We start from the raw sequence: 57,671 nt of genomic DNA, 5'->3' as shown, positions 1-57,671 counted from the left end.
TGCCGGCTTTCTTCGTGATTTATGCCTTGTTTTTTTTGGAGGCATTTCGCGCGTGCAGAATGCTTGCGGTTAATCCGCCCCAAATAATAAGCATACCTAGTATCATCATGAATATTGCGCTTCCTGTCATGAGTTATCTGCCTCCTTTGTTTCAGCTTTGCCGCCTTTCCAGCGAATAAGTGTAAAGATAATCCCGGCAGCCAATGCAAAAGCAGCTACAGCCCAGCCGCCGTAATTAATAAAGGCATCAGAATACCCTTCATAGTTTCCAGTTGGGGTATCAAATTCACGCAGCAGGTTTTGCTTGAATAAATCAAACATCATGTAACCTAAGACAAGTGGTGTAATAACCCCTAGACATACTTTCCACCACATGCCTAATCGAATATCGGAAATGCCATTTGCATGATTTTGCAGCACACCGAGCTTTCGTATCAGCCACGCGATGGTTACAACTTCAATCAGACCAACTAATGCCACGCCAAATTGATTAATGAAATAATCTGCTGCATCCAAGAAGTACAACCCGCCATCCGTTGCATAAATCAACGATACTAGTGCGGCTAAACCGCCAGCAGTAGTAACTGATTTTTGCCTGGAGATATTAAACTTCTCCGCTACCGCCTTCACGTATGTTTCCGATATCGAAATAAGTGATGATAAACCTGCCAGCACCAGCGAGGCAAAGAATAAAAAGCCAAACAAACCGCTTAACGCCGGAAACTCGCTAATAATTTGCGGAAATACTACAAACGCCAGGCCTACACCGCCTGCAACAACTTCTTCTACTCCTACTCCTGACTGAGCCGCCATGAATCCAAGCGCTGCAAAAACACCGATACCTGCTAACAATTCAAAACTAGAGTTACCAAAACCAGTAATAAATGCATTGTTTGTAATATCTGCCTTTTTCGGCAAGTAGCTGGAATATGTGATCATAATAGCAAAAGCAATGGATAAACTAAAGAATATTTGCCCATATGCTGCCACCCATACTTCCCCTGATGTAATCGCATCAAAGTTTGGTTCAAAGAAGGCTTGCAGACCTTGTGCTGCACCAGGTAAAGTAACAGCGCGAACAACGATAATCAGGAAAATGACAATCAGTGTTGGAATGAAGATACGATTGGCCATTTCAATTCCTTTTTTAACACCTTTAAAAAGAACTCCAAGTGCAACCGCCCATACAATCACTAGCGGTATGAGTACGGAAGGAACCATCGTTCCAATTTGTCCCGGTGCGTCAGGAAGCTGTAAATACTCACCGAACAAGAATGCCTCTGTATCCGCTCCCCATGACTGGTTCAAAGAAAAGATGCTATAAGAAATCGCCCATGCAATAATGACAGAATAGTAGGTCGAGATGACAAAAGAAATAAATACAGCCCACCAGCCAATCCATTCCACCTTCTTATTCATTCGAGAAAAACTGAGCGGTGCCGAACCGCGATACTTTTGACCAATGGTAAATTCCATGATCAAAAGGGGGATACCGGCAGTGAGCAGTGCAAATAAATATGGAATAAAAAATGCTCCCCCGCCGTTTTCATAAGCAGTCGCCGGAAAACGCCAAATGTTGCCTAAACCAACGGCTGAACCGACAGCTGCCATGATAAAGCCGGCACGTGTCCCCCATTGCTCTCTCATACTCACAAATAAAACCTCCCTTTTATATTATTGAAAATTCAGAAAAAAATAATCTAGTTCATGGTATTATGCTTTTCAAATAATATTTTCCAATAAACACATTGGTTTTAATACCTGTTTTTCATAACATGCACTCCTCTATTCTTTATAATAATTCTAATAAATTCGTTTTTTCATTATAATGATTTGTGCGATATTTGTCAAAATAAAGATTTTCACCAATTAATCTGTTGCAGGAATTTCCAGCGGCTCTTCTGGTGTTTCGAGCTCTTCTTCTACTTCTGCATCCACATGTCCTTCACTTTCTTCTTCACTTTCCATTGATTCATGAAGGTCTTGTTCTTGAATAATAGCCGGCGCAGGCATGTTACCGTCTCCTTCATTATAGAACTGTGGTACCTCACCTGAAATAAATACCATGCCAACAGGAACAGATGTTGAAACAACCGCTGTGTCCGTAGCAAATGGAATAACTACGCGAACGTCTACTTCGATGTCTACGGAAACACGAATATACGTATTGTTAATGCCTGATTCAAAAATCTTTTCACTCATCGAAGATTTCACATCACCAATAGCTGAAAATTGAACAGGGACTCTTGGTCCCAATTGAGCGAGAAGCGCATTATTCGTCGCCTGTCCTAAAGGAATCATGTGAATAATACCTTCATCTGTAAAATGCTCCGTTTCGAGTTCTTGTTCAATTTCTTCAGGTAGTCCGAGGTCTTCAATTGTCCCTTCTTCTACCATTTTTAAATACTTCTGTGTGCGCAACGTTGATTCGGATAACACGCGATTATACATCTCCGAATTAAACTTCACTGATGTCACTTGACCATTGCTGTCTGTTTCAATCTGCATTAAATCCTCAATATCCATGGAGTCAACAATTTTGTTTGAAATCGCATCATTAATAGCTTGTGTGGCTATTTTTTGGGTCTCGGTATGAGCGATTGCCATCAATGTCGGTCGAATCCCTTTTTCCACAAGCCACAGGCCTTGCATCGTAAATAGTGTAAACAATAAAAGAGAGAGAATAAAGACATAATGAAAAGGAAGTGGTCCTTTAGGACGGCTCTTGACTTTAAAAAAACCCCGGTGTTTTCTCATGCGAAACCCGTCCTCCTTTGCTTGCTACATCTATATGCAAAAAAGAACGGGTTCAGCCCATCTATTATTGATTTCTTTCCAACGTAAGAAATGTATGAGGGTAACGGTTTTTTTCATCTGTGGCGCCTTGCGTTTCTTCCACGACTGTCCAATCTTTTGCATCCCATGCTGGAAAATACGTATCTCCTGCAAAGATATCATGAATAATAGTGAGATACAGTTTATCAGCTTTATCAAACCATTGCTGAAATAACGTCTCGCCGCCAATCACAAAAATTTCCTCATGAGACTCGGCGATGTCCATAGCTTCTTCAAAAGAATGAACAATGTCACAGCCAGGTGCTTCAAACTGTGTATCGCGCGTGACAACAATATTTTGGCGTTTTGGAAGCGCGCGCCCAATCGCTGTATATGTTTTCCTTCCCATAATAATTGGATGTTTCTGTGTTGTTTCTTTAAAATGTTTTAAGTCGTTGGGAAGGTGCCAGGGCATGGCGTTTTGATAACCAATCACACGGTTTTCGTCCATTGCTGCAATAAAGGAAATCATACCGATACTTCTCCTTTAATGTGAGGATGCGGGTCATACCCCACCAATTCAAAGTCATCAATCGTAAAGTCGGAAATAGAGGTTACATCCGGATTTATTTTCATTTCCGGCAGCTTTCTTGGTGTTCTCGTTAATTGAAGCTTCACTTGTTCGATATGATTCAAATAAATATGAGCATCCCCGAATGTATGAACAAATTCATGAGCTTTTAAGCCGCACACTTGAGCAATCATTTTCGTCAGCAAAGCGTAAGAGGCAATATTAAATGGAACACCAAGAAACACATCACCGCTTCGCTGATACAGCTGGCAAGAAAGCTTGCCGTCATTTACATAGAATTGAAAAAGACAATGGCATGGAGCTAAAGCCATGTCGTCAATTTCTGCTGCATTCCAAGCGCTGACGACCAGCCGGCGGGAAGTAGGGTTTGTTTTAATCTGATGAATTACATCTGTGATTTGATCAACTGTTTTTCCAGACGCTCCTTCCCATGAACGCCATTGTTTTCCATAAATTGGACCTAAATCACCGTTGTCGTCTGCCCACTCGTTCCAAATTTTCACGTTATGATCTTGTAAGTATTTTACGTTTGTGTCACCTTTTAAGAACCACAACAACTCATGAATAATTGCGCGTAAATACAGTTTTTTCGTCGTTAAGACAGGAAAACCTTCTTCTAAATTAAAGCGCATCTGCCAGCCGAATGTACTAATGGTGCCGGTGCCTGTCCGATCATCTTTTTTCGTACCATTTGTTAAGATATGTCTGCATAAATCTAAGTATTGTTCCATTATTTTGCCGCCTTTCTACAAACATCATAGCCTTTATTTTATATTACCATTCAGATGGATTCAATGCCTCCAGCTTTCCCCTGCTTGTCACCACATCTTTTAGAAAACGTGATATGTTTCCCTCTGCCATTCATGTACAGCATTCGGCTCTTACCAAGATTAAATGTTCTTCGCACAGAAAAAAGCAGTCGGTGTATTTTTACCAACTGCCACTGCACTCCTTACATGTAATACAGTGCTTCTTTACCCGTCATTCCTTTTTTTACTCCTAATGCTTCTGCTGCTTTGCTGACATCTGCCAATGGAGCTTCTAATAGTTCATCGATGGTTTGTACGCCTAACGCTCTTGCAGCCGGCATTTTTCTATTCGGCCATTTTTTATTTAGTATATCAATATCCAAGGCACCGCACATAATATAACCTTTTTTGCCTGTTACAATCGTAAGCGACGTTTCAGGCAGCTCTACAACAATAGCAGTATACAATTTGTTATGCAGCTCTACCGGTTCCAATTTTATCATTTCCGGCTCCCTCTCTTTCTGTGGGCTTATTATTACCATATGAAACAGAGAGGAAGGACGAAACTTGTCTTTTCCTTTATCGTTATTAAGCAAGAAAACACGCATGTCAAACGGACCGCAAGATTGTTAAGTGGGGGCAGTTCAAGTGTAGCGTTTCTTTAACGTTTGCAGCAGTACATCCCTCATCATTTCGGGCATGAAATATTTTTTCATATTTGCTTGCGATAAACCGGGATATAATGGCCCGAACGTAAACATATCAACAGTTGCTAATGCGTACGTTTTGTCTGGATCAAGCGGTTCTCCTTGAATGAAAACACCAACAATCGGAGAGTGACTCTCGCCTTCTTCCCATTCAACTGTTATACCTGAAAACGCCATTCTCCCTAATTTTTCTCCTCTAAAACCAAGTCCTTTTAATGGCAGGTGAATCATCTTTTCTGTAAAAGCAGCCGAGATGGTTTCCTTTAATACTGCTCCTTTCACGTGAACAAGACAAGGATTAATTGGGTGAGGACACAACCTGTGCAAGTCTTTGCGTGTCACTTCCCCCGATTCAAGTGAATCAAGCAGCAAACCAGAATTCAGCATAGCGATATCAGCTTGACACCACTCTCTTAAGCCTTCTGCAAGCAAATCTGCAAACGGAGATGGTTCGGTCCAAGACACAGGCAGCGCAGCTGGTATCGAAGCAATGGGTTCTTCTAATATGCTGTCCGCTTTTGTCTCAAGCTCTCTTAACAATTGCTGGGTCGGCACAGCAGGAGATTCATGACTAATTTCCTCTGCTGCCCCCGCCTTTTTTACAATGCTGCCTGACGAAAGATCAAATTGAATTTCCACTTGTCCAACGTAATAGCTGTTTTTACCACACTGTGCTACCAATGTATTATTAATTAAAACAGATGTTTTTAATAAGTGGTGCGTATGAGCCCCTAAAATAACGTCAATATCTTCAAATGTTTCCGCTACCTGTTCATCTTGCGGATATCCTAAATGTGACAGCAAAATAATAATATCGGATTTTTGTTTCACTTCCTCCAGCAATGCTGGAAGCACTTCCATTGGATCTTTTATGTCCCAGCCTAACTCTTTATAAAAAGGATAAAATGCTACCGTGACGCCAATCATTCCAATGCGGACACCTTCTTTTGTTTGAATGATATCAAATGGTTCCGCCCAGTCTGGACGGCGCGACTCGTCTTTATAAAACAAATTAGCAACCAGTACCTTAAAAGAAGCATCCTCATATAAATGATCTAATTCTTCTTTAGAAAGCGTGATGCCTTCATTATTTCCGATGGTCACGTATTGAATGCCCGCCTCATTTAACAGTTCTACATTTCCTTTTCCGCGTGTGGCCTCAGTCATTGGATGAACTCTGTCCGCATGATCGCCTATATCAAAAAACAAAGCAGTTTCCTCTTTTACCTGATGAAACTCTCTGCGTTTTTTTATGTATGACACGGCAGACGGCCACTGTTTTAAATTACTGTGAAGATCATTTGTGTGGTACAAATAAATAGGTACTAACGAAGACAATGATTGCACCGCCTTTTCTTTTTCTGATCATTTGCTTCTTATAACCCTGTAAATCCTTGCCACATTAGTCGTATTCCAATCACAATTAAAAAAATGCGAAGAATCATCACTAGTGTTGTGCTGTTTAATTTACGATTAATCAATGCTCCTGCTTTTGCACCAACCCAAGCTCCTGGTATCAAAGCTAGAGCATATAACCATTCAACATTTCCCAGTGCGATATGAGAAACAGAGCTGATTAGAGCTGACAGCAGCACCATAAACATCGATGTCGCTACTGCTAAATGCGGTGGAAATCCAAACATCAATATCATGGCCGGAACCATTAATGAACCGCCGCCAATTCCAAACAAACCAGAAAACATCCCAACGATAAATGACAACACAATCGCAAACACAGGGGTAAATCCATATTCGATCTCATTGCCATTCTCCATTGTATATACTCGTCTTATCCCTTTGCCTTTGATAGGAAGAGGCTTTAACCTGTTACGAATAATCAGGATAAAGGAAACCATTATCATAAACAAGCCAAAACAAATTAAAAATGGTGCCACATCAAGATCTTTATTTAACCAGACACCAAATAATGCTCCTGGACCACTTCCTATGAAAAAAATTAATCCTGCTTTATAATCCACAGTTTTTTGTTTCATATAGGCCAGTGTAGAAGACAACCCGGTAAAAATCATAATTAAAAGCGACGTCCCGACAGCCGTCTGTGGAGTCACATCACTAAAAAATGGATGCATCCCCCCGTAAATCATTAAGGCCGGTACAACGATAACGCCTCCACCAAGCCCCATGAGACTCCCAAGCATCCCGGCTCCCAAGCCTGTTAACACCAGTATTACCCAAACCATATAACCCCTCTTTTCTTCTGCCAAAAACCCTTTGTCTGTCTCGCGCCCCGTTATTTTTATATTGTACTATGAGTCTATGTCATCGAACAACGACAATTGCCGTGGTGCCAAACCTTTATATTGGATGCCTGCCATATCTAAAAATGTCTTTGCATTTCCAGCAGCATGCCCTCCTGAATTATTATTAAAAATAAAATAAATGTGGCGTGATTGTTTTTCTAACATCTTCACACGCTTATGCCACTGTTCTAACTCTTCCTTTGAATAATCATATAAATAACGAACCTCTCGCCAGTTCTCCCCTTGCACCGGCTGGCTCCAGGCTGCTTTGTTCCTGCCATGCAGCCTTATAAGTGTTGTTGTTTCGTCTGTTGGATGAAGAACCATCGGTACCGATCCTTCTTTTATTTGCGGCTCATCACAAATACTATGGATCCAATTTTCTCTTTTCATAAAATCCAATGTTTTTTCTCTGTATTGATCTGAAAACCATGACTGGTGCCGAAATTCCAGGGCACAAGGAAAATCGGAAAGCTTTTCTCTTACCAATCGCAAATACTCCACATTTTGCCGGCTGCAATCAAACCAGGGTGGAAACTGACACAACACCATCCCTAACTTTTTCGATTCTGTTAAAGGCTTTAGTGACTCAATATACGCCGAAAACATCTCTTCCATCGAAGAAAACGGAATTTCTCCACGCTGATGGCCGGTTATTCCTTGATATGCCTTCACAATAAAACGAAAGGAGTCCGGTGTTTCCTGACTCCATTTTTCGTAATTTTTAAAGGGCTGTACGGCATAAAAAGCAGCATCCACTTCAACCGTTGGAAAATGACTGCTGTATGCTTGTAATTTCTCGGTCTGCCGCGTTCCTGGAGGATACAAAATATCATGGTCGCGCCATCCTGTTAAACCGACATAAATCAATCCAAACACCTCCGTAACGTGCAAAAAGCGAACCCAGCTGAGGGGTCCGCTTTGAAAGGAAATAATATTGGAGCTGCTGCAGATTAACCGATAGAGCCTTCCATTTCGAATCGAATCAAACGGTTCATTTCTACCGCATACTCCATCGGAAGTTCTTTTGTAAATGGTTCGATAAAGCCCATTACAATCATTTCCGTCGCTTCTTCTTCTGATACACCACGGCTCATGAGATAGAAGAGCTGCTCCTCAGAAACTTTCGATACTGTAGCCTCGTGCTCCAGTGTAATGTTGTTGTTCATAATTTCGTTATACGGAATGGTATCGGAAGTAGATTCGTTATCCATAATTAACGTATCACATTCCACTTTAGAGTATGAACCTTCTGCTTTACGTCCAAAGTGTGCAATTCCTCGGTAGGTTACTTTTCCTCCGTGCTTAGAAATAGACTTAGACACAATCGTAGAAGAGCAGTTCGGTGCTAAGTGCATCACTTTAGCGCCTGCATCTTGATGCTGTCCTTTTCCTGCAATGGCAATGGAGAGTATCGTACCTTTTGCACCAGGTCCACGCATAATGACAGATGGGTATTTCATCGTAAGTTTAGAACCGATGTTGCCGTCTACCCATTCCATAGTCGCGCCTTCATCTGCGATCGCACGCTTTGTTACTAAGTTATAAATGTTAGGTGCCCAGTTTTGAATGGTTGTATAACGGCAGTAAGCATTTTTCTTAACGATGATTTCAACAACTGCACTGTGAAGAGAATCTGTTCCATACACTGGTGCTGTACAACCTTCTACGTAGTGAACAGAGCTGTCTTCATCTGCAATAATCAACGTACGTTCAAACTGCCCCATGTTTTCCGAATTGATGCGGAAGTATGCTTGCAATGGTGTATCTGTCTTTACGCCTTTTGGCACGTAGATGAATGATCCGCCAGACCAAACCGCAGAGTTTAGTGCTGAAAACTTATTATCAGAAGGCGGTATTACTTTTCCGAAATGCTCACGGAAAATATCTTCATTTTCTTTTAAAGCAGTGTCCGTATCCTTAAATACAATACCTTGCTTTTCTAAGTCTTCCTGCATGTTGTGATAAACAACTTCGGATTCGTACTGTGCGGAAACACCAGCCAAGTATTTTTGTTCTGCTTCTGGAATACCTAATTTGTCAAATGTGTTTTTGATCTCTTCTGGTACTTCATCCCAAGATTTCTCAGAACGTTCAGATGGCTTTACATAGTACGTAATATCATCAAAATCTAAACCAGTAAGGTCGCCGCCCCATTGAGGCATTGGCATCTTATAGAATTGTTCGAGTGACTTGAGGCGGAAATTCAACATCCATTCCGGCTCTTCCTTCATGTTCGAAATTTCTCGCACAACGTTTTCTGTTAACCCTCGTTCTGAACGGAATATCGAAACGTCTTTATCATGAAACCCGTATTGGTATTCACCGATTTCTGGCATTTGTTTTGCCATGCGGGTAACCTCCTTTTAGGGAAATACAGAGAATCATTGAAGTTATTCTTCAATGGGATACTCTTTTTATTATAGGGGCTTTCTCCTTCAAAAAGAAAGGGGTATGCCCTATTCTTTCTAGACTTTATTCACTGTCCGTGTCATGAAACCCTTTTTCCATCGCTTTCCATGCAAGTGTTGCACATTTGATACGCGCTGGAAATTTTGTCACACCTTGCAAAGCTTCAATATCACCTAAGTCATATTTTTCATCATCATAATCCTGACCTTGCATCATACTTGAAAAAATATCTGCCATGTCAAGAGCTTCCTCTACCGTTCTGCCTTTCACTGCTTCTGTCATCATCGAAGCAGAGGATAAACTGATTGAACAACCTTCCCCAACGAACTTTGCTTCGACGATTTTTTCGTCTTCGACTTTTAGCTGCAGCTGAATTCTGTCACCACATGTTGGATTGTTCATATTGACATGCAGTGTCTCACCTTCAAGTTCTCCCCGATTTCTAGGGTTTTTATAATGATCCATAATCACTTGACGGTAAAGAGTATCTAGATTGCTATGCAAAGACATCACCAAAATACTCCTTTGTTTTTATTAACCCTTCTGTTAAGGCATCAATATCTTCTTTTGTATTATACACATAAAAGCTTGCTCTAGCTGTTGCCGCTACATCCAGCCATTTCATCAATGGTTGTGCACAATGATGGCCGGCCCGTACGGCAATACCTTCTGCATCGAGCACCGTTGCAACATCGTGAGGGTGAACGTCATCAATGTTAAATGTCACCAAACCTGCACGCTCTTTTGGACCATAAATATGAAGGCCGTCAACTTCTTGTAATTTGTCAAGAGCGTAAGCAGCAAGTTCTTCTTCATGCTTTTCGATATTCTCTAGTCCAATGTCTTCAAGAAAATCAATCGCTGCACCTAAACCAACCGCACCAGCAATAATTGGCGTACCGCCTTCGAATTTCCACGGCAGTTCCTTCCAAGTAGAATCATACAAATCTACAAAATCAATCATTTCACCGCCAAATTCCACAGGCTCCATGTTTTCAAGCAGCTGCTTCTTGCCGTATAAGGCACCAATACCGGTCGGTCCGCCCATTTTGTGGCCAGAGAATGCGTAAAAATCACAATCGAGCTCTTGCACATCCACTTTCATATGGGGAGCTCCTTGTGCTCCATCAACAAGAATAACCGCCTCATTTTCATGAGCAATACGTGCTATTTCTTTTATTGGATTGATGGTCCCTAAAACATTAGAAACATGCGCTGCTGCAACAATTTTCGTGTTAGAAGTAATCGTTTCTCTCACATCATCTAAAGAGAGCGTGCCATCTTCTTGTAATGGAATATACTTCAGCGTCGCTCCGGTAACTTTTGCTAATTGCTGCCAAGGAATTAAATTACTGTGGTGTTCCATCGGCGTAATTACAATTTCATCACCAGCTTTGAGCCGAGTGCGTCCGTAACTTTGTGCAACAGTATTAATAGCAGTGGTCGTGCCTCTAGTGAACACGACTTCTTGGATGCTTGATGCGTGAATAAAGGAGCGAACTTTCTCGCGCGCTCCTTCATATTCATCTGTTGCAATACTTCCAAGCGTATGAACCCCTCGATGCACATTCGAATTATAGCGGCGATAATAATCATCCAGCTTTTCAATTACTTTGGCTGGTTTTTGTGACGTTGCAGCACTGTCCAAATACACAAGAGGATGACCATTTACCTCTTGGTGCAAGATAGGAAACTGTTTGCGAATTTCCTTTACATCCATTAATACACTTTCCTTTCAATTACTTCTCTCAAACGGTCTTTTACCGATTGAATAGGAAGTTCATTTACTACAGGAGCTAAGAACCCGTGAATAACTAGTCGTTCTGCTTCACTTCTTGGCAAGCCGCGGCTCATCAAGTAGAACATTTGCAATGGATCAATACGCCCTACAGATGCAGCGTGACCTGCTGTAACGTCATCTTCATCAATTAATAAAATAGGGTTAGCATCTCCACGTGCTTTTTCACTAAGCATCAATACACGTTCTGTTTGTTCCCCATTAGATTTTGTAGCACCATGTTCAATTTTTGTTACACCATTAAAGATAGAAGAAGCCTTATCTTTCATAACACCGTGTGTAAGAATTTGTCCATCGGAATGTTTTCCATGGTGAATAATATGCGTCCAAAAGTTTTGGCTTTGATCGCCCCGCCCAATAGATACGGATTTTGAATCGGCATATGAACCGTCACCGGCTAATATCGTTGTATTGTCTGACACCGTGTTTCCTTCGTTCATTTGCCCAAGCGCCCAGTCAATACGTCCATCTTTTTCTACATATCCGCGGCGGTTCACATACGTTGTCATGCCTTTTTCCAAGTGATCCACACCGCCGTAGGAAACTTTGGCACCACTTCCGGCGTATACTTCCGCTACAATATTGGCAACTGATTTCTGCTCTTCTTGGAAGGAAACATAGTTCTCTAAATACGTCACCTCACTGTTGTCTTCACTTGCAACGACAACGTGGTTAAATAAAGCAGCTTCAGGGTCTTCTTGCCAATAAATAACTTGCAGCGGCGCTTCCACCTGCACGTTTTTAGGAACGTAAACAAACGTGCCGCCATTCATTAGTGCTACATGCAAAGCCGTAAGCTTATGCTCATCAACATTTACAGCTTTACCCATGAAATATTGGCGCAGCAAGTCGCCGTGCTCTTTAGCAGCAGTTTCTATATCCATAAATAATACGCCTTGTTCCTCTAACCGTTTGCTTACTGAACGGTAAACAGGATGCCCGTCACGGAAGACGATTAAATTCTGCTCATCCGTGCTGCGGTCAATTAACTTTTGTACATCTTCGTGAAGATTTTCCACATCATCAATCGTTTCTTTCACGCCGGCATCATGTTTAAATTCTGTAAAATTCCACGTTTTAATATTTGTCTTTTCCGGCTTTGGAAGTTCAAGCTTATCTGCCAAGCGTGCAGCAGCAAGTCGTTCTTCCGTCAGCCAGTTTGGCTCCCCACGTTGTTGGGAGTACTCTTTTACATAATCTTCATCGTACGTCCATTTCGTATCCACTGACATCTTATAACCTCCCTGCTATTACGCTTCCTGCTGCTGGTCGCCGACTTGTTCGTTTTCAATACCGAGTTCGTCTTTAATCCAGTCGTACCCTTCTGCTTCCAGACGCTCTGCAAGCTCTGCTCCGCCGGACTTGACGATGCGTCCTTGCATCATAACATGCACTTTGTCTGGTTTAATGTAGTTTAACAAGCGCTGATAGTGAGTAATGATTAAACAGCCAAATTCAGGGTTTCTCATATCATTGACGCCTTTAGAAACAACTTTCAAAGCATCAATGTCCAGTCCGGAATCAATTTCATCCAAAATCGCAAATCTTGGTTCGAGCATCATAAGCTGAAGAATTTCATTGCGCTTCTTTTCCCCGCCGGAAAACCCTTCATTTAAGTAACGTTGAGAAAATGACTGGTCCATTTCTAAGGTATCCATTTTCTCATCCATCTTGCGAATAAACTTCATAAGAGAAATTTCATCGCCTTCTTCACGGCGGGCATTGATCGCGGAACGCATAAAGTCAGCGTTTGTCACACCGCTAATTTCACTTGGGTATTGCATGGCAAGGAACATTCCCGCTTTTGCTCGTTCATCGACATCCATTTCCAACACGTTCTCTCCATCCAAATGTACGGACCCTTGTGTAATTTCATACTTTGGATGACCCATAATAGCTGATGCCAATGTGGACTTCCCTGTTCCGTTTGGTCCCATAATAGCGTGGACCTCACCTGTATTAATTTCCAAATTAAAGTCTTTGATTATTTCAGAACCTTCAATTTCCACGTGAAGATTCTCAATCTTAATGGTTGAAGCTGCCATGTTGTGTATACCTCCATATCTAGTATTAAGGGATTCTTTATAAATCCTCTTGATTCTCAATCTATTCTCATTATTATCTTAAAACAAATCCAATTAAAGTTCAAGAAAGCACGTCTCCCTTTAAAATGCATATCCTCTATTTTCCCCTAATTTCTTCAAAATAACAAACGAATTGCCAATATACATATGAAAAACGGGGGACTGGCTTAAGAAAACACCTTAAGTTCACAGCCCCCCGTATTCATGTACTTGTGCTATTATAGCAGAAGTCAATGGACAAGAAAAGCGCAAGCGTTCCAGAAAAAGAAAGTTCTTCTAAGACGAAGAAACTCCAGAAAACATCGTTCTACCCTTTCCTGTTTTACGATAAAAGAAAAAGAAAGCCTGTTAACAGGCTTTCTTTTTCTTTGTATTTATGAACGATTTTGAAGTTCTGTCGCCAGTTGACAACTCTCTTTGTATTCAGCTTCACGCGATTTCTCTACTTCCATTCTTTTTTTCAAGCTGCGGTTGTACTCCGCATAACCAAAGCCATGAGATTGATACATCGCTTTTTCCATTTCGCTCGTATGAGCGGTGTTCAATGTGTGGATAACAAATCCATCCTTTCTGTGAATATAACACAGTTATCACTATAGCAAGGAAGTTTTCTAATAACAAAAAGGATTTGTTGTTATATTTTCTGACAATTAACATTGAGAAAGGATGGCTGTGAATGAATTATTTCATTTATATAATTGCTTTGAAATTCTTGCAATTACTCCACTCTGTTTAATGTGCCTGCTTTGAACCTTGAAACTCCTGTATGGCTTCTTGTACGAGTGTCACGGCCTGGCTCATTGCCGCTCCCCCGCCAAAAGCTGCCGTGACACCTATAATTTCTAAGATTTCTTTCTCTGTACAACCTTGATCCAAACACCCTTTTGTGTGATAAATAATACAGTATTCATCTTGTGAAAACACACTTACTCCAAGTGCAATCATTTGCTTCTCTTTTTGAGAAACAGCCCCTTTTGCAAAACATGCTTCTGTAAATGCATTATATTTTCTCGCAATGTTAGGTATTTTTTCTGTAAAATGGCCTAAACCTTCTTTATATTCTAAGAGTGCTTGTTGAATCATCGATGATTGTTGATTGTTTTGTTCTTGTTGTGCCATCTGTCTCCCTCCTTTTTATATGTTTAGTATGCAGCAGAAATCAATTGTCATTCAAAATCAATTTGTACGCACGTGTGAAACGAAACAAAAACCCGAAGCTAACAGCTCCAGGTTTTTGATTATTCGTCCTCATTATCTTCATTGTCCTCTTCATCAGTGCCTGCATTTATTTCTTCTTCCGATACTTCTGCTCCTTCTCCCGTTGCCGGAACAACTGCTCCGTCATACTCTTCTTCAATAAATGAAGTTACCTCGTCAGAACGGAGTACTTCAAGCAATGTTTGAATTTCTTCTTTATCTTCGTCTCCATTTCTTACAGCAATAATATTCACATATGGATTTTCTTCTTCATCTTCAATAGCAATTGCATCTTCACGCGGACTAAGCTCAGCATCTAACGCGTAGTTCGAGTTGATAAAAACGGCGTCTCCTTCTCCGTTTCTGTATGCTTGTGGTAATGTCGCGGCTTCGACATCATCACGGAATTGAAGATTTTTCGGATTTTCTGCAATATCGTCCACTGTAGCCGAAATTTCAGCACCTTCTTCTAATGTAAGCAGTCCTTCTTCTTCAAGCATCATTAAAATACGGCCGTGATCGGCAACGGAACTGCTCATAATGATTTCTGCACCTTCAGGGAGCTCATCCAGGCTGTCATAATCTTGGGAGTATACACCGATTGGTTCGATATGAACACCGCCAGCGTTTACAAAATCATATCCCTGTTCTGCTTTTTGTGTTTCAAAGTACGGAATGTGCTGAAAATAGTTTGCGTCAATCTCTTCTTCTTCTAAAGCCTGATTTGGAACGATGTAATCATTAAATGTCTCAATCTCAAGATCTACACCTTCTTCTGCCAGCTTGTCTGATGCAAATTCTAAAATTTCAGCGTGTGGTACGTTAGTTGCCCCAACTACGAGTGTGGAATTTTCTTGTTCACCAGCATCTCCGCCACTCTCTGTGTTACCGCTGCTTTCTTGTTCTTCAGAGTCTCCTTGGCCACAAGCAGCCAGCAAAAAGACAAAGCCAAAAACAAATAAACCTTTCAGCCAATGCTTCATGTGTACTTCCTCCCTTTATCGTTTATCTAATTTATTAGTGATCCAGTCGCCAATCCACTGCAAAATAAATACAATAATTAAGATGGCGATGGTAGCCACAAATGTAACATCTGGGTTTGTGCGCTGAAACCCTTCTCTAAATGCTAAATCACCAAGACCTCCTGCTCCAATCACACCAGCCATAGCTGTATAACTAACTAATGCAATCGATGTAACGGTAATACCAGAAATCAAGGCAGGCATTGATTCTGGCAGCAGCACTTTGAAAATAATATGCCATTGATTCGCTCCCATCGACTGAGCCGCTTCAATGACTCCTTTATCCACTTCGCGCAAACCGATTTCCACCATGCGCGCATAAAAAGGCGCTGCTCCAATTACTAAGGCTGGAAGTGCCGCACTTGGTCCCAGCATCGTTCCAACGAGAAAGGTTGTAAATGGAATAAGCAGGATAATTAATATGATAAATGGAATAGAGCGGAATACATTTACTAATGCTGCAGTAATAGCATGAATCACTTTATTCTGCCACAAGTTGCCTTTATCAGTAAGATAAAGCGTCAGCCCCAAAAATATACCAAGAACAAATGTCGCTGCTACAGCTAACACACTCATATAAAGAGTTTCCATTGTTGCTTCCCACAAGGTGTCCCACTTTACATTAGGCAGCCATGTTTCCAGGAGGTTATTAAACATCATTTAACACCTCCGCTTCCACGCGATGTTCTTGCAGATACTGCCATGCTTTATCTAACTCCTCTTTATTGCCTTGGAGCTGAACAAACAATGTGCCGTAACTCCCATCACGCGTTTTTGACACTTTGCCTTGTAAAATATTCACCGCTACACCACATGTTCTAATTAAATCCGTCATCACGGGCTGTTCCGCATCTTCCCCAAGGAACATCAGCTTGACGACAAGCCCGTTTTCACTTGACTTGAGAATATCTTTTAAAGCATCCAATGTTTCTTCGGGCTCTGTTACTTGTTTCACGAATTCTTTTGTCATATCTTGCTCAGGATTTCGAAATACATCAATAACCAGCCCTTGCTCGACAACTTTTCCTCCATCCATCACGGCAACTCGATGACAAATTTTCCGAATAACGTGCATTTCATGTGTGATAAGCACAATCGTTAAACCCAGCTTCTTATTAATATCGGTTAACAAATCAAGAATAGAATCCGTCGTTTTTGGATCAAGCGCAGACGTTGCTTCATCACAAAGTAAGACTTTCGGGTTATTAGCTAACGCCCGGGCAATTCCAACCCGCTGCTTCTGTCCCCCGCTAAGCTGTGATGGGTAAGCATCTCCGCGGCCGCTCAATCCCACTAACTCAGTCAATTCCTCGACGCGTTCGGCTCTTTTTTGTTTAGAAACACCTGCTATTTCAAGTGGAAAAGCAATGTTTTCTTTGACCGTTCGCGACCAAAGCAAGTTAAAATGCTGGAAAATCATACTTATTTCTTGTCTGGCTTCTCTTAATCTCCGTCCAGAAAGATCAGCCATATTCCAATCAGCTACGGTAACATTACCAGCACTTGGCCGCTCTAACATATTCAGCATACGGATTAACGTACTTTTTCCGGCACCACTGTAACCAATAACACCAAAAATTTCTCCTGTATTAATTGACAGATCAACGTTATCAACGGCCCTAATGCTGTCACTTCTTGCTTGAAACACTTTTGATAACTGCTGTAAACGTATCATTTTCTTCCACGCTCCATTAATCCTGATGAAACTTATCAGAAAACTCAATATAACTACCTGTAAAAACATTCGACTTTCCACGTTTTGGCAGTGTAAAGGCGATTGTGCACCAGTTTGACTTTATTATACTTATAAAACTTTACAGGTCCTTCCCGCCATCGTCAACCACCATGCACTTGGTAAATGCTGTTGTTTATACGCCAAACAAAAAGCCCTTCTGCTGATGAACAGAAAGGCGTACCGCTATCCCTTTCTCTCATCTTTCAAAGTGTGTCCACTTCGCAGGATTTAGCACCTTTTCCCGCTTATATTGCGGGCGGTTGCTGGGTTTCAACGGGCCAGTCCCTCCACCTCTCATGATAAGAGTTTGCTTATTTTCACTTTGTTAACAAAAGTCATACTAGCACGAGCGCAAAGTGTTGTCAACGAACAGCTTCCGAAACAGCACCTGCTCCTTCTTCCCTGTTTTGCGCTTTTTCTTCTGCATTCTGTTTTGTTTTTGCAGCGGCTCTGCCAATGGACACTTGCCATAAATACAGACTTTGCTTTTTGAAGCTCATTTCATGAAAGCAAGAGCTCGTTTTTCACCCGCGAGTTTGACTGCCTGTCTGCCGGGCACACAAACAGCCGTTAAACATTCACGTGTTGAAAGGCTGCCACTCACTTTTAACAGAGCCAAATCATAAAAAAAGAACCCGCTCTGTGCGGGCTCTTTATGTAGCATTTAGTCTTCACTAACCATTTCCTCGTACTCTTCTGCTGTCATCAATTCATCCATTTCTTCTTTGTTAGAAGGTTCAACAACAATCATCCATGCTTTTTCATATGGAGATTCATTAACAAACTCAGGGGAATCGTCCAATTCTTCATTTACTTCTACAACTTTACCAGTTACAGGAGCATACAGCTCAGAAACCGTTTTTACTGATTCAACGCTTCCAAACGGCTCGTCTGCCTCTACTTCGTCTCCTTCTTCTGGAAGCTCGACAAAGACGATGTCACCAAGTTCAGATTGGGCAAAGTCGGTAATACCTATTCGTACTTTATCTCCTTCTTCTTTCACCCATTCGTGTTCTTCGGAGTACTTAAATTCTTTAGGTAAATTCATGTTATTCTACCTCCCATTATAAAATTAAATAAAATACCTCAATCACCAAAACTAACACATTTACTTCTTCCATACTTCCTCAAATTGATCTTCCTTAAACCCGACTGTAACTTTTTCTCCGTCCGTTACGATTGGGCGCTTGAGGAGCATTCCATCAGAAGCAAGCCAGTCCATCAGTTCAGACTCATCTGCCGTCTTTACTTTCTCTTTCATTCCAAGTTCACGATATTTTTTTCCGCTCGTGTTAAAAAACTTCTTTAAAGGCAGACCGCTGCTTTTGTACAACTGCTCTATTACTTCTCGCGATGGAGGGTTTTGCACAATGTCGTGTTCATTATAAGGGATACCATGCTCATCAAGCCAACGTTTTGCTTTACGGCATGTTCCACAGCGCGCATACCCATAATACGTGAGCGCCATACCAATTCTTTCTCCTTTCGTCTGGCATTTCCTTCATATTATAACCAATAATTTGATAAATCTCGAGCGAATTATACTTTTTATGTTTAACAGGACGTTGTTGTTTTTTGTGATGGCATTTCTATCGAATATTTGTGTAAATGCAATTTCCACTTCCCAAATTTCCCTTCGTAAAAGCTGACCCTGGCTTTGCATAGACGTATCGAAAGAATCTCGATTGAGCAGGCGCTCGCACTATAGGCCAGTCAGCATTTTGCACGCTCCTGCCAGTGTAATCGAGGCTTGGACAAAAGGATAGAAACAGCAGAATAATCCGAACGATTTATTAAAATCGGTCCGGATTATTTGTTTATCCTGGTAACCTCTATTATTGCTCCTTCAACATACTTCGTTTACCGCGGATACGGCCTCAGCTGACTCGGTAAAGAAAAACCCATGACCAAGTAGATCTTTGGCTCGTGCTTCAACGCACAGGACGTACCAGTGCCGGCACCGGCCGCACGATGCGGCTACGTCCCGCAAGGAGTCTCCGTATGTTGACGACGCTTTGTCTATACGTTCATATCTTATTGTTCGTCTTTGTAGTAACCTGTTTTAGATTTGACCCAGACTCACCTTTTCTAGACACTGTATCGTTCTTGTCTTAAAATGTGTTCTGCTATTTTGCGTTTTATGGCAACAATATTTGTTGGGGTATGACGAAGCAGTTTTCTTAACATAGAAAGCATCATTCGCTGCGTATCCCCCGATTCCATATGAACGAGTGCTTCTTTGGCATTTGCTTCGATTCGGTTAATCGCTTCCTGGCAATATACGTTTGTCAGCCAATGTTTGACTGTTTCTTTCTCTGTACCGTTTTTCCCTGCCGCCTTTTCCGTCCGCAAGATGACTGACTCCATGGAGTAAATGTCACTAACAATATCAGCTGCTTTGAGTAATAGTTCTTGTTCATTTTCCAGTGACTGGCCGTACTTTTGAGCAGCATGGCCGGCAACGAAGAAAAATATTTTTTTTGCGTTTTTAAGTAAATATTTTTCTTTTTCAAGCGGCCCTTCACCTGGTTCTTCTGGCATGAATGCCACTAACTCCTCTTGCAGTTTACCCGCTTTCTCTAACAGCGGCAGTTCCCCTTTCATCGCTTTTCGCATAATCGTTCCTGGAACTAACAAACGATTGATTTCATTTGTTCCTTCAAAAATACGGTTAATACGCGAGTCTCTATACATTGTTTCTATTTCATATTCGGACATAAAGCCGTATCCACCGTGTATTTGTACCGCTTCATCCACCACAAAATCCAACGTCTCCGAGCCGGATACTTTCGTTAAGGAGCACTCAATCGCAAATTCCGCTATGGATTGAGCCGCTTGCTTGCCATCGTTTTGTTCTGCAGCAGAAAGATTGCCGAGCTTTTCCTCAAACAATCCACCTGTCCGATAAATCATGCTTTCAAGCGCATACGTTTTAGCAGCCATCGTTCCCAGCTTTTCTTGTATGGCCCGAAACTGTCCAATGGGTGTTTGAAACTGTTTTCGCTGATTGGCATACGTTGACGCCAGTTCAATCGCACGCTTTGCCCCGCCTACACAGCCAGCCCCCAATTTATAGCGTCCAATATTCAAAATATTAAAGGCGATAACGTGGCCGCGGCCGGCTTCACCTAACAGATTTTCTTTTGGAACATGGACATCTTCTAATATCAATGTTCTCGTTGATGAGCCTTTGATCCCCATTTTCTTTTCTTCAGGACCAGTGGATACACCGTTCATTGTTCGTTCTACAATAAAAGCAGAAAATGCCTCCCCGTCAATTTTGGCATAGACGATAAATATATCGGCAAAAGCAGAATTTGTAATCCACTGCTTTTCACCATTTAAAACATAATGGGTCCCTTCATCATTTAGTGCAGCTGTTGTTTTTGCTCCGAGTGCATCAGACCCTGAACTAGGTTCTGTTAGTGCATATGCGGCAATTTTTTTGCCAGCTGCCAAGTCCGGCAGATACTTGTTTCGCTGTTTTTCGTTCCCAAAGAAAACGATAGGCAATGACCCTATTCCGACATGAGCACCATAACTTAATGAAAAGGCGCCGGCAGGAGAAAAACATTCCGTAATAATAGTGGAACTAATTTTATCCAAGCCAAGACCATTATACTTCTCTGGCACATCCGCTCCTAACAGCCCAAGCGTCCCGGCTTTTTCCAAAAGTTTGCGTGAAAGATCAAATTGATGATTTTCAATATTTTCTTTCACCGGCACCACATCCTGAAAAACAAAATCCAGCGTTGTTTTTGCTATCATTTTGTGCTCTTCGGTAAAATCTTCAGGCGTAAAGACATGCTCTGGCTGGACATCATCGACTAAAAAGCCTCCACCTTTAAACGCTGCCTCTTTATGTGTGCTCACGATTTAACCTCCCATTTTTTTATGGTCAGAGCAGAAGCCGCAATAACTCATTGCCGCCTAGGCAATCAGCTCAAAAACACCAGCTGCTCCCATGCCTCCTCCAATACACATCGTTACAATCCCAAACTGTTCGTTTCGTCTTTTCATCTCGTTGACCAAACTAACAGTCAATTTCGCCCCAGTACAACCAAGCGGATGCCCTAATGCAATCGCACCCCCGTTCACATTAACCTTTTGGGGATCTATTTTTAATTCGCGAATCACTTGAAGTGCTTGCGAAGCAAAAGCTTCGTTTAGTTCAAACAGCCCAATGTCCGCAAGAGATAAACCAGCTGCATTCAGTGCTTTTGGAATTGCTTCTACCGGCCCAATCCCCATCACTTCCGGTCTTACACCCGCTGCTGCAAATGACCGAAACTTAACAAGGGGAGTCAAACCTTCAGCAAGTGCCTGTTCTTTTTCCATTAATAACACCGCAGCAGCACCATCACTCATTTGCGAAGAATTCCCCGCCGTAACAGATCCCTCTGGATGAAATGCAGGCGGCAGCTGCTGCAGTGTCTCTGCCGTTGTATCCGGGCGCACCCCCTCATCCGCCGATAAAACGACCTGCTGCTCATGCACGCTGTTGTCTTCTCTAACAGTTCGAATCTCTACATCAACCGGAACAATTTCGTCTTCAAATTTCCCTTCTTTGACTGCTTGTGCAGCACGACGGTGGCTTTCTGCTGCAAAATCATCTTGGTCTCTTCTTGTTACATCAAATTCGTTAGCCACTTGTTCTGCGGTATATCCCATTCCCATATAATATTCAGGAGCTTCATCAACAAGCGTCGGGTTGGGTGCAATCACGTGCCCTCCCATCGGAATCAAGCTCATCGATTCTGCCCCTCCAGCAACAATCGTGCCGGCCTGGCCAAGCATAATTCGTTCTGCTCCATATGCAATAGTTTGCAGCCCCGATGCACAATACCGGTTCACCGTTACCGCCGGCACCGTATGCGGAAGATTTGCTAAAGCAGCAATGTTACGAGCCATATTCATTCCTTGTTCCGCTTCTGGCATCGCACAGCCGATTATCACATCTTCTACCCTTGCAGGATCTAAGTTCCCGGCCCGCCTTAACGTCTCTTTTATCGTTAAGGCACTAAGGTCATCAGGTCTCACGTCTTTTAACGTTCCTTTCTTTGCTTTTCCGACCGGGGTTCTTGCTCCAGCCACTATCACCGCTTCTTTCACCATTGCTCCCCTCCCATCGTTTAGTTGCGAAGCGCCTTTCCTTTCATCAGCATATATTGCATCCTCGCCTGGGATTTTGGTTCTCCCATTAAATTTAGAAATGCCTCTCTTTCTAAATCGAGTAAATAATCTTCATCTACCAGTGTTCCACATGCTACATTTCCACCCGCAATGACAAAGGCAAGTTTTTCAGCAATCTTAACGTCATGAGCTGAAGCTCTTCCGCCGAAATGAAACGTTTTCGCACCTAGTTTCATTGCAGCGTACCCCGTTTTCCCTGTCACCGGTATCTTTTGCCGCAGCGGCGGCTTATAGCCTGTTTCATATAAATGGAGTACTTTTTGTCTGGCATAATAAAGAAGGTGATCTTGATTAAAAATGATATTGTCTGTTGAACTTAGAAACTTATTGTCTTTTGCCTCTTCCGCTGACGTAGAAACACTAGCTAGCGCAATCTTTTCAAATACTTGATTTGCTGCAGCAAGCAGTTCCTTCTTTCCGTGTTGAGGAAAACTTTCAATGTGTCTGCGGTAGAGCTCTTTTGTTCCTCCACCTGCAGGGATTAATCCAACTCCCGTTTCCACAAGGCCCATGTACGTTTCAGAAGCCGCTTGAATGCTGGCTGCAGGCAGGCATAATTCCGTCCCTCCTCCAAGTGTCATGCCGTATGGTGCAGCCACTACCGGCCGTTTAGCATATTTTATTTTTTGCATGGCTTGTTGAAACTTCCGGACAACCATATCAATCTCCACAAAATTATCGTCTTGCGCCTCCATCAGCATCATCATGATATTGGCACCAACACAAAAGTTTTTGCTCCGGCTGGCAATGACCAAGCCTTTATAATTTTTTTCCGTTTCATAAACTGCTGTATTGATCATATGAATGGCATCTAAACCTATCGAATCATTTGGCGAATGCAGCTCCAGGCATGCCACACCATCACCAATATCAATGAAGCTGGCACCAGCATTCCTGTGAATCACCGCGCCTTGAACTGCTTTTCGCTTTCCTAAATCAATGTTTTTTGTATTGCTGTTTATCTTCAGATATTTACCTTTGTGGTAATATTCCTGTGCAGACGAGTAAAAGCTTTTATACCCCTGATGAAGCATTTCCTTGACCCAAACGGGCAGGGTTTCTCCTTCTTCTTCCATACGTGCAGCAGATTGTTCTACACCAATCGCATCCCACGTCTCGAACGGACCAAGCTCGAATCCAAATCCCCATTTCATCGCCTGGTCAACCGCAGCAATATTATTGGCTATTTCTTCAGCTTTTTCTGCGGTGTACAAAAGCAAAGGCTTTAAAATATTCCAAATAAAGCGGCCGGCTTGATCATCAGCATATACAAGTGTCTTTAGTTTTTCACGTGTGCTCGTTTTCCGTCCCGCTTCTTCAAGAGACTTGGCTTTTATTCGTTTTCGCGGCTGATAGGTAAACGTATCAACGTCCAATTCTAAAATTTCCTTGCCGTTTTCCCCAGTAACTTTCTTGTAGAATCCTTGCCCGCTTTTGCTCCCTAACCAGCCTCTTTCCTCCATTTCCTTCATAAAAGCAGGCGGCTGAAAGACCGATTTTTCCTGGCCATCCACTTTATCATATACGTTCTTTGCCACGTGGAGAAATGTATCGAGACCTACAACATCAAGCGTGCGAAACGTTGCACTTTTTGGCCTCCCAATGACAGCTCCCGTAATGGAATCAACTTCACTAACAGACCATCCTTGTCTAAGCATTTCATGCACGGTTATTAAAAATCCGTATGTTCCAATACGGTTGGCAATGAAATTTGGAGTGTCTTTGGCTTCGACCACGCCTTTTCCAAGCGTATTTTCAGCAAAGTCTTTCATCTCCGTTTTTACTGCAGGGTCTGTGTATCTGTTCGGTATTAATTCAAGCAGCTTTAAATATCGCGGCGGGTTAAAAAAATGTGTTCCTAAAAAGTGCGACCGAAATTCTTCACTTAAACCATCTGCCATCTCATTAATGGCAATTCCTGATGTGTTAGAACTTACAATAGATCCAGGCTTTCTGTAACCTTCTACTACCTTTAACACGTGCTGTTTGACACCCAAGTCTTCAATGACTGCTTCAATAATCCAATCCGCTTCGCTAAGACGTTGCATATCATCTTCCATGTTCCCTGCTTCAATTAATGATAATTTGCTTTTCGATGTCAAAGGAGCAGGCTTTTGTTTTCGAAGTTTCTGCTTCGCCTGTTCACTAAATCGATTTCGTACGCTTCTGTCGCTTGTTGTAAGCCCCTTTGCTTTTTCCTTGTCATTTGTCTCTTTAGGCACGACATCTAAAAGCAGAACTGAAATCCCTACATTAGCCAGATGCGCAGCAATGCTTGAACCCATTACTCCAGAGCCCAGTACGGCCGCCTTTTGTATAGTGGCTGTCACCGTCATCCTCCTTTCTTCTCTTCACACATAAAAATGAATGGCCATTCACTCTACTTAAAGCATATAAAATTTCTCTTTCTTAAACAACAGAAAAATATAAAAATTCTAAAAATTAATGTTCTAATCTATGCATATTGTCTTTCCTATATCTACATACTAACAATCGTATAAAAAAAGGAGGAATGACTGATGGAACAGCAGCAAGAAAACCAACAGCAAGTGATGCCGCAGCCTCCTCAGCAAGTGTCAACAAAGGATCATCTTTACCTGTCCGACATGCTGAGCTGGAACTTAAACGCTGCAAAAAAAGCAGCTTTTTTTGCTAAACAGTGCACAGACATGGACATTAAACAAGAGTTAGAAAAAACATCTCGTATGCATGAACGTCACTACCAGCAGCTCATGACACACTTACAGTCCGGAAACCAACCTATTCAGCAAAACACGAATTAAGGAGGGGTACGATGCCAGGGTCTAATAAAATTCAAAACCCTAAAACGGAAGTTCCACAAACGCCTGAAATGAATGACAGGGACTTTTTAAATGATATGTTGACAACGGAAAAATACATGACTGATTCATACAGCACAGCCATGAATGAAGCCAGCCATCAAGATTTGTACAATGATATTTCTTTGATCTTCAGCGAGACACAAAATGTGCAGCGGGATTTATTTAATCTCATGTTTAAAAAAGGATGGTACAGCTTCGAAGCAGCTGACCAGCAAACGATTTCCCAAACGTACCAGCAATTTACCGGATACAACAGCCAGCTTCCATCTAGTGACATGGTCCAATAGTAATAAACAGTCGGAGAGATTCTTTCTAAAGTAACTGCTCCCCACCGATCACAATACCAAAGACAAAGCATAGAAAGGGCTGTCCTAATAATCGATATGTTTAGGTACAGCCCTTTTCACACAATCATTTCAAAAAATTTTTTTAATAATTATTCCTTTCCGCCAACATATTTAAACCTATTTTTAAAAATTTTTCAGGCAAACAATAAATTGCCCCAAACCTTGATATTACTAGTAACACAAAATTAATCTGAATGTTCCAAATTATATTTTTTTGACTTGTTAGGTTTATTTAAAATTTTAGTTGGGTATCTGACCTAACGACTCGCCATTTTCATTAAAATCTAGTGAGTGCAAAAGGAGTGATGGTGTAATGGCAGTCGATAAATACCCTTCCAGACTTGGTCAACGTGCTCGTATTTTGGAAAGGAAAGACCCTGTAGTTCACCGCAATCCAGAATTCGCAGATGGTCCTTTAACCGAAGAGGACCTCAAAGGTTTTGAGGAAAATGGTTACTTAATGTTTGAAAAACTTTTCAATGATGATGAAGTAGCAATCATGAAAAGTGAATTACAGCGGACAATGGACCGCAACCGGGAAAAAGACGCAGACGATGTCATTAAAGAGCCGGGAAGCAACGAGATTCGGTCCGTGTTTGAAATTCACAAGGACAGCGGGTTTTTCCAAGCATTATCCAAAAATCATCGTATCGTAAAAGCAGCGCAGCAATTATTAGGCAGCCAAGTATACATCACACAGTCCCGAATAAATTTCAAACCAGGTTTTAAAGGTAAGGAGTTTTACTGGCATTCGGACTTTGAGACTTGGCACGTAGAAGACGGTATGCCTGATATGCGCGCAGTCAGCTGCTCTATCATTTTGACTGACAACTATGAATACAATGGTCCGCTTATGTTAATTCCAGGCTCACAAAAATGGTATATATCATGCCCTGGTACAACACCAGAAAACAATTACAAATCTTCATTAAAGAAACAAGAAACCGGTGTACCAGATAATGACAGCATGAGATGGTTGGTGGACAAAGCAAATGGAAGAATTGACCGGGCAACAGGGCCTGCTGGCTCCGTGTTATTCTTTGACTGCAATACAATGCATGGATCTGCAGGCAACATTTCTCCATATCCGCGCAGTAATGTTTTCTTCGTGTTTAACTCGATTGAAAACAAATTAACAAATCCATATTCCGGTCAATCTCCACGCCCTGAATTCCTTGCAAACCGGGAAGATATTGTGCCTATTACACCAAACAAAGATCGTCTGCAAACATTCTCGACTCGCATGGCTAACAAATAACAGTTGTACTCCCGGCAGCTGTCTCCGATATATCGGAGGCAGCTGTTATGTTTTTCATAAAAAAGCATAGATATAACACATAACAGCCATAGGGACTGTACACCTAAAATGGCTGTCCCCCGTTTTTGAAACGGAAAACAGCCATGGCAATTTATTCTTCTTGTTTTTCCTGATTTTCACTCTCCGTGTGCTGTGTTACCAGAAGTCCATAAAGCATAGTAAACACCATGCCTCCAAATCCAATCATTTGGAAAATGGAGCTTGATACCCCTTGTATTTGAACCGTACCAACAAAAAATAGAAGAACAAATGCGGTCATCATAATAAATGTCCATAACATGGGCTGTTTCATAGCTTATCCCTCCTAATTTTTGTTATCTCCCTATTATATGTTTGACATTTACTAATTATGAGAATATTAAGATATTAATTTTTGTACCCTTTCTTTTAGATTAATAAACATGATTTTTATATACTTTCGTTAAAGCGCTGCTGATTTCCTGTTTGTTTTTTATAAAAATCCCTCTAAAAGCAAAAACTTTTCCATTTTTCCGTAATTGATAGTTATTGTATAACCTAGTATGATTATAATAGTGGTAGTTATACACAATGTTTAACATATACTCCTATTCTTAAGGACAATCATTCGCAGAGAGGAAGGAAAGTATGGAAAAAGGCAAAAAAGACTTGCGTATACGAAGTAAAGTAATTAGTGAAGGCGTAAATCGCGTGCCAAACCGCTCGATGCTTCGCGCTGTTGGTTTTGAAGATGAAGATTTTAAAAAGCCAATGGTTGGTGTTGCGAGTACATGGAGCGAAGTAACTCCTTGTAACGTACATATTGATAAGCTTGCTAGAGAAGCGAAGACAGGGGCTGCAGAAAATGGCGGTGCCCCGTTAATATTTAACACGATCACGGTTTCTGACGGTATTGCGATGGGACATGAGGGCATGAACTATTCCTTGCCGAGCCGTGAAATTATTGCTGATTCGATTGAAACCGTTGTGGGAGCTGAGCGCTTAGATGGATATGTAGCCATTGGCGGATGTGACAAAACAACACCAGGCTGTCTCATGGCAATCGGCCGCATGAACCTTCCATCTGTATATATTTATGGGGGCACCATTCAACCTGGTAAATTGAACGGTCAAGACATTGATATTGTGTCTTCCTTTGAAGCAGTAGGTCAACACCAGCAAGGTATTATTAATGATGAAGAATTACATGCTGTCGAATGTAATGCTTGCCCTGGTGCAGGAGCATGCGGCGGCATGTACACAGCAAATACGATGGCAGCTGCTGTGGAAGCGCTGGGCATGAGCATTCCTGGGTCCTCTTCTACTCCGGCTGTGTATGACTACAAAGAAGTCGAAGCGAAAGAAGCTGGAGCCTTAGTAACAGAATTATTGGAAAAGGAAATTTATCCGCGCGATATTATGACAAAGGAAGCATTTGAAAATGCGATTACTGTTGTTATGGCTCTTGGCGGATCAACGAATGCTTTCTTACACTTATTGGCCATCGCTCAATCTGCCGAAGTAGACTTAACATACGATGATTTTGAACGAATTCGCACAAACGTTCCGCATATTGCTGACTTAAAGCCAAGCGGCAAATATGTCATGCAAGATTTATACATGGCAGGCGGGGTGCCAGCTGTGATGAAAATGCTTCTTGAAGAAGGACTCCTTCATGGCGACTGCCTCACTGTTACTGGTAAAACTCTGGCGGAGAACTTAAAAGAAGCACCTAGCCTTAAAGAAGACCAAAACATTATTTATCCGCTCGACAATCCAATTAAACCAAATGGGCCGCTTGTTGTCTTGAAAGGGAACCTTGCACCAGAAGGCGCGGTTGCAAAAATGTCTGGACAAAAAATCAGCCGTTTTGAAGGTCAAGCGAAAGTGTATGACAGTGAAGCATCAGCAACCGAAGCAATCACAAATAATGAAATCGTCGAAGGCGATGTCCTCGTTATTCGCAATGTCGGTCCAAAAGGCGGACCGGGTATGCCAGAGATGCTGTCTATTACATCAATGATTGTCGGCAAAGGGCTTGGCGGAAAAGTTGCTCTTATTACAGATGGCCGTTTTTCCGGTGGTTCACACGGGTTTGTTATTGGCCACGTTGCTCCTGAAGCTGCAGCTGGCGGACCAATCGGCCTTTTACAAACAGGTGATTACGTTATTATCGACAGCGAAACCCAAGAAATTAATTTTGATATTACCGATGAAGAATTTGATAAGCGTGCTCGCGAGTGGCAAGAACCAGAGCTTCGTTATAAGTCTGGAGCGCTTGCCAAATATGCACGATTAGTCTCTTCTAGCGCAAAAGGTGCTGTCACAGACCGCTAAGCTAATCCAACAAAACCTAAGCCTTCCGCCATATATTATCGGTGGAAGGCTTTTCACTTTATTGTTAAACATAGTAGTCAAATGGCCGAATCCTTATAACGGGATCCGCCGTTTTTCTTATCTTTTCACTGCCCTGTAATGTAAAAAAGCCAGCAGTCATGCCTTCAATGGACAATGCTGCTGGCTGTTTATTATTCACTAATGGCTGCTTCTGCTTCTTGTACCATTTCAGAGACAGATACCAACCCGCCTCCAGATAAATACCAATAGTTTGGATTCAAATAAATAATGTTATCGTTTTGATACGCACTAGTGTCTTCTACAATGCTGTTTTCAATCACTTGCTCAGCAGATGTTTCTCCACCTACCACCTGCGTACGGTCAATCACAAACAAGTACTCCGGATCTTCTTTAGCAATGTATTCAAATGAAACGCTTTGACCATGTGTAGAAGCTTCGATATTTTCATCTGCTTCTTTAAAGCCGAATTCATCATGAATAATACCAAATCGGGACCCCTCTCCGTATGCACTAATTTTGCCGTCATTTGCTAACACAATCAGTGCTTCTTCATCCATGGCGGACGCTTCCTCATGCAATGCCGCAATATCCTCTTTAACTGACGCTAATTCTTCTTCTGCCTGCTCTTCTTTTTCAAATATTTCCGCTAACGTGTTCACATTTTCCTCAAAAGAAGCTAAGTAATTTTCGGTATCAACAGCTAAGTAAATCGTTGGAGCAATTTTGCTCAGCTCCTCATACGCATCTGATTGACGGCCGGAAATAATAATTAAACCCGGATTAATCTCAGCGATTTTTTCAAAGTCCGGTTCCTTTAAGCCCCCTGCGTTTTCATATTCGCTGCTTTCATATTTTTCGAGATAGGACGGAATGTTTGCCTGCGGAACCCCGGTTACATCCACTCCCAATGTATCAAGTGTATCAAGGCTGCCAAAGTCAAACACAACGACATCTTCTGGGTTTTTCTCGACAGTCGTCTCCCCTAACTCATGCTCTACGGTTACTGCTTCTTTTTCCTCTTCGTTTTCACTGCCTCCTGCACTCGCTTCTTCGTCCTCTTGACCGCATGCAGCCAACAATCCAATGCTTAAAACCCCAGCTCCCAACAAGTACAATGCTTTTTTCATCATTCATTCCCCCTCTATTTTCTTTTAAAAATATACACAAATTTTTCGTTGGTTGATGTGTTGAATGGTCATGTCTAAATCGTAAATGTCTTTCAATACTTGGCGATTGATAATTTCTTCTGTACTGCCTTCTTTTACGACCTTTCCATCTTTCATTGCGACAATGTAATCGGAATAACATGATGCAAAATTAATGTCATGAACGACGAGAACCACAGTCTTGCCAAGGTCGTCCACCAATTGACGCAGCACCTTCATAATTTGAACAGAATGTCTCATATCAAGATTATTTAATGGTTCATCCAGCAAAATGTACTCGGTGTTTTGCGCAATCACCATCGCGATAAAAGCACGCTGCCTCTGCCCGCCGCTCAATTGATCAAGAAAACGGTCCCTCAAATCATCTAATTCCATATAAGTGATGGCTTCATCGACATATTCCCAATCTTCTTCGGTCAAGTTTCCTTGCGAGTATGGAAAGCGCCCAAAGCTGACGAGATCTTGTACGGTTAATCGTATGTTGAGATAATTGGACTGTTTAAGAATCGCAATTTTTTTCGCCAGCTCTTTGCTTGATGTTGTTGATATATCTTGATTATCAACGAGTACTTCCCCGCTGTCTTTAGCAATAAGACGGCTGACCATCGACAGCAATGTACTTTTACCAGCCCCGTTCGGCCCAATAAATGACGTGATTTTTCCTTTTTCAATCGACACGGAGACATTGTCTACTACACGTTTAGATGCATATTGTTTAAACAGATTTTTCACCTTTACCATGACCGATTCTCCTTTAATAAAAGATATAAAAAGTAAACACCGCCAACGAAATTAATAATCACGCTTAATGTCGTTGAAAACGTAAAGACTCTTTCTACGATGAGCTGACCACTGATTAGCGCAACCACACTAATTAAAACGGAGCCTGCCAGAAGCGGTTTATGTCGATATGTTTTCAAAAACTCACGAGCCACATTGGCGACAAGCAGCCCCAAAAACGTAATGGGACCTACTAGTGCTGTAGAAATCGATATTAAAACAACAACTATGAGAAGCAGTCTTTTCACGACATAATCGTAATCGATTCCTAAATTTACGGCGTGATCTTTTCCTAATGACAATACATCTAAGTATTTCAGAAACGGAATTAAATAGAACAACACAATAACAAATCCCGCAATGGACAGCAGCAGCAGCTCGGTATGAATATTATTGAAACTGGCAAACATTTGGTCTTGCACGACTTGGAATTCATTGGGGTCAATAAGTACTTGCATAAACGATGACAAGCTTTCAAAAAATGTGCCAAATATAAAACCAATCAGCAGGAGAAAATAAATGTTACGGCCTTCTCCACGGAAAAGAAACGAGTACAATAAAAAGGCAAATCCCATCATAATCGTGACAGTAAGCAAAAAATTAATGTTTTTATCTACCATCGTTACAACTTGTGAACCAAATGCAAAAATGATTACAGTCTGGATCAGCATATATAATGCATCCAAGCCGATAATGCTCGGTGTTAAAATACGATTGTTTGTCAGTGTTTGAAAAATAACTGTTGCAATCGCAATTGCTGCTCCCGTCAATATGATTGCTATAACCTTTTTCGTTCTAAGCGGCAAAATATAATCCCAATTGCTTTCAATTCCCTGGAAAAGGAAAAGTCCTGTGAAAATTGCTGCTATAACTGTTAAAATGATTAGCTTAGCCTTATGACTCATAGGCTTTTCTCCTCAACAACAAGTAAATGAAAATTCCGCTTCCAATCACTCCGACTGTTAAACCAATCGAAATCTCATAAGGGTAAATAATAATTCTTCCTAGAATGTCACAAAATAAAACGAATACAGCGCCAAACAGCGCGGTGTGTGCCAAGCTCTTCTTCAGATGATCGCCCCTGAAAATCGTAACGATATTTGGAATAATCAGTCCTAAAAATGGAATCATTCCCACTGTTAATACGACAACAGATGTTACGAGTGCCACAATAATTAACCCAATATTGACAACATGTTTATAGTTCAGACCAAGATTCGTAGAGAAGTCTTCTCCCATTCCAGCTACTGTAAACCGGTCTGCAAACATATAAGCAATCACAAGAGCAGGCAAACTTATGTAAATGAGTTCGTATTGACCTGCAACAATCATAGAAAAATCTCCATGCAGCCACGATGTCATGTTTTGAATGAGATCGTTTTTATAGGCAAAAAACATAGTGATTGAACTGAGTATGTTACCAAACATCAACCCAACAAGCGGTATAAAAATTGGGTCTTTAAATTTGATTTTGTCTAACAGCTTCATAAACACAAGCGTACCCAGCAATGCGAACACAAATGATATCGCGGCTTTTGTAAGCGGCGACGCACTCGTAAATAATAAGAGCGACACGAGAATACCGAGCCTCGCCGCATCCAAGGTTCCAGCTGTTGTGGGCGATACAAACTTGTTACGGCTCAATTGCTGCATGATAATACCGCAAATACTCATGCTCGCCCCGGCTATGATGATACTCATGAGCCGTGGAACCCTGCTTGCCCATAACACTTGGGCTTGTTCCTCTGTCATTGTAAAAATATCTAACGGTGAAAGCTCTTGCACTCCAATAAACACGGAAGCAAAAGATAACACGAGAAGTGCTGTGAAAAGATACCTTTTTCTCATGATTTACCTTTCTCCAACCTGCACAGGAAATAATGAAATTCATTATCAATTTCATTGATAACGATTATCATTCTAGCATATTTACGACAATTGTCAAATCTTTCATACAAAAAAACAAAAAACATTCGGCTTGTTGTTGGTTACAACACAGCCGAATGGTATAACATTGCCCCATTTCCTTTACTGCAAAATCGGAATAATATTTATTATTGTTTTCTATGTTACAACGGGCTCCTTGCTCTCTTCTTTCTCCGAAGAAGGACGTATCGCTGCAAAGGTTATAATAACAGCTACTGCACTCAATCCAGCGAGTAAATAATAAATATAATTTGCGTTGTATTTCATTAATAACGCCGCAACAGGAGGCCCGGCAGCTACGCCGACAAAACGCATGCTGCTGTAAATAGACGTTATTGATCCTCTTTCTTCCTTTTTGATTCCTTCTGTAATCAAAGCATCTAAACAAGGTAAACTTGCTCCGATTCCAATCCCTGCAGCTGATAATAACGTTGTGAATAATAATAAGTTCATATCATCGCGAACAAAAAACAGAGAAATAGCAGCAGTCGCATTTCCTATTAAAATAAACCATCTCATACGGTTTTTATCTTCACCAATCATTTTTCCGCTTAAGAAAGAAGCAATACATAAAAATAACAGCGGAATCGCCAATACTAATCCTTTCATGTAACCGTTAATATGAAACGTATCTTCAAGCAGCGATGAAAAATGAAACAAAAACCCAAATAATACAAGCATAAGGATACCACCAATAAAAAAAACAGCCACAAGCCAACGCCCATTATGATGAAATGTCTCTTTTACTCCTTTAATAAATTGACGAAAGGACGGAACACCTTCTTGTCCATCTCTTTTGGGGGTCTTTACTAAAAACCAGACCAAGAGCACCGAAACCATGGAAAGAATCGGAATCGCAATAAACGGCATGTACCAAATAATTACAGCTAACAACGCTCCCAAAATGGGGCTCAACACTTTCCCCAAAGTATTGGCAGTTTCAATAATGCCAAGCCCTTGACTAACTTGTTTTTCCTCCTTAAACATATCTCCTACTGTCGGCAGCACAACCGGAAAAGCACCAGCCGCTCCAATTCCTTGTAAAAACCTTCCTATCATAATAACAATGTATGGATTATCCATCTGCCAAGCAGCATAGGCAGAAACAGCTCCACCTATTCCGACAATCAGAAGGCTTGGAATAATAACTTTTTTTCTGCCAATTTTATCTGATAAGTACCCTGAAATTGGAATTAATATAATGGCGACAATCGAATAAATGGAAATAATTAAGCTTGATTGAAATGCTGTTATTTCTATCTCTCTTTCCATTAATGGAAGCACCGGAATCAACATGGAATTCCCCAATGTCATCATTAAAGGGATTGACGCCAACGCAATTAAATCCCATCTTTTTTTATCCATTTTTTTCCTCCAAGTAGGATATGTTTTATAAATGTAGAATCACAAATGTATACAGTAGTATGCTTCGTTTACCATTTTTTTATCCAGCGCTTCTCAGTCAAAAACAGCTAATGAATTTTTTTAATACGTCCATAATAAGAACATCCAAAAAAAGAAAGGAGTGTTACGATGGCAGATAAAAATAGATGGTTAATTGCGCTGTCAGCTATTGCAATCCACTTATCGATTGGTTCGATTTATGCTTACAGCGTGTATCAAAACCCTTTGAATGAAGCATTGGGATGGGAGACGACTGATGTATCGCTTGCTTTTACTATCGCGATTTTTATTCTCGGGTTGTCTGCTGCATTTTTTGGAAAGTTTGTTGAAAGAAAAGGACCGCGTATATCAGCGATTATTGCTGCCATTTTGTTTGGTATAGGGACAGTCGGAGCAGGATTTGCTGTTGCTATGGGAAGCTATATTATGTTCCTTCTGTTTTTTGGGGTTATTGGCGGTTTTGGTTTAGGTTTTGGCTACATTGCTCCTGTATCTACCTTGGTCAAATGGTTCCCTGACCGCCGTGGACTGGCAACGGGAATGGCAGTGATGGGATTTGGTGCTGGAGCACTTGTGACCAGTCCAATTGCTAACATGTTAATGAGTGCTCTGTCCATTCCGATGACATTTTATATCCTTGGGATTTCTTACTTTCTTCTCATGTTACTTGGCGGATTATATATCGCCAAACCACCAGAAGGATGGACTCCTCACGGTAAAGAAGTTGAAGAAGAGGAGGACAAAGGCGGAGATTTAGCTTATTTGAAAGCAAATGAAGCAGCAAAAACATTACGCTTCTGGCTATTATGGGGTATGATGTTCATTAATATCTCTGCGGGGATTATGCTGTTATCCGTAGCCTCGCCAATGGCACAAGACATTACTGGAGCCACAGCTGCAACAGCTGCTTCTGTTGTTGGTATTATGGGTTTGTTTAACGGCGGCGGCCGGATTATATGGGCGTCTGCTTCAGACTATATTGGCAGAGCCAACACGTATTTAATTTTCTTCATCTTTCAAGTAGCAGCTTTCTTTTTGCTCCCTTATATTACCAACGTCATACTGTTTTCGATTATTTTGTTTCTCATTATCTCTTGTTACGGCGGCGGCTTTTCATGTTTACCAGCGTTCATTGGCGATTTGTTTGGTACCAAACAGCTCGGTGCAATTCATGGATATTTACTCACATCCTGGTCTCTTGCTGGTGTCGTCGGACCAATGATTGTGTCAGCAGTGTATGAAAACACTGGAAGTTATGTATTCACCTTTTTTGTTTTTGCTTTCTTACTACTTGCCGCGCTTGTCTTAGCAATCTTAATGAAGCGAAATATTGCAAAGATACGTGAAGAAAATAACAATACAGAAAAGGAAAAAGGCGGCGAACCAGAATTGTCACCTCAATAAAGACAACATTGTGTTCTTCTTTACAGAAAACTTTATAACCTGGAACCCCCCAACCCACTTTTGTCGTGAGATGGGGGGATTTACTATTCCTTTATTCCGGTTTTGCTGGAGAAGGGAATGTTCTGTCTTCTAAGCAGCTTTCACAAACGCTGAGCTTTTCATATGGTGAGGCATTTTCTTGCTGTTCTGTTCTTTGTCCGCATATTTCACAAACCTTTGCCACTTACATGTCCTCCCTTTGCATTGGCATGTCATCTGAGTCAATGTGATATCCACTGTCTTTCAGTGCTTGTTCAAAATCAATAAATGAAGCTGCATCTTCATCATAAGAAACAACGGCTTCTTGTTTATAGGGATTAATATCAACTTTTCGAATTCCCCATACATCGAGCAGCACTTCTTCAATGCGTTCCTTATCGCTGTGGCTCATCGTTTCAAAAGAAATGGTACGCGTCATAACCACCATCACTCACCGTCCTTCTTGTTGTCGATTAGTACCAAGCTCTTCTCCCATGCCGTTTAAAAACGCGGTTAAATATGAGAGGGCTGTCAACACGTGAGGGTCACGCATCAATTTAAACATTTTCCACATGCTGACCTCTTCTTGCTTTTCCGTTTCTTTTGCCATACGGTCTAGTCCATGAACAAGGCCATCCATCATTTTTTCCAGTTTTTCTGGCTCTAGCTTTCCAATAAACTCAATCGCATGGAATCCATTTTTTATGAGATGATGCATGCTCGGCTGGTTAACCTTCTCAATACTAATCGAACCGATTTGATCTCTCATCCGCAAAAATCCTTTTACCATGTCAAGCACTCCTGCTTTATTCAGCTCGTCTACAATGTCAAAAATTGTATCCAGTGATTGATGGTTTTCCGTCAGCTGATTAAGCAAATCCTGCTGGAGCTGGCGCTGTCTTTCTTCTTCGGTTTTCTTTTGCACATTAATTTGCGTGATCGCTTTTGCCATCTATAACATCCTCCCTCTCAACAACCTCTGGCACTGACGTAAAGTCATCTCGCTCCCATTTCTTCTCCACTTCTACGCCAATGTGGGGCTGCGGATTGCCAAAGCGGAAGTTTACAGATGGAAGTGGAGAGTCTCCATCTTTTTCCAACACATCCATTTTAACTTGCATTTCTTTATAGTTTGGTGTGTGTGTATCCTTATCATGATAACTGCTCGTTAATTTATTGACTGCTTGAATTTCTTCAATAGCATTCATTGGTAAATACAGCTCATTACCTTTCACGCGGTCTGTAACCAATACACGTACCTTCACTTTTCCATACGGAGAGGTCAGCCGTACTAAAGAACCTGTTTTGATATCACGCTCTTCAGCTAGTTCATGAGACACTTCCAGCCACGGGTTCGGTGCTTTGTGCATAATGCCTTCTGATTTTCTTGTCATGTTGCCCTCGTGGAATTGTTCTAACAAGCGGCCGTTATTTAAATGAAGATCATATTCTTCCCCAGCTTCATATGGTTCGCTCCAATCAACAGCAAACAGGCGGGCTTTGCCATCCGGGAAGCCAAACGACTCTTCATATAAAAGCGGGTAATCTTTTCCGTTTTCATCTACTGGCCAGCAAAGACTTTCCCATTCTTCTAAGCGTTTATAGCTGACACCTGCAAAAGCTGGTGCTAATTTTGCCGCTTCATCCATTACCTCGGCCGGACTTTCATAATGCCAATCAGCTCCGCATTTATTCGCTAATTCTTGGAAAATTTCCCAGTCCGGTTTGCAATTTCCAAGCGGGTCAAATACTTTATAAAAACGTTGAATACGCCGCTCCGTATTAGTAAACGTACCTTCTTTCTCTAAGCTTGGTGCAGCTGGCAGCACCACATCCGCAAACTGTGCTGTCTTAGAGAAGAAGATATCTTGAACGACAAAGAAATCAAGCTTTTCAAATGCTCCGTGCACGTAGTTGATGTTGGAGTCAACTAATGCCATTTCTTCACCGAATAAATACATGCCTTTGACTTGTCCATCATCGATAGCTTCGACGACCTGATGGTTATTTAACCCTGGTTCTTTTGGCAGTTCAACTTGCCACGCTTCTTCATAACGCTGACGTATTTCATCGTTTTCTACTGGCTCATAGCCGGGGAAGTAGTTTGGCATCGTACCGAAGTCACTAGCTCCTTGGACATTGTTATGGCCGCGGAGCGGATACGCACCAGTACCTTCTTTTCCAAAATTCCCCGTCACCAGCAGCAAGTTGGCGATGGCTGTACTTGTGTCTGTACCACCGATATGCTGAGTTACACCCATTGCCCACAAGATACAAGTTGTCTTCGCTTCATGAATCATTGTCGCAATCTCAATCAATTGATCTTTTGAAATACCCGTAATCTCTTCAGCGTACTCTAAGGTAAATTTCTCTAAAGACTGTTTATATTCCTCAACATTGTTAACACGACCTTTTAAAAATTCACTATCGTCCCAGCCTTGGTCAAACATATATTTTGTCACAGCGGAAATCCAGACAAGATCTGTTCCTGGATTTGGATGAATATGATAATCTGCTCGCTCCGCTAGTTCATTTTTCCGTAAATCAGCAACAATAAGTTTTTGATCGTGTAATTTATTCGCCCGCTTAATACGTGTCGCCAGTACAGGATGAGACTCTGATGGATTGGCACCAACTACAACAACCAGTTCAGCATTTGCGATATCTTTGATTGTACCGGAGTCGCCTCCGATACCAACCGTGCGCATCAAGCCGGCAGATGCTGGTGTTTGGCAATACCGGGAACAGTTATCTACATTATTTGTTTGAAACACCGAACGTGCCAGCTTTTGAAACAAGTAATTTTCTTCATTCGTACATTTAGACGAAGCAACAAATCCAAGCGCATCCACTCCATGTTGTTCCTTTATGCCAAGAAACTTTTCAGCAATTAAAGAGAGTGCTTCATCCCACGTTGCTTCAACAAACGTATCATCTTTTCGAATCAACGGAGTGGTTAAGCGTTCTTCACTATTTACGAAATCCCAGCCGAATTTCCCTTTGACACACGTAGAAATACCATTAGCAGGAGCATCTGGCTGCGGTTGTATTTTTAAAATATCTCTGTCTTTGCTCCACACTTCAAAGCTGCAACCAACACCGCAGTACGTACAAACCGTTTTTGTACGGTCAATTCGGTCTTCCCGCATCGATGCTTCAATATTTGAAATGGTAAAGATGCCTTGATATCCCGGTTCTACTTCTTTTGTTAAATCAATCATTGGCTCTAAAATATTTTTCGGCATGCTTGTCATGTAACCGGCTTCACCGAGCATCGTTTTTTCCATTAATGCATTACATGGGCAAACTGTTACACAATGGCCGCATGATACACAAGACGATTCATCAATTGGCACATCATTATCCCAAATAACACGGGGCTCTTCTCTTTCCCAATCAATGCTTAATACTTCACTTACTTGTAAATCTTGACAAGCTTCTACACAAAGGCCGCACAGAATACATTGGTCTGGTTCGTATCGATAGTTAGGATGCGAGTTGTCCGCCGCATATGGCTTCGAGGTAAATTCATATTTTTGGTGATCTACTTGTAAGTATTCTGCTGTGTTGTGTACTTCACAGTTACCATTGTTGTTATCACAAACTGTGCAGTAGAGTTCGTGATTTTTTAAGATTTGGGACATTCCTTCTAATTGTGCTGCTTTGGCTTTGTCTGATTCAGAACTTACTTTCATGTCAGGTTCGATTTCTGTCGTACATGAACGCTTCAGTTCTCCATCTACTTCGACATAACAAGTGTCACATGTTTTAATAACGCCTACACCAAGATCTGGCTGAGACGAACAAATACCGGGCATAAAAATTCCTTTATCCCGGCAAGCTTCAAAAATGGTACGTCCAGGTGCGGCTTCAATGTCTTCGTTGTTAAATTGAAACGTAATGTTCTTTTCTTCCATCCCTACCACCTGCAATATTTTGACTTTATGATTAGTTATTTACAAATGGCTGACATTCTATAACAAAAAATCTGTACTATTATGGCTTTTTGCTTTCTTCACTTCATCATTTGACTCTGTAAAACGCGAGGCAGCAGTTGAGCATGTCAACGGAGGAAATGGGGGAATAGTAACGGCTTTCCATGTGACAAGCAATAGATGTAATTACGTGGAAACAATCTTTCTTTTATGTTTTTCAGGCAGTGGAGGCTGCTCTTGCAGCAAAGGTCTACCGACAGCATCATCAACAAATAAGGCTTCTAGCATGTGAAAGTGCAAGAAGCCTCACTCTTTTGAACTTTATACAGGAGCAGATCGCTCCACAAGCCAATCAGCCAAAAATGATGGCAGTCTCGATCTTGCTGCAAGTGTAGCGTGTCCGCCTTCTGCTAGCTTAAACGTTTTGTCTTTACTCGAAACCAGCTCCACTACTGATTGGCTCATTGCTTTTGGTACGAGGGTATCCAGCGTAGTAGAAACGACCAGTATATTAGCCGTAATGTTAGACAAGACTGCTTTTTTGCCGCGTAAGCGAAGGCTGCCGCGGATCAGGCTGTTTTCCTGGACAAGTTCTTGTATTAATTGTTTTAGTGCTGCTCCGGCGAAGGGAACGTGACTTTCTGTCCAATAATTAAATCGTCTCCATTTATGAACATACGATGGATCGTTCACTCGTTCGAGCAGTGAGAAATAATGACTAAAATAAACGGGGTACGAAGCTATCCTCATGCCCTTTTCCATTAACTTTGCTGGTATTACCCCGTACATATCAATCCATTCTTCATAAGAAACACTGCCTTCCCGCAAGGCTTGTACCCACTGATCAAAGACAGGAACGTAGTCAAAGTCCATAGGGGCCACCATCAGAACGATGTTTTTGATTGGCTCATCTGCTACAGCAGCATACATAGCTGCAAGGGTCCCGCCTAAACAGTAGCCAATGATTGTTATATCCTTTGCTTTGGAATGATGCAGCGCTTTTTTGACACCTGTTTGAATATAATCGTAGACATAATCATCAACCGTTATATCTTTGTCTTCATATCCAGGTTCTCCAAAATCAAGCAGGTAGACATCAAATCCAGCATTGGTGAATGCTTCGACTGTACTCATTCCAGGTGCTAAATCAAGAATAAAAGCACGATTCACTAACGAATACACGAGAAAAAGCGGCGTTTCATACTTTTTTTGTTTTGCTTGATAATACCATAATGCAGCTTTATTCTTTTTCCAAACCGCTTGTTTGGGACTCTTCCCTACTTGAGGAGATCCTTGTGACAATACTTCTTTCACTTTGTGCAAGCGGCCGTTTTCATTTTTACGCAGAACCACGGTGCGTACCTCCCGCTGTTTTGGCGGTTTTGCTAATTTCATGGGAATAGTACTTTAAACGATCAAGCGCGTCTCTTCTTCTCTGTGCTTTTTCCTGTTTGGACGGTGAGAGATTGCGGCGAGCTTTCTGTTTGGTGTTTTGTTCGCTCGCACCCTCTGCGTCTTCCTTTACGGAAACTTTGTCTAGTTTTTCATGCAAATCGTTTACGTTATCTTCGAGCGTATCTACTTTTTCTTCTAGTTGAATAAGCAATTTCGCTATATTAGCAGTATCTGTTTTTGTCGGGATATTCAATGGGGCGGATAATAATTCACCATATTCTCGCAAGGACTGGAAAACATGTGGATGTTTGTTCAGCCACTGCGTAATAAATTGTATGACTTCCTCTTTATTCAATTCTTGATGAATTCTATTATTTACATGCTTTTCTAACAGCATTGCTATTTTTTTTAAGTCTTTATATACATCAGACATGTTATCACGCCTTTCTAAGCTGAGATAATCAACTCTCACTGTTAGTATAAACAGGCTGACATCGTTTTGTGCAGCTTTTAATAGATTTGCCCGCCGCCTCTTTTATCGCCGTTCCTGTTTAAAAATGACTGCATATGTATACCATGTAAAAATGAGAAAGGGGTGTTATATGACGACCAGCGAAATAGAATATACGTTTTATTCATTTGGTTATGGTGCCCTTTACCATAAATTTCGTTACCCTCTTCTTGTATCAGAACATCTTAAACATGTTGATGCGGATGTACTAGAAGCGTTTTTTACGTGGTACACATTTGATGATACAAAAAAGCTATTATTTGACGATTTTATTTATCATTTTCGTTTATTTGAAAACATCTGCAAAAACAACTCCCTTCCTTCCTCTCTATAGTGTAAAAAAAGAGTCTGGAACAAAAGTGCAGGAACCACAAAATAATCCAAACGGATTTTTATCAATCCGTTTGGATTATTTGTTTATGATAGATATTTCTATGATGGCTCCTTTAAAACACTTCTCGTATCATAAGCACAGCTTCCATTGACTTAAAAAAGACAACGAGCCGCTCAGTAAATTTCCCTCTCGGGCGTCTTCATGTGTTGACTGCACTTAGAACATTTCTTCCTGCCTTATTGTCTGGCTCTGATCAACCTGTTTTGGATGGAACCAAGCCTTTTTTAACGGGTTCTCAAAGGAAGTCTCCCTCTGCAAGCGCAGCCAAGTGGCGGGCCGTTCAATAAGTGTTTAGTGTGACTCATCTTCTTCATAAGCAATCAATACAATATCCTGCCGTGTTGTTTCTCGAAGTTCTGATTCCAACGCCTTTACACGCTCTAGTTGTTCTGCTTTTAAATCAGCAGCAGTATATCCTGAAAACTGTGTTTCTTCTGACACATTTCATTCCTCCTTATTTATTTTTCTCTTGCAGCTGCTTTTCTGCCATTCTTACTAATTCTTTCACCATGCTGCCGCCAATATGCCCGCCAACTTTACCGGCATCTTTTGCTTTGATATCACCATTGTACCCATGCTGAAGAGGCACACCCTGCTCCTTAGCAGCTTCAAATTTTGCTTCACTGGCAGCATTTGTATGAGATACTTTTTTTCGCAGTTCATCCATCTGCGCTCGTGCTTCCGGTACAAGCAGTTTGTTTTTCCGCCCCATCTTATCCTTCTCCCTGCTCCCTTTTTTCTGCGCTGGCTTTCCTATCTATTGTGCCTTCTGCCATCGTATCGGAAACTTGTTCATGCGTTTCGGCAAATCCCCTGGCTGTTTCGTCCTGACTTGTATAATCAGAAGATTGATACGTTTTATCAGCATCAAACGTACGTTGTTTTTTGTTTTTCATAATAAGAACTCCTCTTTTTTATTTATGCTTAATGTGTGTGGCTGCCTTTCTTTTTATACCGATGAAAAAAACTCAGATTGCCGCCGATTCCTGTAAAGGAAACCATTTTTCATTTATGCTTTGCTCCTTTAACAACGTTAAACGCCTTAAAGAATAAAAGAACCTAGGATATTGGAAAAAATTGTCGCTCAAACAGTCTGGATTTTTCTGCTTTTAAAAAGAAATGAATTTCATTTTCTATACAGACATGGATAGGACAGATGATGCAGAATAGCTTTGCCTTGAACAGCATACGTTGTCATAGAAGGGAAAATGTACGATTAGGGAGGCCGCCTGTTGAGAAAAAGAAAATTTCGCACTCCCGGTAAATACCCTTTCTCTTTTGGCCAAACAATAGTTATTTCACTCCTGATTTTTATACTTTTAACCGTGCAAAGTGTATGGCTGGTTAACAAACAAATTACGCCAACGCTGTTAGAGATTGCAAACATGGAAACACAAAAAATTGCGACTTCAACCATTAACCATGCTGTAAGCACCACGCTAGAGGATGTTGATATGAACGAACTTATTGAAATAGAAAAAGGGAATAACGGGGATATTACATCCATTGGATTTAATGGAAACGTCTATAATAGAGTAACCACTAATGCTGTCGCTGAATCACAGCACTATCTAGCAAAAATGGAACAAGGTTCAGTACCTGAATCAGCTTCCGGTCTTATTCCACACCACACAGACAGTGAAGACAGCTCTTTATATGGAATACCTTTAGGAAGAGTAACAGACAATGCATTATTGGCTCAATTAGGACCTTTAGTTCCGATTGAATTTACAGCCATTGGTGATGTGGATGTAGAATTGAACGAAGAAATACAAGAAACGGGTATTAATAACACGTGGGTGCGGGTTTCTATGGATTTAGAAGTAGATGTAGAAATTGTTATTCCATTTGCTACTGATACTGCTGTCGTTCAAACAACGGTTCCTGTTGGAATGCTTTTTATACCTGGAGAAGTGCCTGACTTTTACAGTGAAAGCAGTGGAGAAATCCCAACTCCAGCAGTTGTGCCAGAAACAGGCCAAACCAAAGACCAGTCAGAAAATCAAACAGAAAATGACAATGAAGACCCTTCATAATGAGGGATGCAGATGAAAAGGATGGGGACAAAACCGAGTAAATGAAGGCAGCCCTCACTTATTGTGAGGGCTTTCTGCGTGCAAGGGTAGATTGTACAAAATTACATTCGCTTGCCCCACTCCGGGTACAAGTGCAGCATGAGTTTCATACCAAACTTTGCTTGCCTTCAACGTGGAAGTGAGAACCCCCCCACTTCAAGCATAGCTAAGTGGTGAACAGTTCACTATAAAACCCCCCTTATCAGTCTGCACTTATACAACTTTTTCGATACCTTCATTTACTTGCATCTTAGCAGGGCCCGTTTCTGTAAGGAAAAACGAGAGAAGAAAAACAAGGAACGCCCCTGATGCACTAATCCAAAGTGGTGCTTGAGGTCCCAATACATCGCCGGCAATCCCGCTTAACATCGGGTTTAGGAATCCACCAAAGAATTCTCCAATACCAATTGTCAACCCTACTGCAACACCTGCATACTTAACTGGTACCGATTCTGTCGGTATAACCGACATAACAATAGACCCTATCCCCATACTTGAGGAAAATAGAAATACCAAGATAACAGCCCACACAACAGAGTCTGCATGTATGATAGTAAGCGGAACAAAAGCAGCCACAAAACCAAAAATAATCATGATTGGTTTACGTCCAAAGTGATCTGAAATCGCAGGAATCAACATTCCAAAAATAGCAAAACCAGCACCAAATGCGGCCATAATAATGCTCATACTGCTCGAAGAAAAACTTTTCACATTAACAAGAAAAACAGGTGCAAATATTTGAAAAGCCATGAGATACACCATAAAGCAGCTGAATATTATCACTGATAACCAAATATTCCGATGTTTCAGTACTTCTTTTAACCCTGCACCTTTGTTTGCAGTTGTCGGTGAAATCGTCTTATCTTCATTTTCCTGTGGGTTTTTCATCATTTTCATAATACAAACGGCCAAGACAATACCAGGGATAATAGTTAGATAAAAAGCCGTCCGCCAATCAAATGTATTTGCCAGTGCTACAATAAGCAGGGGGGCAAGAAAGCTTCCAAACACAGCGTTTCCCGTATTCATCGTCAGCCCCATATTAAACCCTCGCCGCTTTTCAGAGGATTCCACCGCTAAAACAGATTGCGTAATCGGTGTAATTGGTCCCTCCATAAGCCCCATGACAAGACGCAGGACAAATAACATCGCAAAAGATCCTACCAGCCCATGCATAAGAGAAACAGCAGAAAAACCAAGAATAAATAGTGCCAACAGTGCCTTTTTACTCGGTACCTTATCCGACAAATACCCTCCCAACGGTCCGGCAATCGACCACGTAAGCGCTAATGCCGAACCAATTAACCCAATTTGTGTACTGGTCAACGTAAAATCTTCTTGAATAAATGGAATTAAGTAATTTATCGCCAACCGATCAAAAAAGACAAATCCAATGGAAAAGAAAAACAACATGACTAATTTATTTTCATATGTCCAAAATTTCCATTTCCCCACTTATTTCACCCTTTCTTCACTATTAACGTGAAGCATGTTAACAACAACGTGTAGACCGCTTTCATTTTTCTTGTTCATGATTTGTTGTCAAGAGGGTGCACCTCTTGACAGAGTGAGACAGAATCGCTAGATAACTGCGAAAATAATGTACAAATTATTCCTCAACGTCATACTGCTTTAACGTTTCACCAATCATCACTTCTCCTGTGTACCCTGCCTCTCTCATAACTTCCGTCGTTTTTTCTTCATCAATTTCTCCATTCATTAAATGATGAAAGACGACCTTTTTCACGTTGGCTTCTGCCGCTGTTTGCCCAGCTTCTTCCAACGTTAAATGAGCGCTTGCCAACTGTGGCTTAATATGTTGAAATTCTTCATAAAATGGATCTCCTTTTTTCACTTCTGCAAGCATTCCGTCTAAAACCATTAAATCAGCGCCTTCGGAGAATTCAATAAGTTCTTCATTAAACGTCGTATCTGCTGATAAAACAACTGTTTGTCCTCCTGCCTCAAACTTATACGCAATCGTTTTGATGGAGTGCGGAACGTCTAGAGTCGAAATCTTTACGCCATCTAATTCCAGTTCTTCTTCTCCATGCAGTTCTTGGATATTTACATTTTCAATCATTCCATCTCCTGTCGTATATCCCGTATCGATACGGTATTGGATATCTTGTTCATAAAAATCTATGACAAAATTATAAAATTCTTTCGTTCCTTCGGTTCCTAACAAATTTAATTCAGTCCTTGGATCATTGGTTGCCCACCCAGCCATTAAGACAGTGATAAAATCCGAGTTATGATCCACATGATGATGGGTAAAGAGGATATTTGTTATTTCTCTTGGATGAATGCCTGCTTTCGTTAACCCATGCGTACATCCACCTCCGCAATCAACTAAGAAATACTTATCTTGAAATTGAACAAGAGTAGAAGGCCATGTCTTTTCTCCTTCAATCGGCGGTGAGCCTGTCCCAACAGTCGTCACCCTAAAACCATCCGGTACAGTATCTTTATTTTCAGCTCTTTTTGCATCTACGCTTTCTTCAACATTCGCTGGCTTCGTTTCTTCCACCGCTTCTCCCTCTTCAATATTTCCTTCGCTTTCTTCACTGGCTGTATCATTACTGCATGCCATCAATACAATGGTTAATGCTATAAATAAATATAAAAGCAAGTGCTTTTTACGAAACATTGCCTCTCCCCCTGATTATTTTACTTTAGTTACAAACAATGGCTGTCGATCCTTGTGTTTCTTTGTCTCTCATTAAAAATATTTATGACGCTTTAACAAATTTTTTCAAATGATGCCCGATGATCCCCTTTACAGCACGCTGTCTAAAGGTGTGCTTTGCCGCTTCCATGCCACAGTATAAAAATTCCGCCTAATGTGGTTGACGTCTATTTTCATTACATACACTGTCTATACTAAAAATTTATAAACATATAATATAGTATTGTTATAATAAAATAAACAAATTTTTTTGGAATATTTCATACATAACAGTATGGATGCAGGCGTCTTCTTAAAATCCTTGTTGAAACCGCTCCAAAGATGCAAAAGATAAAGACTTTCCCCTGATTGTACAAATCTTTGGGGATAGCCCAACAAACCTATCTCCAAGCAGACATAAAAAAATAAGAAAGCACCTTATATACTGTGGATATGAGACTATTCATGACGGCGTCTTTTCATGCCATACATTTGTGTTCATTCAAGCATACACAAGCAGAGTTCAGCAAGCAGCACCTCTGCCGCCTCTCCCTGCCCGTGCCAAAAATCTCTATCAGCATACGAATAAATATTAAATTCGCCTCGTTTTAGATGGTCCGAATCTTTTTGTCTACTAGACTTCCTTATTTAAAAAATCACCTGTTCGCTGGTATACATTTTTATATTCATCAAGATGCGTGAACTTACCTAAGAAACCATGCACAGCACCTTCATATCGTTTCGTTACAACATACACCCCGGATTTTTCTAATCGTTCTGCAAATAGTTCTCCTTCATCCCGAAGTGGATCATGTTCTGCTGTAATAACAAGTGCTGACGGAAGATTTTCTAAGTTTTCTTCTTTTATTGGTGAAACGAGCGGATCATGAGGATCAGCGCCGCCAGATAAATAGAACGAATTGAATTCTTCTAACGCATCACTTTCTAAGCCGTACCCCTTTCGATTATCAAACAATGACTGGTAACGAAATTCGCTTAAATCAAGGTCTAAAGATGGATAATACAAGACTTGTTTTGTAATCGTAAACTCTTTTTTATCACGCGCCATGAGAGAAACTGCTGTAGCCAAGTTGCCGCCAGCACTATCACCTGCCACAACAATATTCTCTCCGTCCCAATTCAATTCTTCCTTATTCTCTGTGACCCATTTCGTTACATCATAACAATCTTGTAACGCAGCAGGATAAGGATGTTCAGGCGCAAGACGGTAGTCTACCGATATCACCTTATATCCAGACTCCACCGCAATGGGACGAGCAATTTCATCATGACTTTCCAAAGTGCCTGAAAAAAATGCCCCCCCATGAAAGTACATGAGAATTGGATAAGAATCTTTTGCCTTCGGTGTATAAATTCGCACTGGTATATCCGCTTCAGAAGCAGGAATGGTTCTTTCTTCAACCAAATGAACTTGCACACGTTTTTCTAAAGGGATCGCGGGAGCATTCATCACTTTTCGCTGTTCTTGGGGAATAAGCTTCTGGTCAGGATCTGGCTTTGGCATTGATTCAAACACTTTTTTAATTTCTGGATGTAATGTCATACATTACGACCTCCTTATTCATGCTTACGGATGTTTTCATGAGTGAACTAAAGCCCCTATTTTATTTAATATTTTGATATTTCCCACACCTATTATATTTGTTTTACTGGCCATTTCGTAAGTCTTATATTTAAAAATTCATTATGTCGTTGGTTCACACATTTTCCTTAAGAAATGATATCAACACAACAATCTTATGGTGTTTCAAACACACTTTTTTCTGGAAATGCCGTTTTGGCTTCTACTTTTGGCGGTCTGCGAGACAATTCTTGGTATTTATCGGTTATTGGTTTTCTGCGTGCTTGATATATTTGCAGAGCTTCTGGAATTGTAGCAGCATCGCGAATGGATTCGGCTAGCACTCCTCCATCCTGTATCGCACTGTTTGCACCTTGCCCTTGATGATGAAGCATAGCATGGGCAGCATCTCCAAGTAATGTGATGCAATCGGAATGCCAACGCTCTAGTGGATCAATATCATAGATGGAGCGGCACGTATAATTGTCAATTTTTTCAGCTATCTTCTGAATTTTCGAATCGAAATTTTCCAAACATTGCAAAATATCCTTTTTCTCTACTTCCGGCCGCCATGATGCATCTGCAGAGGATACTGTGACGTCAAATGAAACTTGCTTTCGATGGTGTAAAGGCATAAAATACACATGATTTCCTGTTTCCCCATCAACAAAAACTTTAAATGTATTATCAGGTGCTAAATTGAATGTCTCTTTTTCTTCTACCACAGCCCGGTAAGCATGTGTGTGTGAATAGACAGGTTCAACATTGCTGAATAACTTTGAACGAACCGTAGAACGAATACCATCTGCTGCAATAACCAAGTCGGCCACAACGGAATTACCATTATCAAAATGAATTTCTGCATGATCTCCATAATCAATGATAGAGTCGCATTTATGATTCAAATGGATGGACTCTGATGGTAATTGGTTGAAGAAAATATCAATTAAGTCCGCCCGATGAATCAAGCGCGCCCATCTGTCTTCAGGATTATTGGTTAAAAGAGGCCATTCTTCGTTTATTAAGACTTCCCCTGTACTTGTGAGTATTTGCATAAAGCTGCTTTTCTCGCTTTTACGTTCTATTTCGTTATAAATTCCCCAATCTTTAAAAAATTTAACCGTTGGCGGGCGCATGCCAATGCCTGCACCAACCTCTTTAATGACTGGGGCTTGCTCATAAAGGTCAGCATGAATGCCTTGATTCTTTAAAGCAACTGCAGTAGCTGCACCGCCAATCCCTCCTCCAATAATCACCACTTTTAACTTAGATATTTTCTTCTCTTTTAACCGCATAAATAATTTCCCCCTTCAAACGATTAATAACAATGAGCCGAACTTTTCACTCTGCCAATGACTATTTCAACACCTTGCTCCTTCACCCAGCCACACACCTTCCCAGCACTCCATCCACAAGAACAAATAAGCTTTCCATTTAGTTTAAGCGCTTTCAATCAGTACTCAAGGAGAAAGCAGCATGACGCGTTTATATATTCCTTCACACAACTCAATTACTCAAGTTGACACTCAATATCTGTCATCCTCTGAAAAGGCATCTCTTATTCAAGTTTGACCTTTATCTCGCGACAACATCATACCGCGCCCTCGACTAGAAAATATGAAGACATATTCAGCCGCTTCAAACGCATGAGCACCCGATTTGTATTTGAACGATTACACACACTTACGTGCATACGAGCAACTCTTCCTAGTCGAGGAATAGCGGTCAATGGTCCAGGTAATCCTTTATCACCTGAATTATCCTTCTGAAACCTTTGAGTGCTTTTTCACGTTGCGGTTCTGAAGCGGAGCCGCAGTACAAGCCTGAACTTCCTCGAATTCAACATCCGGAGCCAGATCTTGCACGACAAGACCGCCATCTGTCACATCAATCACGGCAAGTTCCGTGTAGATACGGTCTACAGCACGGGGAGCTGTTAGCGGAAATGCACACTCTTCTACAATTTTTGATGTCCCTTCTCGAGTGCAGTGCTTCATAAATACGAAGACCCGCTTACTGCCAACAGTAAGATCCATAGCTCCCCCGACCCGGCCGAGAGAAGCATTAGGCAGTTTCCAGCTGGCAATATCACCACGCATAGATACTTGGAAGGCTCCAAGTACAGCAGCGTCAAGGTGACCTCCCCGAATCATCGCAAATGATTCTGACTGTGAGAAAAAACTCCCGCCTGGTAACAGCGTGATAGGTTCTTTTCCTGCATTCACAAGATCAGAATCTGTTTCTCCTGTGTGCTTACGGGGTCCAATACCAAGGATTCCGTTTTCACTGTGAAGAATCACCTCTTTTCCTTCAGGTAACGCTTCCCCTACAAGTGTTGGCAGTCCGATACCGAGATTGACAAACCACCCTTCTTCTAATTCTGCAGCAATACGACCTGCTACTTCCGGTATTGTCCATCCATTTAGTTCTTCATAAGGCCTAACCATTTTGTACTTTTCCCCTTTCCTCCTGCGAAGCGATTTCCACCAAACGGTGTACGTAGACACTTGGGGATATTATTTCCTCCGCACTCATATCTCCTACCTCTACAATTTCATCGACTTCAGCGATAGTCGTCTGTGCTGCTGTTGCCATCACTGGATTGAAATTGCGTTGTGCTTTTCGGTAAACGAGATTGCCCCATCGATCTGCTCGATGTGCCTTAATGAGGGCATAGTCTCCGGTAATTGCATACTCAAGGAGGTGTTCGCGGTTGTTGAACACCCTACTTTCCTTCCCTTCCCCAAGTTCAGTGTGTGCAGCTGTCGGTGTATAAAAAGCAGAAATACCGGCTCCTCCTGCTCGAATACGCTCCGCGAGTGTTCCTTGAGGAACCAATTCCAATTCCACACGGCCGGTTTCAAGATACTCAATTAATTCGTTGGCATGCGGACCGACAGGGAAGGAGCATATAATCTTCTTCACCTGCTGATTGCTGATCAATGTTGCTACTCCCTCACTCACAGCACCAATATTGTTAGACACAATAGTCAAACCTGTTGCACCATTCTCTTTTAGAGCAGTGATAAGCCGCGATGGCAGCCCGCTCCCCCCAAATCCCCCAACGAGTACTGTTGAATCGTTAGGGATATCAGCAACAGCATGTTCTTCGTTTTCATATTTCTTATGGATCATTGTATTTTTCCTCCTTCCTTCTTTACACCCGTCAACTCTTCTCTGTAACCATTCATCGTCACAAAGAATGCTGAAGGTAAAACCCGTGGGTCACCGGTGTATTCTAGTTCTCTCGCAATCGCTGTAAACGGCTCATAGAGTCCATCACCTGCTCTATCAGGATGCACTTCATCTATACGGTGTCGCTGTGCTATACCAGCCAGCTTTTCATCCATTTCGAGACTCGCCCGCAGCACATTTGGTACGTCTTCGCCGTCCACTCGTGCGTCGACAGCATTCCCGTTCGCATCCAAAAAATGGTGCCCTAAATACAGACGCTCTGGCCGTACTTCTTCAAGAAGATGCCGTACGCTTTGACGATAAAGAGCAGAATTTTCAATTGTTGGAAGGCCACTTGATTCCCCTCCATACATTTGCACCGCATCAGCCGCAAAAGCCCAATTCTGTTCATTAAGCAAGTATGTCACTGAGCCGTTGGAGTGCCCTGGGGTTGATATCACTGTCACCGATACGTCTCCTCCAAATGTCAAACGGTCCCCGCTGACAACTTCGTGCGTTGGCTCTACTTCGCCCCCAATAATATCCATGAGAATCGCTTGTTGTTTCTTTTTCGTTTCTGGTGCTAAATATGGTCCTTGAAGATGTTCGTGATCTTTGATGTGTTCACGGCGATCACGAAGGAGCCTGGCATCTTTTTGTGGAATGACAACGTTTGCATTTCGTCCTGTTTTCTTCCATACTTCCTGAATTCCGCCGAGGTGATCAGCGTGTCCATGAGTCAGAAGAATCCAGCGCACATCACTAAGTTTTACATCATGTTTTTTTAATTCCGGCTCAATTACTTGTGAAGGCGATGCTGCAATGCCAGTGTCAATGAGTACCGGTTCTGGAGCATCAATATAGTAGACATACGCCACTGTCTGTCCAAAGCTGCAAGCAATGGGAATAACACGTACTGAATGCTGCATCAGTTATCATCCCTTCTCTACAATGTTGTAACCCTAGTGTCTTTCGCTTAAAAAGTGGAAAAGCGCTGCGATTTTTTCGGCAAGCAAGCATATCACTTCATCACTCTATCCGTGTGCTTTTACTGCATTGGCACTTGTATCTTATTTTTCAACATGTCAGTCCTGCTTTGGAATAATTGGCAGCAATAAGTGAGAAGGATGGGCTTTATCGCGATAAATTTTATGTGTTGTTGCACGGCCGCTCGGCAAATGATAGCTGTCCGGAGGAAGCAGCTGTGCATTCTCATCACTGATAGACTCATTACAAGACAGTTCAAGCTCCAGTCTATGCCCAGCTTTGAATACATTTGAGAATGGATAAAGTTTAATCGCATATTCTATTACTTCACCAGGAGGGACTGGTTCAGACCGTGTATGTGGATGATGCGGCTTCCACGGTTCTGATTTCGACTTATCCAGCTCACGATGAGATGCTTTCAAATAGCCGGTGGTAACCAGCTGACGGTTCCCATACGGATCAACATCGTACACCTTGGTGATTAAGTTCGTGTCATCTGTATCGATTTCAACGTAAACATACAATGCCCCTTGACCGGTCATTTCTGTATCTTCCATAAATTTATCGCTCTTCCACTTTACTGATTGTGTTTCATTCGTTACAGTGAGCGGCACTTGATAAAATCCATCAGGCGGCGCTTGTTCTGCACCAAGAGGCTCTGGATTTTCACTGATTCTGTGACGTGGACGCAAATAGAATGTTTTATACTCCGTTTCAGGAAGCGGCCATTGTTTCACCCCACGCCACTTATTTTCCCCTTCCACAAACATCTGGATCGATTCTTCATCAAGAATGCCGGTATCGATTCCTTTCAGCCAATAGTCATACCAACGGAACATCTCCTCATGTGACTCATGAAACGGACGTTCCTGCATTGGCGGCTTTGGCTGCAAATCAAGCTTCTTCACTCCATTCACCTTATTGAATGCATCAATCGTCCCTTCCACTGTCCAGCCGCGCCCCCATTTCACTTGAAAGTACGCAGGGATATCAACCTTATGTGCTACACTCATTGGGCTTCCTTCCTGCCAGAATGGACCATCATGCGGGTTGAGCAGAAAATCCATCCACAACTCATGACGGTTCGGATAATGTAAGAGGTGCACAAAGTCCGACCAGTTTGCAATATCAGGATCATTCAAACGTTTACGGATACGTTCCTGATACTCCTCGGTGGTGTACACTTTCTCACTTTTACTTTTCACATTACGTGCTGCTACACCACTATCGCCACCGCGGCCTTCACGAGAAGCTCGCGGCATTAACCACAAGATACCTCCGTGATACCCTAATTCGTAGAGGTCAAAATGTCCTCCGTTAGCAAAAATAGCTTTCAAATGCGGTGGCTTTTCAGCTGCTCCAAGAAGTTGCACTGTAGCAAAATAGGAAATACCGATCATGCCAATATTCCCGTCGCACCATGGCTGTTCCGCCATCCATTCAACGACGTCATAAATGTCTTTTCCTTCTCCATGACCACCGCTGTCATAGTTGCCAACCAATTCTCCTTCAGATCCTCCAGTACCACGTACGTCCGCAATAATATGAGCATAGCCATGGTCAACAACAGCACGAATGTCCCCTGCTTCAATTGCTCCATTCCAAAGCGCACTTGGGCGCGCCTGTGGAGGCAGTGTCAGTGATTGTGCCTGCAGCTCTTTCCCATATGGACTAATGGCGAGCAGCGCCGGCACTTGTTCGCTTTCATTCGGACGATAGATGTCAGCTGCCAGCTGGACGCCATCACGCATAGGAATCCGCACGTCTTTTTCTACTTTCATTTGCATCTACTCCTCGCAGTCATTCTGTTAAGTACATTTCAACCAGTCATTTTAGAATGAAAATTCAAAATTATAAATTTATTCGCCATTATCTTTTTTGCCTGACTCGTTATAAAGATGCTTTAACAAGTGTTGTCAGAAAACAACCTGCTGCTTCCTTCATTTTGGCGAAATACTCAGTCACTGATAACGGAACTGGCTTCTTTCTTACAAGGGTGTAAAGCAAGGCACGTATGGACCAGGGTCATCCTGGCTGCCACTTTGCTTAAATACTGTTTTTACTTTTTGCCCGATATATATTTCATCCCAGTCACAGTCAACGATATTGGTCATCATGGAAGGTCCTTCATCAAGCGTTACATAAGCAATAGCATACGGACTCGCCCCGCGCCGCATCACACTGTAAGTATAGATGGTGCCAGTTCCCTTTGTTTCCTCCCACTTGGTTTTCTCGCTCATGCAGTATGGACAAAACATTCGCGGATAATGGTGATACTCGCCACAAGCTTCGCATCGTTTGACGAGAAGTTTTCCTTCTGCTGCAGCATCCCAGTATGCTTCATGTTCTGGATAAACTTCAGGTTTAGCCATTGTTCTCGGTTGGTATGTCGCTGCCATAATTACACCCTCTCCATGATAAGTGTTGCACTGCCGTGACGACTTGCCAGTCCGCCTCCAGTACCGTGAGCCATTGCAATATCACAATCTTTCACTTGCACCTTCGGATGTGCTTCGCCACGCAGTTGGCGAACCGCTTCAATTACTTTGGTCATGCCGCCTCGGCTCGTTGGATGATTGTTATTCAACCCACCGCCATCAGTATTGATAGGAAGCTTACCGACTCCAGAAATCAAGTTCCCATCAGAAACGAACTTGCCGCCTTCACCTTTTTCACAAAAGCCCAAATCTTCAAGCTGCATCACTACTGTAATGGTGAAGCTGTCATAGACAGACGCGTACTTAATGTCCGAAGGTGTAACACCAGCTTCGTCGAAAGCTCTCCGTCCCGACCAGACAGCGCCGGTATAGGTGAAGTCGTCTTTTCCACCCATTTGTCCCTTCGGTGACTCTCCCGCTCCCATAACACGCACAAGCGGCCGCTTCAGACTTTTAGCAATCTCAGGGCTCACAACGACAACTGCGCCTCCACCGTCACTTACCACACAGCAGTCCAAGCGGTGCAGTGGGTCAGAAATCATCGGAGAGTGAAGGACATCATCGACGTTCACCACATCTTGTAATCTTGCATTCGGGTTGTATTGAGCATGGTGAGAAGCTGCCACTTTCACCCATGCCAGTTGTTCGCTGGTCGTTCCGTATTCATGCATGTGGCGCTTTGCGGCCATGGCATATTCATTTACGGCTGTCGGTCCAAATGGCACTTCAAAAGGAACATCAGGAATATTCGGGCTTGCTGCCTTTGGTTTTACACCGTTTCTTCCTGCCGCGCGTGGGCGTCCTGCCATTGTAATCAACGCCACGTCACACTTTCCAGCTGCTATTGCTTGGGCTGCATGTGAAACATGAACGATGTAAGATGAACCACCGGTATCCGTTGAATCCACGTGACGAACGTTGAGACCCAGGTAATCAACCATCGATAGAGCCCCACCCGGTGCATCGCCGGCACAAAAATATCCATCAACATCTTCTATAGAAAGACCCGCATCTTCTAATGCCCCTTTGGCACACTCAGCGTGCAAAACGGCAGTAGATTTATTCTCTGCGAGACGGGTTGGATGCTCGAACGCCCCTGCGATGTAAGCTTTTCCTTTAATACTCATGTTTAAAAACCCCCGTGGTTCTGATCAAAACATTCCCAGCCCTGCACGCATATATTTACGGCCAAACAGCAATTGTGGCGCATCCAGCATATACGAAGAATGACATCTTCTAAAACATAGCCCTTCCACTGCAAAGTACAGAGGCAAAAACCCATGCTTCACTTTAAGTCCCGCTGCTCCAGCAAAACCTATATGCCTATCAAAACACAGGGACGGGAAATATGATCAATATTTGCATCTTATAATCCTTTTTCTTCATTTTTCAGTCTGTATCATGGAGACTAATCAATCATGCAGGCGGTCATCAAACACCTGTTGATACTGCTGCAGCCTTTCGCATTCGGTCAGGCTTTGGTTCTTTCATTGTCAAAAGGTGAGCAGGAGTATGGATGAGAAGCTGCTCAATCGTCTCATCACTTACACCTCGAGCTTTAAGATCGGGTACGAATACTTCCAGAAGCTCAGCCACAGAATGCTCGGTCGATGCCCAGCCAAGTGCCCAGCAGTTGGCATCGCATGAAATAATGGCACGGTTTGTATAACCTGCATTGAAAAGATCCATTACTTGATCAAGGCGTTCTTTTCTTGGACGTGCCCAAAACGGTGCTGGCACTTCCGGCGTGCCTTTTTCTGTGTCAAAGCCAATCGTGTCATATCCAACAAAAGCGCCCCGCTTTGCTATTCGAAAGTCTCTTTCCGGGTCCAGCCCTTCAGCTCCATCTGAATGGCCAATGACAACCCGGTCCAAAGGAAGCCCCTCCGTCTCAAACAAATCCATTTGACGATCACCGTTTATAGACAAGTGCGTAAGAATAGGAACACCAGTGGCACGTGCTGCTCTTGCTGCTGCACGGTACACACGCTCATCCAATTCGCTCAAGCCGCCGCGGCTGACACCTACTTTGACGGCGCCTGCTTTGACATTCGTTCCTGCTATGCCGACGGTAATTTCGTGATAGAATAAATCAGCTAAATATTCAACCGACTTATCCCGGAAGTATGGAAGAACGGTGTCTCCTGACACAAAACCGGTACAGGCCACGATGTTCACGCCTGTGGTCTGGGATACGACTTGCCAGTAAGGGATATTACGTCCCGTTCCAATTCCTGTACAATCAACAATGGTCTGACCTCCCAGCTCACGGAAGCGGCGCAGCTTGTCAATCGTCACCTCGAGCATTTTCGGACGGGCTTCCCACCACTTGGTGTCCAAGTCACATCCAGGCAGACCAAATCCGATATGTTCATGCATCGCCGTGATGCCAAGCTGCTCGGTTGCAATGGCTCCTTGAATCGTGTTTATTTTACCCATGTAATATCCGCTCCTTTTCCTTCAAA

General features: G+C 42.0%; 56 protein-coding genes and 1 riboswitch. Of the genes, 7 read left to right on the top strand and 49 right to left on the bottom strand.

The window, feature by feature from the left end:
• Window positions 1–19 precede the first annotated feature (19 nt).
• The 23 genes from BLT18_RS08220 to BLT18_RS08110 form a co-directional block, all read right to left on the bottom strand.
• Window positions 20–94, bottom strand: coding sequence for a MetS family NSS transporter small subunit (locus tag BLT18_RS08220; protein WP_245705220.1), 75 nt, complete (start codon window positions 92–94; stop codon window positions 20–22).
• 32 nt (window positions 95–126) lie between these two features.
• Window positions 127–1,647 (bottom strand): sodium-dependent transporter, encoded by a 1,521-nt coding sequence (locus BLT18_RS08215; protein ID WP_407639924.1) that lies wholly within the window; start codon window positions 1,645–1,647, stop codon window positions 127–129.
• 222 nt (window positions 1,648–1,869) lie between these two features.
• Window positions 1,870–2,757, bottom strand: coding sequence for a sporulation protein YunB (gene yunB / locus BLT18_RS08210; RefSeq protein WP_091272912.1), 888 nt, complete (start codon window positions 2,755–2,757; stop codon window positions 1,870–1,872).
• Window positions 2,758–2,821: 64 nt separating this feature from the next.
• Window positions 2,822–3,307 carry a dihydrofolate reductase gene (locus BLT18_RS08205; protein WP_091272910.1) on the bottom strand — a complete coding sequence of 162 codons (486 nt, stop codon included), beginning with the start codon at window positions 3,305–3,307 and terminating at the stop codon, window positions 2,822–2,824.
• Window positions 3,304–4,098 carry a thymidylate synthase gene (locus BLT18_RS08200; RefSeq protein ID WP_091272908.1) on the bottom strand — a complete coding sequence of 265 codons (795 nt, stop codon included), beginning with the start codon at window positions 4,096–4,098 and terminating at the stop codon, window positions 3,304–3,306. Before BLT18_RS08200 ends, BLT18_RS08205 begins: the two co-directional genes overlap by 4 nt.
• A 221-nt stretch (window positions 4,099–4,319) precedes the next feature.
• On the bottom strand, window positions 4,320–4,619 hold the full coding sequence (locus tag BLT18_RS08195) for a YunC family protein (protein ID WP_091272906.1): 300 nt from the start codon (window positions 4,617–4,619) through the stop codon (window positions 4,320–4,322).
• A gap of 141 nt (window positions 4,620–4,760) precedes the next feature.
• Window positions 4,761–6,161 (bottom strand): bifunctional metallophosphatase/5'-nucleotidase, encoded by a 1,401-nt coding sequence (locus BLT18_RS08190; RefSeq protein WP_091272905.1) that lies wholly within the window; start codon window positions 6,159–6,161, stop codon window positions 4,761–4,763.
• A gap of 38 nt (window positions 6,162–6,199) precedes the next feature.
• Complete coding sequence (locus BLT18_RS08185) at window positions 6,200–7,024, bottom strand: sulfite exporter TauE/SafE family protein (RefSeq protein WP_091272903.1); 825 nt, start codon at window positions 7,022–7,024, stop codon at window positions 6,200–6,202.
• A 66-nt stretch (window positions 7,025–7,090) separates the two neighbouring features.
• Window positions 7,091–7,954: a DUF72 domain-containing protein gene (locus BLT18_RS08180; RefSeq protein WP_091272901.1), complete on the bottom strand. Its 864-nt coding sequence runs from the start codon at window positions 7,952–7,954 to the stop codon at window positions 7,091–7,093.
• An 83-nt stretch (window positions 7,955–8,037) separates the two neighbouring features.
• Window positions 8,038–9,435, bottom strand: a complete 1,398-nt coding sequence (gene sufB / locus BLT18_RS08175) for a Fe-S cluster assembly protein SufB (RefSeq protein ID WP_091272899.1) — start codon at window positions 9,433–9,435, stop codon at window positions 8,038–8,040.
• 124 nt (window positions 9,436–9,559) lie between these two features.
• Window positions 9,560–10,006 carry a Fe-S cluster assembly sulfur transfer protein SufU gene (gene sufU, locus BLT18_RS08170; RefSeq protein ID WP_091272898.1) on the bottom strand — a complete coding sequence of 149 codons (447 nt, stop codon included), beginning with the start codon at window positions 10,004–10,006 and terminating at the stop codon, window positions 9,560–9,562.
• Window positions 9,993–11,216, bottom strand: a complete 1,224-nt coding sequence (locus BLT18_RS08165) for a cysteine desulfurase (RefSeq protein WP_091272896.1) — start codon at window positions 11,214–11,216, stop codon at window positions 9,993–9,995. The genes sufU and BLT18_RS08165 overlap by 14 nt, the downstream gene beginning before the upstream one ends.
• Window positions 11,216–12,526 (bottom strand): Fe-S cluster assembly protein SufD, encoded by a 1,311-nt coding sequence (gene sufD / locus BLT18_RS08160; protein ID WP_091272894.1) that lies wholly within the window; start codon window positions 12,524–12,526, stop codon window positions 11,216–11,218. Before sufD ends, BLT18_RS08165 begins: the two co-directional genes overlap by 1 nt.
• Before the next feature lie 18 nt (window positions 12,527–12,544).
• A complete protein-coding gene (sufC, locus tag BLT18_RS08155) occupies window positions 12,545–13,339 on the bottom strand; it encodes a Fe-S cluster assembly ATPase SufC (RefSeq protein WP_091272892.1) in 795 nt (264 codons plus the stop codon).
• Between the two features lie 771 nt (window positions 13,340–14,110).
• Window positions 14,111–14,497: a carboxymuconolactone decarboxylase family protein gene (locus tag BLT18_RS08150; RefSeq protein ID WP_091272891.1), complete on the bottom strand. Its 387-nt coding sequence runs from the start codon at window positions 14,495–14,497 to the stop codon at window positions 14,111–14,113.
• 119 nt (window positions 14,498–14,616) lie between these two features.
• On the bottom strand, window positions 14,617–15,558 hold the full coding sequence (locus tag BLT18_RS08145) for a MetQ/NlpA family ABC transporter substrate-binding protein (RefSeq protein WP_091272889.1): 942 nt from the start codon (window positions 15,556–15,558) through the stop codon (window positions 14,617–14,619).
• A gap of 15 nt (window positions 15,559–15,573) precedes the next feature.
• Window positions 15,574–16,254 (bottom strand): methionine ABC transporter permease, encoded by a 681-nt coding sequence (locus BLT18_RS08140; RefSeq protein WP_091273047.1) that lies wholly within the window; start codon window positions 16,252–16,254, stop codon window positions 15,574–15,576.
• Window positions 16,247–17,272, bottom strand: coding sequence for a methionine ABC transporter ATP-binding protein (locus tag BLT18_RS08135; protein ID WP_091272887.1), 1,026 nt, complete (start codon window positions 17,270–17,272; stop codon window positions 16,247–16,249). Before BLT18_RS08135 ends, BLT18_RS08140 begins: the two co-directional genes overlap by 8 nt.
• 253 nt (window positions 17,273–17,525) lie before the next feature.
• Window positions 17,526–17,638: riboswitch (SAM riboswitch) on the bottom strand.
• Window positions 17,639–17,996: 358 nt separating this feature from the next.
• A complete protein-coding gene (gene gcvH, locus BLT18_RS08130; RefSeq protein ID WP_091272885.1) occupies window positions 17,997–18,380 on the bottom strand; it encodes a glycine cleavage system protein GcvH in 384 nt (127 codons plus the stop codon).
• 60 nt (window positions 18,381–18,440) lie between these two features.
• Window positions 18,441–18,800 (bottom strand): arsenate reductase family protein, encoded by a 360-nt coding sequence (locus BLT18_RS08125; RefSeq protein ID WP_091272883.1) that lies wholly within the window; start codon window positions 18,798–18,800, stop codon window positions 18,441–18,443.
• 620 nt (window positions 18,801–19,420) lie between these two features.
• Entirely contained in the window at window positions 19,421–21,205 is a 1,785-nt protein-coding gene (locus BLT18_RS08120; RefSeq protein ID WP_175487427.1) for an acyl-CoA dehydrogenase family protein, read from the bottom strand.
• A 57-nt stretch (window positions 21,206–21,262) separates the two neighbouring features.
• On the bottom strand, window positions 21,263–22,444 hold the full coding sequence (locus BLT18_RS08115) for an acetyl-CoA C-acetyltransferase (protein WP_091273044.1): 1,182 nt from the start codon (window positions 22,442–22,444) through the stop codon (window positions 21,263–21,265).
• A 20-nt stretch (window positions 22,445–22,464) separates the two neighbouring features.
• A complete protein-coding gene (locus BLT18_RS08110; RefSeq protein WP_091272881.1) occupies window positions 22,465–24,855 on the bottom strand; it encodes a 3-hydroxyacyl-CoA dehydrogenase/enoyl-CoA hydratase family protein in 2,391 nt (796 codons plus the stop codon).
• 189 nt (window positions 24,856–25,044) lie between these two features.
• Here BLT18_RS08110 and BLT18_RS08105 point away from each other — a divergent pair, with 189 nt between their 5' ends.
• From BLT18_RS08105 to thpD, 3 genes are all read left to right on the top strand, one after another.
• Window positions 25,045–25,308: a hypothetical protein gene (locus tag BLT18_RS08105; RefSeq protein ID WP_091272879.1), complete on the top strand. Its 264-nt coding sequence runs from the start codon at window positions 25,045–25,047 to the stop codon at window positions 25,306–25,308.
• Between the two features lie 11 nt (window positions 25,309–25,319).
• A complete protein-coding gene (locus BLT18_RS08100) occupies window positions 25,320–25,655 on the top strand; it encodes a spore coat protein (RefSeq protein WP_091272877.1) in 336 nt (111 codons plus the stop codon).
• Window positions 25,656–26,028: 373 nt separating this feature from the next.
• The gene (gene thpD, locus BLT18_RS08095; RefSeq protein ID WP_091272875.1) at window positions 26,029–26,973 is read left to right on the top strand and encodes an ectoine hydroxylase; all 945 of its coding nucleotides are present in this window, start codon (window positions 26,029–26,031) and stop codon (window positions 26,971–26,973) included.
• Between the two features lie 151 nt (window positions 26,974–27,124).
• On the opposite strand, the gene BLT18_RS08090 is transcribed toward thpD, so the two are convergent.
• Window positions 27,125–27,325, bottom strand: coding sequence for a hypothetical protein (locus tag BLT18_RS08090; RefSeq protein WP_091272873.1), 201 nt, complete (start codon window positions 27,323–27,325; stop codon window positions 27,125–27,127).
• A gap of 314 nt (window positions 27,326–27,639) precedes the next feature.
• On the opposite strand from BLT18_RS08090, the gene ilvD reads away from it, so the two are divergent.
• Window positions 27,640–29,328, top strand: a complete 1,689-nt coding sequence (gene ilvD, locus BLT18_RS08085) for a dihydroxy-acid dehydratase (protein WP_091272871.1) — start codon at window positions 27,640–27,642, stop codon at window positions 29,326–29,328.
• Window positions 29,329–29,392: 64 nt separating this feature from the next.
• Here ilvD and BLT18_RS18660 read toward each other — a convergent pair whose 3' ends face one another.
• From BLT18_RS18660 to BLT18_RS08060, 6 genes are all read right to left on the bottom strand, one after another.
• Window positions 29,393–29,527 (bottom strand): hypothetical protein, encoded by a 135-nt coding sequence (locus tag BLT18_RS18660; protein ID WP_281242348.1) that lies wholly within the window; start codon window positions 29,525–29,527, stop codon window positions 29,393–29,395.
• Entirely contained in the window at window positions 29,520–30,476 is a 957-nt protein-coding gene (locus BLT18_RS08080) for a siderophore ABC transporter substrate-binding protein (protein ID WP_091272869.1), read from the bottom strand. Before BLT18_RS08080 ends, BLT18_RS18660 begins: the two co-directional genes overlap by 8 nt.
• A 24-nt stretch (window positions 30,477–30,500) precedes the next feature.
• The gene (locus BLT18_RS08075; protein WP_091272868.1) at window positions 30,501–31,256 is read right to left on the bottom strand and encodes an iron ABC transporter ATP-binding protein; all 756 of its coding nucleotides are present in this window, start codon (window positions 31,254–31,256) and stop codon (window positions 30,501–30,503) included.
• Window positions 31,250–32,200 carry an iron chelate uptake ABC transporter family permease subunit gene (locus tag BLT18_RS08070; protein ID WP_091272866.1) on the bottom strand — a complete coding sequence of 317 codons (951 nt, stop codon included), beginning with the start codon at window positions 32,198–32,200 and terminating at the stop codon, window positions 31,250–31,252. Before BLT18_RS08070 ends, BLT18_RS08075 begins: the two co-directional genes overlap by 7 nt.
• A complete protein-coding gene (locus tag BLT18_RS08065) occupies window positions 32,190–33,143 on the bottom strand; it encodes an ABC transporter permease (protein ID WP_091272865.1) in 954 nt (317 codons plus the stop codon). The genes BLT18_RS08070 and BLT18_RS08065 overlap by 11 nt, the downstream gene beginning before the upstream one ends.
• 216 nt (window positions 33,144–33,359) lie before the next feature.
• Window positions 33,360–34,586: an MFS transporter gene (locus BLT18_RS08060; RefSeq protein WP_091272863.1), complete on the bottom strand. Its 1,227-nt coding sequence runs from the start codon at window positions 34,584–34,586 to the stop codon at window positions 33,360–33,362.
• 168 nt (window positions 34,587–34,754) lie between these two features.
• Here BLT18_RS08060 and BLT18_RS08055 point away from each other — a divergent pair, with 168 nt between their 5' ends.
• Window positions 34,755–36,029 (top strand): L-lactate MFS transporter, encoded by a 1,275-nt coding sequence (locus tag BLT18_RS08055; RefSeq protein WP_091272862.1) that lies wholly within the window; start codon window positions 34,755–34,757, stop codon window positions 36,027–36,029.
• Between the two features lie 223 nt (window positions 36,030–36,252).
• Here the strand turns inward: BLT18_RS08055 and BLT18_RS08050 are convergent, their stop codons facing one another.
• From BLT18_RS08050 to BLT18_RS08030, 5 genes are all read right to left on the bottom strand, one after another.
• Complete coding sequence (locus BLT18_RS08050) at window positions 36,253–36,495, bottom strand: heavy-metal-associated domain-containing protein (RefSeq protein ID WP_139184721.1); 243 nt, start codon at window positions 36,493–36,495, stop codon at window positions 36,253–36,255.
• A gap of 3 nt (window positions 36,496–36,498) precedes the next feature.
• Entirely contained in the window at window positions 36,499–36,999 is a 501-nt protein-coding gene (locus BLT18_RS08045; RefSeq protein ID WP_091272857.1) for a DUF1641 domain-containing protein, read from the bottom strand.
• Window positions 36,974–39,964 carry a formate dehydrogenase subunit alpha gene (fdhF, locus tag BLT18_RS08040; RefSeq protein WP_091272856.1) on the bottom strand — a complete coding sequence of 997 codons (2,991 nt, stop codon included), beginning with the start codon at window positions 39,962–39,964 and terminating at the stop codon, window positions 36,974–36,976. The genes BLT18_RS08045 and fdhF overlap by 26 nt, the downstream gene beginning before the upstream one ends.
• A 339-nt stretch (window positions 39,965–40,303) precedes the next feature.
• Window positions 40,304–41,335: an alpha/beta fold hydrolase gene (locus tag BLT18_RS08035; RefSeq protein WP_245705210.1), complete on the bottom strand. Its 1,032-nt coding sequence runs from the start codon at window positions 41,333–41,335 to the stop codon at window positions 40,304–40,306.
• Window positions 41,322–41,810 carry a hypothetical protein gene (locus BLT18_RS08030; protein WP_091272852.1) on the bottom strand — a complete coding sequence of 163 codons (489 nt, stop codon included), beginning with the start codon at window positions 41,808–41,810 and terminating at the stop codon, window positions 41,322–41,324. Before BLT18_RS08030 ends, BLT18_RS08035 begins: the two co-directional genes overlap by 14 nt.
• Before the next feature lie 169 nt (window positions 41,811–41,979).
• Between BLT18_RS08030 and BLT18_RS08025 the strand changes: the two genes are divergently transcribed.
• On the top strand, window positions 41,980–42,222 hold the full coding sequence (locus BLT18_RS08025; RefSeq protein WP_091272850.1) for a hypothetical protein: 243 nt from the start codon (window positions 41,980–41,982) through the stop codon (window positions 42,220–42,222).
• A gap of 351 nt (window positions 42,223–42,573) precedes the next feature.
• On the opposite strand, the gene BLT18_RS18155 is transcribed toward BLT18_RS08025, so the two are convergent.
• The 3 genes from BLT18_RS18155 to BLT18_RS08015 are packed head-to-tail and all read right to left on the bottom strand — an operon-like array spanning window position 42,574 to window position 43,178.
• Window positions 42,574–42,723: a hypothetical protein gene (locus BLT18_RS18155; RefSeq protein WP_175487426.1), complete on the bottom strand. Its 150-nt coding sequence runs from the start codon at window positions 42,721–42,723 to the stop codon at window positions 42,574–42,576.
• A 13-nt stretch (window positions 42,724–42,736) separates the two neighbouring features.
• On the bottom strand, window positions 42,737–42,994 hold the full coding sequence (locus tag BLT18_RS08020) for an alpha/beta-type small acid-soluble spore protein (protein ID WP_091272849.1): 258 nt from the start codon (window positions 42,992–42,994) through the stop codon (window positions 42,737–42,739).
• A 1-nt stretch (window position 42,995) separates the two neighbouring features.
• On the bottom strand, window positions 42,996–43,178 hold the full coding sequence (locus BLT18_RS08015; protein WP_091272848.1) for a YozQ family protein: 183 nt from the start codon (window positions 43,176–43,178) through the stop codon (window positions 42,996–42,998).
• Between the two features lie 336 nt (window positions 43,179–43,514).
• On the opposite strand from BLT18_RS08015, the gene yunB (BLT18_RS08010) reads away from it, so the two are divergent.
• Window positions 43,515–44,318 (top strand): sporulation protein YunB, encoded by an 804-nt coding sequence (yunB, locus tag BLT18_RS08010; protein ID WP_175487425.1) that lies wholly within the window; start codon window positions 43,515–43,517, stop codon window positions 44,316–44,318.
• A gap of 252 nt (window positions 44,319–44,570) precedes the next feature.
• Here the strand turns inward: yunB (BLT18_RS08010) and BLT18_RS08005 are convergent, their stop codons facing one another.
• The 11 genes from BLT18_RS08005 to BLT18_RS07955 all read right to left on the bottom strand — a co-directional run bounded on the left by BLT18_RS08005 (window position 44,571) and on the right by BLT18_RS07955 (window position 57,645).
• Window positions 44,571–45,812, bottom strand: a complete 1,242-nt coding sequence (locus BLT18_RS08005) for an MFS transporter (protein ID WP_217635735.1) — start codon at window positions 45,810–45,812, stop codon at window positions 44,571–44,573.
• 154 nt (window positions 45,813–45,966) lie between these two features.
• Window positions 45,967–47,007: an MBL fold metallo-hydrolase gene (locus BLT18_RS08000; RefSeq protein ID WP_091272845.1), complete on the bottom strand. Its 1,041-nt coding sequence runs from the start codon at window positions 47,005–47,007 to the stop codon at window positions 45,967–45,969.
• A gap of 652 nt (window positions 47,008–47,659) precedes the next feature.
• Window positions 47,660–48,589: an alpha/beta hydrolase gene (locus BLT18_RS07995; RefSeq protein ID WP_091272843.1), complete on the bottom strand. Its 930-nt coding sequence runs from the start codon at window positions 48,587–48,589 to the stop codon at window positions 47,660–47,662.
• 194 nt (window positions 48,590–48,783) lie between these two features.
• A complete protein-coding gene (locus BLT18_RS07990; protein WP_091272842.1) occupies window positions 48,784–49,902 on the bottom strand; it encodes an FAD-dependent oxidoreductase in 1,119 nt (372 codons plus the stop codon).
• Between the two features lie 462 nt (window positions 49,903–50,364).
• Window positions 50,365–51,054, bottom strand: coding sequence for a 3-oxoacid CoA-transferase subunit B (locus BLT18_RS07985; RefSeq protein ID WP_091272840.1), 690 nt, complete (start codon window positions 51,052–51,054; stop codon window positions 50,365–50,367).
• A complete protein-coding gene (locus BLT18_RS07980) occupies window positions 51,047–51,742 on the bottom strand; it encodes a 3-oxoacid CoA-transferase subunit A (RefSeq protein ID WP_091272839.1) in 696 nt (231 codons plus the stop codon). Before BLT18_RS07980 ends, BLT18_RS07985 begins: the two co-directional genes overlap by 8 nt.
• Window positions 51,739–52,710, bottom strand: a complete 972-nt coding sequence (locus BLT18_RS07975) for an MBL fold metallo-hydrolase (protein WP_091272837.1) — start codon at window positions 52,708–52,710, stop codon at window positions 51,739–51,741. The genes BLT18_RS07980 and BLT18_RS07975 overlap by 4 nt, the downstream gene beginning before the upstream one ends.
• 156 nt (window positions 52,711–52,866) lie before the next feature.
• Entirely contained in the window at window positions 52,867–54,549 is a 1,683-nt protein-coding gene (locus BLT18_RS07970; protein ID WP_091272836.1) for a CocE/NonD family hydrolase, read from the bottom strand.
• 207 nt (window positions 54,550–54,756) lie between these two features.
• Window positions 54,757–55,167 (bottom strand): Zn-ribbon domain-containing OB-fold protein, encoded by a 411-nt coding sequence (locus BLT18_RS07965; RefSeq protein ID WP_091272834.1) that lies wholly within the window; start codon window positions 55,165–55,167, stop codon window positions 54,757–54,759.
• A gap of 2 nt (window positions 55,168–55,169) precedes the next feature.
• Entirely contained in the window at window positions 55,170–56,333 is a 1,164-nt protein-coding gene (locus BLT18_RS07960) for a thiolase domain-containing protein (protein WP_091272832.1), read from the bottom strand.
• Between the two features lie 304 nt (window positions 56,334–56,637).
• On the bottom strand, window positions 56,638–57,645 hold the full coding sequence (locus tag BLT18_RS07955) for a phosphotriesterase family protein (RefSeq protein WP_091272831.1): 1,008 nt from the start codon (window positions 57,643–57,645) through the stop codon (window positions 56,638–56,640).
• Window positions 57,646–57,671 lie beyond the last annotated feature (26 nt).

Origin of the sequence: Alteribacillus persepolensis, assembly GCF_900099605.1 — a bacterium.
GTDB lineage: Bacteria > Bacillota > Bacilli > Bacillales > Marinococcaceae > Alteribacillus > Alteribacillus persepolensis.
This window is presented reverse-complemented; position numbering and strand designations above follow the sequence as displayed.

Bases quoted from the DNA above. Each gene is read 5' to 3' on its own strand.
- BLT18_RS08000 (WP_091272845.1), bottom strand. From the start codon at position 47,007: ATGTTTCGTAAAAAGCACTTGCTTTTATATTTATTTATAGCATTAACC.
- BLT18_RS08100 (WP_091272877.1), top strand. From the start codon at position 25,320: ATGCCAGGGTCTAATAAAATTCAAAACCCTAAAACGGAAGTTCCACAA.
- BLT18_RS08060 (WP_091272863.1), bottom strand. From the start codon at position 34,586: ATGGATAAAAAAAGATGGGATTTAATTGCGTTGGCGTCAATCCCTTTA.
- BLT18_RS07955 (WP_091272831.1), bottom strand. From the start codon at position 57,645: ATGGGTAAAATAAACACGATTCAAGGAGCCATTGCAACCGAGCAGCTT.
- BLT18_RS08020 (WP_091272849.1), bottom strand. From the start codon at position 42,994: ATGGGGCGGAAAAACAAACTGCTTGTACCGGAAGCACGAGCGCAGATG.
- BLT18_RS08165 (WP_091272896.1), bottom strand. From the start codon at position 11,216: ATGGATGTAAAGGAAATTCGCAAACAGTTTCCTATCTTGCACCAAGAG.
- BLT18_RS08080 (WP_091272869.1), bottom strand. From the start codon at position 30,476: ATGAAAAAAGCATTGTACTTGTTGGGAGCTGGGGTTTTAAGCATTGGA.
- BLT18_RS08205 (WP_091272910.1), bottom strand. From the start codon at position 3,307: ATGATTTCCTTTATTGCAGCAATGGACGAAAACCGTGTGATTGGTTAT.
- BLT18_RS08050 (WP_139184721.1), bottom strand. From the start codon at position 36,495: ATGGTGGTTATGACGCGTACCATTTCTTTTGAAACGATGAGCCACAGC.
- BLT18_RS08200 (WP_091272908.1), bottom strand. From the start codon at position 4,098: ATGGAACAATACTTAGATTTATGCAGACATATCTTAACAAATGGTACG.
- fdhF (WP_091272856.1), bottom strand. From the start codon at position 39,964: ATGGAAGAAAAGAACATTACGTTTCAATTTAACAACGAAGACATTGAA.
- sufB (WP_091272899.1), bottom strand. From the start codon at position 9,435: ATGGCAAAACAAATGCCAGAAATCGGTGAATACCAATACGGGTTTCAT.
- BLT18_RS08140 (WP_091273047.1), bottom strand. From the start codon at position 16,254: ATGTTTAATAACCTCCTGGAAACATGGCTGCCTAATGTAAAGTGGGAC.
- BLT18_RS07965 (WP_091272834.1), bottom strand. From the start codon at position 55,167: ATGGCAGCGACATACCAACCGAGAACAATGGCTAAACCTGAAGTTTAT.
- thpD (WP_091272875.1), top strand. From the start codon at position 26,029: ATGGCAGTCGATAAATACCCTTCCAGACTTGGTCAACGTGCTCGTATT.
- BLT18_RS08045 (WP_091272857.1), bottom strand. From the start codon at position 36,999: ATGGCAAAAGCGATCACGCAAATTAATGTGCAAAAGAAAACCGAAGAA.
- BLT18_RS08215 (WP_407639924.1), bottom strand. From the start codon at position 1,647: ATGAGAGAGCAATGGGGGACACGTGCCGGCTTTATCATGGCAGCTGTC.
- sufC (WP_091272892.1), bottom strand. From the start codon at position 13,339: ATGGCAGCTTCAACCATTAAGATTGAGAATCTTCACGTGGAAATTGAA.
- BLT18_RS08090 (WP_091272873.1), bottom strand. From the start codon at position 27,325: ATGAAACAGCCCATGTTATGGACATTTATTATGATGACCGCATTTGTT.
- BLT18_RS08195 (WP_091272906.1), bottom strand. From the start codon at position 4,619: ATGATAAAATTGGAACCGGTAGAGCTGCATAACAAATTGTATACTGCT.
- BLT18_RS07995 (WP_091272843.1), bottom strand. From the start codon at position 48,589: ATGACATTACATCCAGAAATTAAAAAAGTGTTTGAATCAATGCCAAAG.
- BLT18_RS08145 (WP_091272889.1), bottom strand. From the start codon at position 15,558: ATGAAGCATTGGCTGAAAGGTTTATTTGTTTTTGGCTTTGTCTTTTTG.
- BLT18_RS08015 (WP_091272848.1), bottom strand. From the start codon at position 43,178: ATGAAAAACAAAAAACAACGTACGTTTGATGCTGATAAAACGTATCAA.
- BLT18_RS08065 (WP_091272865.1), bottom strand. From the start codon at position 33,143: ATGAGAAAAAGGTATCTTTTCACAGCACTTCTCGTGTTATCTTTTGCT.
- BLT18_RS08105 (WP_091272879.1), top strand. From the start codon at position 25,045: ATGGAACAGCAGCAAGAAAACCAACAGCAAGTGATGCCGCAGCCTCCT.
- gcvH (WP_091272885.1), bottom strand. From the start codon at position 18,380: ATGAATTTACCTAAAGAATTTAAGTACTCCGAAGAACACGAATGGGTG.
- BLT18_RS08055 (WP_091272862.1), top strand. From the start codon at position 34,755: ATGGCAGATAAAAATAGATGGTTAATTGCGCTGTCAGCTATTGCAATC.
- BLT18_RS08135 (WP_091272887.1), bottom strand. From the start codon at position 17,272: ATGATACGTTTACAGCAGTTATCAAAAGTGTTTCAAGCAAGAAGTGAC.
- BLT18_RS07975 (WP_091272837.1), bottom strand. From the start codon at position 52,710: ATGCAGCATTCAGTACGTGTTATTCCCATTGCTTGCAGCTTTGGACAG.
- BLT18_RS07985 (WP_091272840.1), bottom strand. From the start codon at position 51,054: ATGGTTAGGCCTTATGAAGAACTAAATGGATGGACAATACCGGAAGTA.
- sufD (WP_091272894.1), bottom strand. From the start codon at position 12,526: ATGTCAGTGGATACGAAATGGACGTACGATGAAGATTATGTAAAAGAG.
- BLT18_RS07990 (WP_091272842.1), bottom strand. From the start codon at position 49,902: ATGCGGTTAAAAGAGAAGAAAATATCTAAGTTAAAAGTGGTGATTATT.
- yunB (WP_091272912.1), bottom strand. From the start codon at position 2,757: ATGAGAAAACACCGGGGTTTTTTTAAAGTCAAGAGCCGTCCTAAAGGA.
- BLT18_RS07960 (WP_091272832.1), bottom strand. From the start codon at position 56,333: ATGAGTATTAAAGGAAAAGCTTACATCGCAGGGGCGTTCGAGCATCCA.
- BLT18_RS08075 (WP_091272868.1), bottom strand. From the start codon at position 31,256: ATGGTAAAGGTGAAAAATCTGTTTAAACAATATGCATCTAAACGTGTA.
- BLT18_RS08030 (WP_091272852.1), bottom strand. From the start codon at position 41,810: ATGTCTGATGTATATAAAGACTTAAAAAAAATAGCAATGCTGTTAGAA.
- BLT18_RS08025 (WP_091272850.1), top strand. From the start codon at position 41,980: ATGACGACCAGCGAAATAGAATATACGTTTTATTCATTTGGTTATGGT.
- BLT18_RS07970 (WP_091272836.1), bottom strand. From the start codon at position 54,549: ATGAAAGTAGAAAAAGACGTGCGGATTCCTATGCGTGATGGCGTCCAG.
- BLT18_RS08125 (WP_091272883.1), bottom strand. From the start codon at position 18,800: ATGGCGCTCACGTATTATGGGTATGCGCGCTGTGGAACATGCCGTAAA.
- BLT18_RS08150 (WP_091272891.1), bottom strand. From the start codon at position 14,497: ATGGCACAACAAGAACAAAACAATCAACAATCATCGATGATTCAACAA.
- sufU (WP_091272898.1), bottom strand. From the start codon at position 10,006: ATGTCTTTGCATAGCAATCTAGATACTCTTTACCGTCAAGTGATTATG.
- BLT18_RS08185 (WP_091272903.1), bottom strand. From the start codon at position 7,024: ATGGTTTGGGTAATACTGGTGTTAACAGGCTTGGGAGCCGGGATGCTT.
- BLT18_RS08070 (WP_091272866.1), bottom strand. From the start codon at position 32,200: ATGAGTCATAAGGCTAAGCTAATCATTTTAACAGTTATAGCAGCAATT.
- BLT18_RS07980 (WP_091272839.1), bottom strand. From the start codon at position 51,742: ATGATCCATAAGAAATATGAAAACGAAGAACATGCTGTTGCTGATATC.
- ilvD (WP_091272871.1), top strand. From the start codon at position 27,640: ATGGAAAAAGGCAAAAAAGACTTGCGTATACGAAGTAAAGTAATTAGT.